The 57671-nt window shown below is 60.5% G+C and carries 52 protein-coding genes (2 of these 52 only partly in view); 26 read left to right on the top strand and 26 right to left on the bottom strand.

Translation table 11 applies throughout. The annotated features are described in order from the left end of the window. The 8 genes from O8B93_RS07110 to O8B93_RS07075 all read left to right on the top strand — a co-directional run. Nucleotides 1-438, top strand: partial view of a galactarate dehydratase gene (locus tag O8B93_RS07110; protein ID WP_269709139.1) — the final stretch only. 750 nt of this gene lie to the left of the window's left edge; 438 of the gene's 1188 nt are visible here — the last part of the coding sequence; its start codon lies off the left edge, out of view; the stop codon is at nucleotides 436-438. Next, nucleotides 425-1291, top strand: a complete 867-nt coding sequence (locus O8B93_RS07105; protein WP_269709330.1) for an aldose epimerase family protein — start codon at nucleotides 425-427, stop codon at nucleotides 1289-1291. Before O8B93_RS07110 ends, O8B93_RS07105 begins: the two co-directional genes overlap by 14 nt. 175 nt (nucleotides 1292-1466) lie before the next feature. Beyond that, nucleotides 1467-2228, top strand: coding sequence for a FadR/GntR family transcriptional regulator (locus tag O8B93_RS07100; protein ID WP_309568496.1), 762 nt, complete (start codon nucleotides 1467-1469; stop codon nucleotides 2226-2228). Nucleotides 2229-2306: 78 nt separating this feature from the next. Beyond that, nucleotides 2307-3815, top strand: a complete 1509-nt coding sequence (locus O8B93_RS07095) for an ABC transporter substrate-binding protein (RefSeq protein ID WP_269709137.1) — start codon at nucleotides 2307-2309, stop codon at nucleotides 3813-3815. A 68-nt stretch (nucleotides 3816-3883) separates the two neighbouring features. Beyond that, nucleotides 3884-4831 carry an ABC transporter permease gene (locus O8B93_RS07090; RefSeq protein WP_006311351.1) on the top strand — a complete coding sequence of 316 codons (948 nt, stop codon included), beginning with the start codon at nucleotides 3884-3886 and terminating at the stop codon, nucleotides 4829-4831. Between the two features lie 10 nt (nucleotides 4832-4841). Beyond that, on the top strand, nucleotides 4842-5714 hold the full coding sequence (locus O8B93_RS07085) for an ABC transporter permease (protein WP_174030041.1): 873 nt from the start codon (nucleotides 4842-4844) through the stop codon (nucleotides 5712-5714). Nucleotides 5715-5735: 21 nt separating this feature from the next. After that, nucleotides 5736-7520 (top strand): gamma-glutamyltransferase family protein, encoded by a 1785-nt coding sequence (locus O8B93_RS07080; protein ID WP_269709136.1) that lies wholly within the window; start codon nucleotides 5736-5738, stop codon nucleotides 7518-7520. Between the two features lie 4 nt (nucleotides 7521-7524). Continuing rightward, nucleotides 7525-9336, top strand: a complete 1812-nt coding sequence (locus O8B93_RS07075; protein ID WP_269709135.1) for an ABC transporter ATP-binding protein — start codon at nucleotides 7525-7527, stop codon at nucleotides 9334-9336. Between the two features lie 39 nt (nucleotides 9337-9375). On the opposite strand, the gene O8B93_RS07070 is transcribed toward O8B93_RS07075, so the two are convergent. Genes O8B93_RS07070 through O8B93_RS07045 form a run of 6 tightly spaced genes read right to left on the bottom strand, consistent with a single transcriptional unit; the run spans nucleotide 9376 to nucleotide 14919 of the window. Next, a complete protein-coding gene (locus tag O8B93_RS07070; protein WP_269709134.1) occupies nucleotides 9376-10185 on the bottom strand; it encodes an inositol monophosphatase family protein in 810 nt (269 codons plus the stop codon). Further along, a complete protein-coding gene (locus tag O8B93_RS07065) occupies nucleotides 10182-11018 on the bottom strand; it encodes a glycerophosphodiester phosphodiesterase (RefSeq protein WP_269709133.1) in 837 nt (278 codons plus the stop codon). The genes O8B93_RS07070 and O8B93_RS07065 overlap by 4 nt, the downstream gene beginning before the upstream one ends. 1 nt (nucleotide 11019) lies before the next feature. Continuing rightward, nucleotides 11020-12054, bottom strand: a complete 1035-nt coding sequence (locus O8B93_RS07060; protein ID WP_269709132.1) for an ABC transporter ATP-binding protein — start codon at nucleotides 12052-12054, stop codon at nucleotides 11020-11022. A 9-nt stretch (nucleotides 12055-12063) separates the two neighbouring features. Beyond that, the gene (locus O8B93_RS07055) at nucleotides 12064-12888 is read right to left on the bottom strand and encodes an ABC transporter permease (RefSeq protein WP_269709131.1); all 825 of its coding nucleotides are present in this window, start codon (nucleotides 12886-12888) and stop codon (nucleotides 12064-12066) included. Nucleotide 12889: 1 nt separating this feature from the next. Further along, nucleotides 12890-13771, bottom strand: coding sequence for an ABC transporter permease (locus O8B93_RS07050; protein WP_269709130.1), 882 nt, complete (start codon nucleotides 13769-13771; stop codon nucleotides 12890-12892). After that, nucleotides 13768-14919, bottom strand: a complete 1152-nt coding sequence (locus tag O8B93_RS07045) for an extracellular solute-binding protein (RefSeq protein ID WP_269709129.1) — start codon at nucleotides 14917-14919, stop codon at nucleotides 13768-13770. The genes O8B93_RS07050 and O8B93_RS07045 overlap by 4 nt, the downstream gene beginning before the upstream one ends. 269 nt (nucleotides 14920-15188) lie before the next feature. On the opposite strand from O8B93_RS07045, the gene O8B93_RS07040 reads away from it, so the two are divergent. The 5 genes from O8B93_RS07040 (at nucleotide 15189) to O8B93_RS07020 (ending at nucleotide 21548) form a co-directional block, all read left to right on the top strand. Continuing rightward, nucleotides 15189-15518, top strand: coding sequence for a GCG_CRPN prefix-to-repeats domain-containing protein (locus O8B93_RS07040; RefSeq protein WP_269709128.1), 330 nt, complete (start codon nucleotides 15189-15191; stop codon nucleotides 15516-15518). Between the two features lie 195 nt (nucleotides 15519-15713). Then, on the top strand, nucleotides 15714-16409 hold the full coding sequence (locus O8B93_RS07035) for a superoxide dismutase (protein ID WP_269709127.1): 696 nt from the start codon (nucleotides 15714-15716) through the stop codon (nucleotides 16407-16409). Nucleotides 16410-16523: 114 nt separating this feature from the next. Continuing rightward, complete coding sequence (locus tag O8B93_RS07030) at nucleotides 16524-17513, top strand: Bug family tripartite tricarboxylate transporter substrate binding protein (RefSeq protein WP_269709126.1); 990 nt, start codon at nucleotides 16524-16526, stop codon at nucleotides 17511-17513. A gap of 459 nt (nucleotides 17514-17972) precedes the next feature. Further along, a complete protein-coding gene (locus O8B93_RS07025) occupies nucleotides 17973-19766 on the top strand; it encodes an ABC transporter ATP-binding protein (protein WP_269709125.1) in 1794 nt (597 codons plus the stop codon). Nucleotides 19767-19946: 180 nt separating this feature from the next. After that, nucleotides 19947-21548, top strand: coding sequence for an ABC-F family ATP-binding cassette domain-containing protein (locus O8B93_RS07020; protein WP_269709124.1), 1602 nt, complete (start codon nucleotides 19947-19949; stop codon nucleotides 21546-21548). Here O8B93_RS07020 and O8B93_RS07015 read toward each other — a convergent pair. From O8B93_RS07015 to O8B93_RS07000, 4 genes are read right to left on the bottom strand one after another with little or no spacing between them, the layout of a single operon-like run. After that, a complete protein-coding gene (locus O8B93_RS07015; protein ID WP_269709123.1) occupies nucleotides 21542-22492 on the bottom strand; it encodes a Csu type fimbrial protein in 951 nt (316 codons plus the stop codon). The two genes, O8B93_RS07020 and O8B93_RS07015, sit on opposite strands and share 7 nt — an antisense overlap. Further along, nucleotides 22489-24927 (bottom strand): fimbria/pilus outer membrane usher protein, encoded by a 2439-nt coding sequence (locus tag O8B93_RS07010; protein ID WP_269709122.1) that lies wholly within the window; start codon nucleotides 24925-24927, stop codon nucleotides 22489-22491. The genes O8B93_RS07015 and O8B93_RS07010 overlap by 4 nt, the downstream gene beginning before the upstream one ends. After that, a complete protein-coding gene (locus tag O8B93_RS07005) occupies nucleotides 24899-25615 on the bottom strand; it encodes a fimbrial biogenesis chaperone (protein WP_269709121.1) in 717 nt (238 codons plus the stop codon). The genes O8B93_RS07010 and O8B93_RS07005 overlap by 29 nt, the downstream gene beginning before the upstream one ends. Before the next feature lie 21 nt (nucleotides 25616-25636). After that, entirely contained in the window at nucleotides 25637-26134 is a 498-nt protein-coding gene (locus O8B93_RS07000; protein ID WP_269709120.1) for a Csu type fimbrial protein, read from the bottom strand. 364 nt (nucleotides 26135-26498) lie between these two features. On the opposite strand from O8B93_RS07000, the gene O8B93_RS06995 reads away from it, so the two are divergent. From O8B93_RS06995 to catB, 4 genes are all read left to right on the top strand, one after another. Beyond that, nucleotides 26499-29288 carry a bifunctional aconitate hydratase 2/2-methylisocitrate dehydratase gene (locus O8B93_RS06995; RefSeq protein WP_269709119.1) on the top strand — a complete coding sequence of 930 codons (2790 nt, stop codon included), beginning with the start codon at nucleotides 26499-26501 and terminating at the stop codon, nucleotides 29286-29288. A gap of 409 nt (nucleotides 29289-29697) precedes the next feature. Further along, the gene (locus O8B93_RS06990; protein ID WP_269709118.1) at nucleotides 29698-31641 is read left to right on the top strand and encodes a methyl-accepting chemotaxis protein; all 1944 of its coding nucleotides are present in this window, start codon (nucleotides 29698-29700) and stop codon (nucleotides 31639-31641) included. 202 nt (nucleotides 31642-31843) lie between these two features. Next, nucleotides 31844-32026 (top strand): hypothetical protein, encoded by a 183-nt coding sequence (locus O8B93_RS06985; RefSeq protein WP_269709117.1) that lies wholly within the window; start codon nucleotides 31844-31846, stop codon nucleotides 32024-32026. Between the two features lie 203 nt (nucleotides 32027-32229). Further along, nucleotides 32230-32859, top strand: a complete 630-nt coding sequence (gene catB / locus O8B93_RS06980) for a type B chloramphenicol O-acetyltransferase (RefSeq protein ID WP_269709116.1) — start codon at nucleotides 32230-32232, stop codon at nucleotides 32857-32859. A 53-nt stretch (nucleotides 32860-32912) separates the two neighbouring features. Here catB and O8B93_RS06975 read toward each other — a convergent pair whose 3' ends face one another. Then, nucleotides 32913-34739 carry a chloride channel protein gene (locus tag O8B93_RS06975; RefSeq protein ID WP_269709115.1) on the bottom strand — a complete coding sequence of 609 codons (1827 nt, stop codon included), beginning with the start codon at nucleotides 34737-34739 and terminating at the stop codon, nucleotides 32913-32915. A 160-nt stretch (nucleotides 34740-34899) separates the two neighbouring features. Here O8B93_RS06975 and O8B93_RS06970 point away from each other — a divergent pair, with 160 nt between their 5' ends. After that, complete coding sequence (locus O8B93_RS06970; RefSeq protein ID WP_269709114.1) at nucleotides 34900-35319, top strand: MarR family winged helix-turn-helix transcriptional regulator; 420 nt, start codon at nucleotides 34900-34902, stop codon at nucleotides 35317-35319. A 57-nt stretch (nucleotides 35320-35376) separates the two neighbouring features. Here the strand turns inward: O8B93_RS06970 and O8B93_RS06965 are convergent, their stop codons facing one another. The 5 genes from O8B93_RS06965 to O8B93_RS06945 form a co-directional block, all read right to left on the bottom strand. Continuing rightward, nucleotides 35377-37179, bottom strand: a complete 1803-nt coding sequence (locus tag O8B93_RS06965) for an NAD(P)/FAD-dependent oxidoreductase (RefSeq protein ID WP_269709113.1) — start codon at nucleotides 37177-37179, stop codon at nucleotides 35377-35379. Between the two features lie 112 nt (nucleotides 37180-37291). Then, nucleotides 37292-38365 carry a 2,3-butanediol dehydrogenase gene (locus O8B93_RS06960; RefSeq protein WP_269709112.1) on the bottom strand — a complete coding sequence of 358 codons (1074 nt, stop codon included), beginning with the start codon at nucleotides 38363-38365 and terminating at the stop codon, nucleotides 37292-37294. Nucleotides 38366-38521: 156 nt separating this feature from the next. Further along, entirely contained in the window at nucleotides 38522-40405 is a 1884-nt protein-coding gene (locus O8B93_RS06955) for a sigma-54-dependent Fis family transcriptional regulator (protein ID WP_269709111.1), read from the bottom strand. Between the two features lie 123 nt (nucleotides 40406-40528). Then, nucleotides 40529-40852 (bottom strand): tetratricopeptide repeat protein, encoded by a 324-nt coding sequence (locus tag O8B93_RS06950; RefSeq protein ID WP_269709110.1) that lies wholly within the window; start codon nucleotides 40850-40852, stop codon nucleotides 40529-40531. Nucleotides 40853-40949: 97 nt separating this feature from the next. After that, entirely contained in the window at nucleotides 40950-42029 is a 1080-nt protein-coding gene (locus O8B93_RS06945; protein ID WP_269709109.1) for a LacI family DNA-binding transcriptional regulator, read from the bottom strand. 239 nt (nucleotides 42030-42268) lie between these two features. Here O8B93_RS06945 and O8B93_RS06940 point away from each other — a divergent pair, with 239 nt between their 5' ends. The 8 genes from O8B93_RS06940 to O8B93_RS06905 all read left to right on the top strand — a co-directional run bounded on the left by O8B93_RS06940 (nucleotide 42269) and on the right by O8B93_RS06905 (nucleotide 50488). Continuing rightward, nucleotides 42269-43246: a substrate-binding domain-containing protein gene (locus O8B93_RS06940; protein ID WP_269709108.1), complete on the top strand. Its 978-nt coding sequence runs from the start codon at nucleotides 42269-42271 to the stop codon at nucleotides 43244-43246. A gap of 115 nt (nucleotides 43247-43361) precedes the next feature. Continuing rightward, nucleotides 43362-44852 carry a sugar ABC transporter ATP-binding protein gene (locus O8B93_RS06935; RefSeq protein WP_269709107.1) on the top strand — a complete coding sequence of 497 codons (1491 nt, stop codon included), beginning with the start codon at nucleotides 43362-43364 and terminating at the stop codon, nucleotides 44850-44852. Beyond that, entirely contained in the window at nucleotides 44845-45861 is a 1017-nt protein-coding gene (locus O8B93_RS06930; protein ID WP_269709106.1) for an ABC transporter permease, read from the top strand. Before O8B93_RS06935 ends, O8B93_RS06930 begins: the two co-directional genes overlap by 8 nt. Continuing rightward, nucleotides 45858-46853, top strand: a complete 996-nt coding sequence (locus tag O8B93_RS06925; protein WP_269709105.1) for an ABC transporter permease — start codon at nucleotides 45858-45860, stop codon at nucleotides 46851-46853. The genes O8B93_RS06930 and O8B93_RS06925 overlap by 4 nt, the downstream gene beginning before the upstream one ends. A gap of 1 nt (nucleotide 46854) precedes the next feature. After that, nucleotides 46855-47706: a sugar phosphate isomerase/epimerase family protein gene (locus O8B93_RS06920; protein ID WP_269709104.1), complete on the top strand. Its 852-nt coding sequence runs from the start codon at nucleotides 46855-46857 to the stop codon at nucleotides 47704-47706. A gap of 36 nt (nucleotides 47707-47742) precedes the next feature. Continuing rightward, nucleotides 47743-48408 (top strand): nucleoside triphosphate hydrolase, encoded by a 666-nt coding sequence (locus O8B93_RS06915; RefSeq protein WP_269709103.1) that lies wholly within the window; start codon nucleotides 47743-47745, stop codon nucleotides 48406-48408. Nucleotides 48409-48473: 65 nt separating this feature from the next. Beyond that, the gene (locus tag O8B93_RS06910; RefSeq protein ID WP_269709101.1) at nucleotides 48474-49343 is read left to right on the top strand and encodes a D-psicose 3-epimerase; all 870 of its coding nucleotides are present in this window, start codon (nucleotides 48474-48476) and stop codon (nucleotides 49341-49343) included. Between the two features lie 149 nt (nucleotides 49344-49492). Further along, on the top strand, nucleotides 49493-50488 hold the full coding sequence (locus tag O8B93_RS06905) for a hypothetical protein (RefSeq protein WP_269709100.1): 996 nt from the start codon (nucleotides 49493-49495) through the stop codon (nucleotides 50486-50488). Nucleotides 50489-50565: 77 nt separating this feature from the next. On the opposite strand, the gene O8B93_RS06900 is transcribed toward O8B93_RS06905, so the two are convergent. The 10 genes from O8B93_RS06900 to O8B93_RS06855 all read right to left on the bottom strand — a co-directional run. Next, nucleotides 50566-50979 (bottom strand): curlin, encoded by a 414-nt coding sequence (locus O8B93_RS06900; protein WP_269709099.1) that lies wholly within the window; start codon nucleotides 50977-50979, stop codon nucleotides 50566-50568. A 167-nt stretch (nucleotides 50980-51146) separates the two neighbouring features. Beyond that, nucleotides 51147-51545, bottom strand: a complete 399-nt coding sequence (gene csgH, locus O8B93_RS06895; RefSeq protein ID WP_269709097.1) for a curli-like amyloid fiber formation chaperone CsgH — start codon at nucleotides 51543-51545, stop codon at nucleotides 51147-51149. 60 nt (nucleotides 51546-51605) lie between these two features. Beyond that, entirely contained in the window at nucleotides 51606-52043 is a 438-nt protein-coding gene (locus O8B93_RS06890) for a curlin (RefSeq protein ID WP_174012290.1), read from the bottom strand. A 139-nt stretch (nucleotides 52044-52182) separates the two neighbouring features. Continuing rightward, nucleotides 52183-52992 (bottom strand): cyclase family protein, encoded by an 810-nt coding sequence (locus O8B93_RS06885; RefSeq protein WP_269709096.1) that lies wholly within the window; start codon nucleotides 52990-52992, stop codon nucleotides 52183-52185. 92 nt (nucleotides 52993-53084) lie between these two features. After that, nucleotides 53085-54197: an FAD binding domain-containing protein gene (locus tag O8B93_RS06880; RefSeq protein WP_269709095.1), complete on the bottom strand. Its 1113-nt coding sequence runs from the start codon at nucleotides 54195-54197 to the stop codon at nucleotides 53085-53087. 111 nt (nucleotides 54198-54308) lie between these two features. Continuing rightward, nucleotides 54309-55556 (bottom strand): oxalate decarboxylase family bicupin, encoded by a 1248-nt coding sequence (locus tag O8B93_RS06875; RefSeq protein ID WP_269709093.1) that lies wholly within the window; start codon nucleotides 55554-55556, stop codon nucleotides 54309-54311. 1 nt (nucleotide 55557) lies between these two features. Continuing rightward, a complete protein-coding gene (locus O8B93_RS06870) occupies nucleotides 55558-56022 on the bottom strand; it encodes a hypothetical protein (protein WP_269709092.1) in 465 nt (154 codons plus the stop codon). A 328-nt stretch (nucleotides 56023-56350) separates the two neighbouring features. After that, nucleotides 56351-56725: a response regulator transcription factor gene (locus tag O8B93_RS06865; RefSeq protein ID WP_006311406.1), complete on the bottom strand. Its 375-nt coding sequence runs from the start codon at nucleotides 56723-56725 to the stop codon at nucleotides 56351-56353. Nucleotides 56726-56789: 64 nt separating this feature from the next. Beyond that, the gene (locus tag O8B93_RS06860; RefSeq protein WP_269709091.1) at nucleotides 56790-57446 is read right to left on the bottom strand and encodes a response regulator transcription factor; all 657 of its coding nucleotides are present in this window, start codon (nucleotides 57444-57446) and stop codon (nucleotides 56790-56792) included. Then, nucleotides 57439-57671, bottom strand: the end of a protein-coding gene (locus O8B93_RS06855; RefSeq protein WP_269709090.1) for a sensor histidine kinase. The gene runs 1330 nt beyond the window's last position; the window shows 233 of its 1563 coding nt (coding positions 1331-1563); the start codon falls outside the window, past its right edge; the stop codon is at nucleotides 57439-57441. Before O8B93_RS06855 ends, O8B93_RS06860 begins: the two co-directional genes overlap by 8 nt.

The following is a 57671-nucleotide window of genomic DNA, read 5'->3' as shown; positions in this document are numbered from 1 at the left end:
CTGCGTCTTCTTCAGGTAAAGGGTGCGGATATTATTCAGCCCGACATCTGCGTCGTCGGCGGCATTTCGGAGATGCGCCGCATCGCCGCGCTTGCGGAAGCCCATTTCGTCAGCATCGCGCCGCACAACCCGATGGGGCCGCTCGCCACCGCCGTCAACGTGCATTTTTCCGCTGCCCAGCAGAATTTCCGTATTCTCGAATACCGACTGCCGAAAGGACAGTGCTACGTCTACGGCGGCACCGACCTTGAGAAGCGCGAGGATGAAACCCGTTATGTCGTCGACCCCTATTTGCCGAAGGACGGATATCTGGAACTGAGGCCGGATCGCCCCGGCTGGGGTGTCGAGATGGATGAAAAAGCCATGCAGGAGGATGGCTATGTTCACTGGCAAAGACGGGTGCCGAAACGGCCTGACGGTTCCTATGCCTTTGCCTGAAACGGTTGCGATTGCCTGCGGGCCGCTTTCGGCCCGCCTGCGCCCCGCATGGGGCGGCAGGATGACCCATCTGCACCATGCGGACCGCGGGGATATTCTGGTGCCGACAAGCGAGGACGGTTTCGAGCCGCTCAACTGGCCGCGTGCCGGAGCTTATCCGCTGTTTCCCTATCACAACCGGCTTTATGGCGGCTCCTTCGTTCATACGGGCATCCACTATGAGCTTTCTCCTCATCCGGCCCTTGCGCCGGATGCCATGCATGGGCCTGCGCACCGTCGAGCATGGGAGATTTCCAGTCTGTCTTCCGATAGCATCGGGCTGATGCTGGATTACAAGGCTGACGGCGAATGGCCGTTTTCTTTCCGCGCCGAACAGTCTTTCCTGCTGGACGATGCCGGCCTCACTGTGGAACTGTCGATAACCAATCTGGCGGATGTGCCTGCGCCGATGGCGATGGGCTGGCATCCTTATCTGGCTGCTGGGCTTGACTGTGACGCGCGGACGGATGCCAGGCTGCAATATCCACTGGACGCCCAGAACGTGCCGACCGGCCAGCCGCCAGAGCCTTTCCCTAAACCCGCCATTCCCGCAGCGACGGGATACACCCTGCATTTCACCGATTGGTCAAATGCGCAGGTTCGATGCGGCAGGTTTTCACTGCGGCTCGAGGCCGATCCCGTTTTCGGTCATCTGGCCGTCCACCGCATGGACCGTTATCTTTGCCTCGAACCCGTTTCCATGGCCGCCGGAACACTTGGTTTGCCGCAGGCGGGACGGGAAGGGCAGGGTCTGAGGATAGCTGCCCCCGGCGAGCGACTGTCGGGGCGCATCAGGCTCTCCATCGATCCTTGAAGAGAGTCGCTGTACCGGCAAGGCCAGGGCGGCGCTGCCCCAAATAGTTACTTCAAAAAACGCCACTTGCCCATATTTTGAGCGCTAATTATGACCGCTCAAAAATGCGCTTGACGTCCGAGAAAATTTCTCCCCAAATGAACCAATGTGAGATTGGTTCAATGATTGGTGCGATGTGGCGGTGAACCCTAACGACAACTCCAATTACGCCCTGGCGAAGCTACGTGACTATATTCAGACGCAGGATCTGACCAAAGAAGGTCGTTTGCCAACGGAGCGGGCCTTTGCGGAGACTTTTAATGTCGGTCGCCGTTCGATCCGTCGCGCACTCGAGGTTCTCGAAGCCGAAGGTCTGATCTGGCGGCGGCAAGGGGCCGGGACCTTTGTGGGTGAAAAGCCGGACGATTGGTCCGCTCAAGTCACCGAACTGGTGGCCGGCACTGATATCATGGAAATCATGGAGGTGCGTTTGCGCATCGAGCCGCAACTGGCGCAGCTTGCGGCCATGCGCGCCAAGCCGGCCGAGGTGGAGCGCATGCGCGCCCTTGTTCAAAAGACCGGCCAGAGCACGGATGCCGACGCCAAGGAATTGTGGGATGGCTCGCTCCATCGCCAGATCGCCCAGAGCGCTGGCAACAAGCTGTTCCTGTCGATCTTCGATGTCGTCAACCGCATTCGTCAGGACGATGCCTGGCAGTCGATACGGGAACTGGCGCGTCGCAGCGGTACGAACGGCAGGGCTTCGTTCGAACAGCACATGGCCATCGTCGATGCCATCGCCGACCGCGATCCCGCCAGAGCCGGTGAAGCGATGCGCCAGCATCTCCTCATGCATCAGGAAAGGCTGATCCGCGCCACCTCGCTTGGCTTTCTGGAGGAGGGAACCGGGCAGGGCAATGCGGCCAAAGCCGATAAGTCGCTGACCGAGGCTTCTTGAGGCCTCGGATGAAAACCGTCGTCCCTTCAAGGGCGGCCAATGACAAAAAGTCAAAATAACCAGACCAGAGGAACGAACATGAAGAAAATCCAGACACTGACTGCGGCGCTGCTCGCCAGCGCATTGCTCGCCGCGCCGGCGCTATCGTCCGAATTGCGCATCGGCCTCAACGACGATGCCGATGTGCTCGACCCCGCGCAATCGCGCACCTTCGTTGGCCGCATCGTTTACACCGCCATGTGCGACAAGCTGGTGGATATCTCGCAGGACATGAAGATCGTGCCCCAGCTCGCCACCGAATGGGCCTGGTCCGAAGGCGGCAAGGTGCTGACCATGAAAATCCGCGATGGCGTCAAATTCCACAATGGCGAGACGCTTGATGCGGCTGCCGTGGTAGCGACCATCGAGCGCAATATGACGCTGCCGGAATCGCGCCGCAAAAGCGAACTCTCCTCGGTCGAGAAGGTTGAGGCGACGGGACCGCTGGAGGTGAAGTTCACGCTGAAGACGCCCGACGTTACCCTTCTGGCGCAGCTTTCCGACCGCGCCGGCATGATCGTCGAACCCAAGGCGGCCAAGGAACTGGGCGCGAATTTCGGTTCGAAACCGGTTTGCGCCGGGCCGTTCAAATTTGTCGAGCGTATCCAGCAGGACCGTATCGTGCTCGAGAAATTCGCTGACTATTGGGACAAGGACAAGGTCCTCGTCGACAAGGTCGTTTATCTGCCGATCCCAGATACGACCGTGAAGCTTGCAAACCTTCGCGCCGGCGACCTCGATATCGCCGAACGTATTTCGGCATCCGATGCGGAATCCGTCAGGAACGACTCCAAGCTGACCTATGCCGATGTGATCGGGCCGGGTTACATGGCCATGTATGTCAACATGAACAATGGCGCGCGCGCGGATAATCCGCTCGGCAAGGACAAGCGCCTGCGGCAGGCGTTCTCCTATGCCATCGACCGTGAAGCCATCGGCCAGATCGTCTTTGAAGGCACGTCCAAGGGTGGCAATCAGGCTTTCCCGCCGACGAGCCCGTGGTTCAACCAGAACCTGCCGGTGCCGCCGCGCGATACCGACAAGGCCAAGCAACTGATGAAGGAGGCGGGTTACGAGAAGCTTGACGTCGAGCTTCAGCACGCCAACAACACCACGCAGACGCAGATGATGCAGGTCATCCAGTCCATGGTGGCCGAGGCCGGTTTCAACGTCACCCTGAAGGCGACGGAATTTGCCACGCTCCTGTCCGAGCAGACCGCCGGCAACTACCAGCTCAGCCGTTCCGACTGGTCGGGGCGTATCGATCCCGATGGCAACCTGCACCAGTTCGTCACCTGCAAGGGCGGCATCAATGATGTGAAATATTGCAATCCTGAAGTCGACAAGCTGCTGAACGAGGCCCGCGCCTCGACCGAAGATGCGGTCCGCAAGGAAAAATACGATGCCGCAAGCGTCATCCTCAACGACGATATGCCGATCATCTATCTCGGCCACCAGCCCTATGCCTATGCCATTTCCAACAAGGTCAAGGGCTGGGCGCCGTCGCCCGATGGCATGATCCGCCTTCTCGGCGTTTCCAAGGACTGACAGCTTCGAACAGGCCGCACGGCTTGCCGTGCGGCCCCCCAAGACCGGACTCAAACGGGGGCAATGCCATGCCTGTCTATATCGGCAAGCGACTGCTGGTCGCGATCCCGACGCTTCTGATCATTTCCATCTTCGTTTTCTCCCTGCAAAAATTGTTGCCGGGCGATCCGGTGCTTGCCATGGCGGGCGAGGAGCGCGATCCAGCGACGATTGAGTTTCTGCGGGAAAAATATCGCCTCAACGACCCCGTGCCGCTTCAGTATCTCAACTGGCTGGGCGGTGTGGTGACGGGCGATTTCGGCATTTCGCTGCGCACCAACCAGCCGGTGCTGGAGCTGATCGGCCAGAAGCTGCCGGTCACCATTCAGCTGGCGGTCATGGCGATGTTCTTTGCCATGGTCATCGGCATTCCCATCGGCATTCTCGCTGCGGTCAAGAAGAACACGTGGATCGACTACACGGCCAATATCGTGGCGCTTTCCGGCCTGTCCATCCCGAATTTCTGGCTCGGTATCATGTTGATCCTGCTGGTGTCGGTGAAACTCGGCTGGCTGCCGGCATCCGGTTATGAATCGATCTTTGTTGATCCGGTGCGCTCCATCGAAACCATGATCATGCCTGCTTTCGTTTTGGGCAACGCGCTTGCGGCAACGCTGATGCGCCATACACGTTCGGCGATGGTGGCGGTGTTAAGTTCCGATTACATCCGCACCGCTCGCGCCAAGGGGCTTTCGCCTCGCGAGATCATCCTGTCGCATAGTTTCCGCAATGCGCTTCTGCCGGTCATCACGCTGCTGGCGCTGCTCTTCGGCGAGTTGCTGGCCGGCGCGGTCCTGACGGAGCAGATCTTCACCATTCCCGGCTTCGGCAAGATGACGGTCGATGCGGTGTTCACCCGCGATTATGCCGTCGTACAGGGCATCGTGCTCTGCACCGCAGTTGGTTTCATTCTCATGAACCTTCTGGCCGACATTGCCTATGTCCTGCTTAACCCCCGCCTCAGGGCGACGATCTGAGGCTGATATCATGACCGTTCTCGATCAAAACCTATCCGTACCGGCGACACGGCAGGAAAGCCGCGCCTGGAAAAAGATGAAGCGCAACAAGTCGGCGCTTGTCGGCATGGTCATCGTGTTGTTCTTCGCCGTGCTTGCCATTGCCGCACCGATCCTGCCGATTGCCGACCCGGTTGCGACCAGCTGGTCGGCCATCCGCAAGGCACCATCGGCGGCCCACTGGCTCGGCACCGATGATCTCGGCCGCGACATTCTCTCGCGCATGATCTATGGCGCCCGCGCCTCGCTGATGGCCGGTGTCGTCTCGGTGATGATCGCGGTGGTGATCGGCGTGCCCTTTGGCCTTATATCAGGCTATTTCGGCGGCTGGGTTGATATGGTCATCTCCCGCATCACAGAAGCGTTGCTCGCCATGCCCTTCCTCATCATGGCGATTGCGCTTGCTGCCTTCCTCGGCCCGAGCCTTACCAATGCGATGATCGCCATCGGCCTTTCCGCCATGCCGATTTTCGTGCGGCTGACGCGCGGGCAGGTGCTGGCGGTCAAGATGGAGGATTATGTCGAAGGCGCGAGGTCCATCGGCCTCAACCACATCGACATCATGACCCGTTACATCCTGCCGAATGTCTTTGCGCCGATCATCGTGCAGGCGACGCTGACGGTGGCGACCGCCATCATCGCAGAGGCGAGCCTTTCCTTCCTCGGTCTCGGCCAGCAGGCGCCGGCGCCGTCCTGGGGTTCAATGCTGAACACTGCGAAGAATTTCCTCAGCCAGGCGCCGTGGATGACGATGTGGCCCGGCATCGCCATCTTCCTCGTCGTCATCGGTTTCAATCTTCTGGGCGACGGCCTGCGCGACGCGCTCGATCCGCGCGAAGCATGATTTTTTACAAGGAATATCGGAATGACTGAATTCACCACACGCCCTGAAATCCTTGGCACCTTCGGCGTCGTCACCTCAACGCACTGGATCGCATCGGCCGTCGGCATGGCCATTCTCGAAAAGGGCGGCAATGCTTTCGACGCCGCCGTCGCCACCGGTTTCGTTCTGCAGATTGTCGAGCCGCATCTCTGCGGTCCGGGCGGGGACATGCCGGCCGTGTTTTATTCGAAGCAGAATGACAAGGTGGAAGTCATCTGCGCGCAGGGTCCGGCCCCAAGCGGTGCGACGATTGAGCACTATACGTCGGAAGGGCTGAAGCTGATCCCCGGCGACGGGCTGCTCGCAACCGTCATTCCCGGCGCATTCGACGGCTGGATGCTGATGTTGCGTGATTATGGCACGATGAGCGTGCGCGACGTGCTGGAACCCGCCATCTATTATGCCGAGCATGGGCATCCAACACTGCCGCGCGTCTCCGCCACCATCAAAGGGCTGGCGGATTTCTTCGAGAAGGAATGGCCGACCTCCCATGAGACATGGCTGCCGGGTGGTGCGGCTCCGGAGCCTCACGCCAATTTCCGTAACCCGGTTCTGGCCGCGACCTATCAGCGGATCGTCACCGAAGCCGAAGCGCGCACCGGCCGCGAAAACCAGATCGAGGCGGCGCGGGATGCCTTCTACCGGGGTTTCGTTGCGGAAGCTATCGACAGTTACGTAAAGACGGCGGAAGTCATGGATGCCAGCGGCGCACGGCACAAGGGCGTGCTGACGGCGCAGGACATGGCCGGGTGGAGCGCGACCGTCGAAGCGCCGCAGACGCTTGATTATCACGACTGGACGATTGCCAAGACGCCCGCCTGGGGACAGGGGCCGGTTCTGCTGCAATCGCTTGCGCTGCTGAAAGGTTTCGACATCGCGGCCATGGACCCGTCCGGTCCCGATTTCATCCACACCATTGTCGAAGCCATGAAGCTCGCCTTTGCCGACCGTGAGGTCTATTACGGCGACCCGGAATTCGGACAAATCCCGACCGAGTACCTTCTCTCTGAAGGCTACAATGTCGGGCGTCGCAAACTGATCGGTAGCGACGCGTCGCTCGACCTGCGCCCCGGCACCGTGCCCGGTTACGAAAAGCAGGTGGACGCGACCATGGCGATGCTGGCGGAGATGAGCGGCAAGGGTACGGTGTACGAGCCGACCATGTCGCATCTGACGGAGAAGCGCGGTGACACGGTGCATATCGATGTCATCGACCGCTGGGGTAACATGGTCTCCACCACGCCTTCGGGCGGCTGGCTGCAATCATCGCCCATCGTGCCGGGTCTGGGTTTCGCGCTCAATTCCCGCGCCCAGATGTTCTGGCTGAAGGAAGGCCTGCCGACCTCGCTTGCGCCGGGCAAACGCCCGCGCACCACGCTGACGCCGTCGCTCGCGCTGCATCAGGGCCGCCCCTCGATGGTGTTCGGCACGCCCGGTGGCGATCAGCAGGATCAGTGGCAGCTGCCCTTCTTCCTGCGTTATGCCCATCACGGCAAGAACCTGCAGGCGTCCATCGACATGCCTCTGTTCCACACCTCGCATTTTCCGGGCTCGTTTTATCCGCGCACCAGTTCGCCGGGTGAAATCATGGTGGAAAGCACGGTGGGTGAGGCGACGCTCGATGAGCTTCGCCGTCGCGGCCACCGGGTCACGGTTGCCGATGCCTGGTCGGTCGGGCGACTGACCGCAGCAAGGCGGGATGCGGATGGCCTGTTACGAGCGGCCGCGACACCCCGGCTGATGCAGGCCTATGCGGTGGGGCGTTGACACCATGGAGACAAAACCCGTCCTGTCCGTCCGTAACCTGACCACGTCCTTTCTCGTCGACGACGAATGGAAGAGCGTTGTGCGCAATGTCTCCTTCGATGTCGCGCCCGGCGAAACCGTCGCGATCGTCGGCGAGTCCGGCTCCGGCAAGTCCGTCACCTCGCTGTCGATCATGCGGCTGCTCAGCCCCGCCTCCAGCCGGATCGAAGGCGAAGTGCTGCTGAACGGGCGCAATCTGCTGGCGCTTTCCGAAAAGGAGATGCGCGGCGTGCGCGGCAACGATATCTCGATGATCTTTCAGGAGCCGATGACCTCGCTCAACCCGATCTTCACCATCGGTCGCCAGATTTCCGAAGTCCTTATCAGGCACAAAGGGCTTTCGAAGCAGCAGGCAAGGGCGGAGACGGTGCGGCTTCTGGAAAAGGTTCGCATTCCCAATGCATCAAGCCGTTTCGACGAATATCCGCATCAGTTTTCCGGCGGTATGCGCCAGCGCGTGATGATTGCCATGGCGCTCGCCTCCCGCCCGAAACTGTTGATCGCCGACGAGCCGACGACGGCGCTCGACGTCACTATTCAGGGGCAGATCCTCGACCTCATCAAGCTGCTGCAGGAAGAGGAAGGCATGTCGGTTCTCTTCATCACCCACGACATGGGCGTGGTGGCCGAAATCGCCGACCGGACGATCGTCATGTATCGCGGCGACGAGGTCGAGACCGGGCCGACCGAGGAGATATTCAAGCGCGGCAAGCATCCCTACACGCGCGCACTGCTTTCGGCGGTGCCGAAGCTCGGCTCGATGCGCGACCGGCAATGGCCGACGCGTTTTCCGGTGCTCGACATGAAAACCGGCCTTTCGACCGAAGCGGAAGAGGTGGCCGAGACGGTTGCGAGCGGACAGACGCCGGTCCTGTCGGTCAGGAACCTTGTGACGCGTTTTCCTATCCGCTCCGGCCTGCTGGCGCGGCAGACGGGTGCGGTTCATGCCGTCGAAAACGTCTCCTTCGATCTCTTCCAGGGCGAGACGTTGGCGCTGGTCGGTGAATCCGGCTGCGGAAAATCCACCACCGGCCGCTCGATCATGCGTCTCGTGGAGCCGTCGTCCGGCGATGTATCGCTCGATGGCTACGATGTGATGAGGCTCGATACGGTTGGTCTGCGCAATATGCGCAAATCGGTGCAGATGATCTTTCAGGACCCGTTCTCCTCGCTCAATCCACGCATGACTGTCGGTACGGCGATTTCCGAACCCTTCATCAAGCACAAGTTGGGAACCACGAAACAGGCAAAGGAAAAGACCGCCGATCTTCTGGAGAAGGTCGGCCTGTCGGCCGATATGGCCAGCCGCTACCCGCATGAGTTTTCCGGCGGCCAGCGCCAGCGCATCGCCATTGCCCGGGCGCTTGCGCTTGATCCCAAGGTTATCGTTGCCGATGAAAGCGTCTCGGCGCTTGATGTCTCGATCAAGGCGCAGGTCTGCAACCTATTGCTCGACCTGCAGCAGAGCCTCAACCTCGCTTTCCTGTTCATCTCGCATGACATGGCGGTGGTGGAACGCGTCAGTCACCGTGTGGCGGTGATGTATCTCGGAGAGATCGTCGAAATCGGTCCGCGTGCCGCCGTTTTCGACAATCCGCAGCATGCCTATACGAAAAAGTTGATGGCGGCGGTGCCGGTGCCGGATCCGGCACGGCGCGGTATAAGACGCAGCGTTTCCAATGACGAGCTGAAAAGCCCGATACGTGCAATGGGTTATGAAACACCGGAACGGACTTACAGGACCGTTTCACCCGGCCACATGGTGCAGGTGGCCTGAAACGATTGCTGCGGCCTAGATGTTCTGAAGAAGAAGCTCCTATGAGGGGTTCTTCGGCGGAACGCCGCGCAGGTGCTCCATGAGATAGGCATGGGTCGCGGCATTGGCGACGATCAGCGTGCCGGTCTTTTCATAGAACTCCAGTCCGCGACCCCACCAGTCGGTGACTATGCCCCCGGCCTCCTGAACCAGCAGGATGCCGGCTGCCGTGTCGACAAAGCCGGTTTCCTCGTAATAGCCGGTGAGACGGCCGCAGGCCACGTAAGCACAGGAATTGGCGGCGCTGCCGACGACACGGACTGCGCCGATGGGCGCGCGGATGTCATCAAGACGCTGATAGGCGCCGGGATAAAGCTGGAGATTGGGCGTCGGCAGGCCGGTGCCGACGCACATCAGGGCGACATCCGTGCTGGCATTGACCGACAGGCGCTCGCCGTTGAGATAGGCGCCGTCTCCCTTGATCGCGGTAAACATCTCGTCGGAGACGGGATTATAGACCAGTCCGCATATGGTCTCATTGCCGCGACGCAGGGCAATGGTGATGGTGTAGTGCTGGCCGAAGAGGAAATTGGTCGTGCCGTCGATCGGGTCGACCAGCCAGCGATGATCCTGATCCGCCCCCTCGACGGGTGCGAATTCCTCGCCGGTCAGCCCCCACGGATATTGGCCGAGCAGACGCTCGCGGATCAGCGTTTCGGATTGCCTGTCCGCATCGGAAACGAAATCTCCGGGTCCCTTGACTCCGATCTCGATGTCGCGAAAGCGTTTGAAGTGGTCGAGCGTCAACGCGCCGGCCTCGCGGGCGGTGGCGACCATATGCTCGAGGATGCTGCTGTAATTGACTGTCATCGGTTGAAAACCTTTGCGAGCCCGTCCGGGTCATCGGTGGTGATCTGGTCGACCTTCAGTCTCAGAAGCCGCTCGACCCAATCTGTGGATTGCGGCGTTACCTTGTTGATCGTCCAGGCATCGATACGGCGACCCGCGGCATGGATCGGGGCGATGATGTCGACACCGGCATCCTCGGCGGCAAGCACGATTTCATAGGCGAGATAGATCATGCCCGCATCTGGCGCGGTGGCGAGGGCGCTTTCGATGAAATGCAGATAATGTCCGCTCGCCTGCAATTCGGCAAGTGTGCCGCGATGACAGGGATCATAGCCGGTGCGCAGGCCGGGTGCTGATCCCGCCAGCTGGGAGATGGCGTCGAAATCACCGCCCGACAGGATAACCGAACCTGCGATCGGCGAAACGCTGGCCCCGAAGCCGGTAACGATCTGCGGAGTAAGCGCCTGCAGGTCTTCCTTGAAATCGAGTTGCAGCAAGGCGTCAGGGTGCACGGTTTCGCTGGCGAGAAGCGCGCAGAGGTCTTCGAGCAGCATCACCTTCGCATCGATCGGCATGCCTTCATTGTCGCGCAGGTAAAGCTGGCGCAGCGCGGCGGCCGAGGTGTCGCGTACCCTGCCTGTACCGGTGGTCTCCCGCTCCAGCGTCCGGTCATGCAGGATGGCGCAACCGTGATCTGCATGAATGACGAGATCGACTTCAATGCTTGCGCCAAGTCGCATCGCCTCGATGATGCGTTCCCCGGTGAAAACGGGGTCGGCTGCGCGGCGGCGGGCACGATGCCATTTGAGCCGGGTCCTGTGGCCATCGCGTTCGATGAAGATCGGCGGGTTCATGTCAGCTCCGGTGGATTGGACGATTATCGCGATAAAGGGTGACGGCGCGGGGCGTGATCCGCACCCCTTGCCCGACCCTGAACAGATCCGGATGGGCGACCATGGATTTGATCCTTGTCCCATCGGCAAGGTCGAGATCGACAAGGCCGTGGGTGCCATAATCCGTCACCCGGTGCACATGCGCATCAGGGGTTTCGGATGTCGCGAGATCGATTGCTTCCGGGCGAATGGCGAGGGTGGCCGGTCCGTCGGAAACCGCAAGCGGAAAGGCAAAGCCGGCGCGCATGAAGCTTCCGTTCGAAATCGCACCCTCGATCAGGTTCATGGTGCCGATGAAGCCGGCGACGAACGGGGTCTGCGGTTCGCGATAAATGATATTGGGCCGGTCGATCTGCTCGGTTTTACCGTTTGCCATGACGACGATGCGGTCTGCCATGGACAGAGCCTCGTCCTGGCCGTGGGTGACGAACAGCGTGGTGATGCCGAGACGCTGCTGGATATCCCGAACCTCTTCCCGCAGCCGCTCGCGCAGATGCTGGTCGAGGCTGGCGAAGGGTTCGTCGAGCAGAAGGATTTTCGGCTCCAGAACCAGCGAGCGGGCAAGCGCTACACGCTGCTGCTGGCCGCCGGAAAGCTGGCTGGTAGTGCGCTCGCCATAACCGGAAAGCCCGACGAGTTCGAGCACCGCTTCCACCTTTTGCCTGATGACGGCAGCCGGAATGCGGCGCAGCTTGAGGCCGAAGGCGAGGTTGTTGAAGACGTTCATATGGCTCCAGAGGGCGTGGCTCTGGAACACCATGCCGGTCGGTCGTCGCTCCGGCGGCAGATGGGTAACGTCTTCCCCGTCGATGGTGATCCGCCCGCCGGTCGGTTGCTCGAACCCTCCGACCATGCGCAGCAGCGTCGATTTGCCCGAACCGGAAGGGCCGAGAAGGCAGACGAGTTCGCCATCTGCGACATCGAGCGAGAAACTGTCGACTGCCTTTGTGCCGCCGGTGAAGGTTTTCGTGACCTGGCGGATGTGAAGTATGGACATGCTGATTTCCTAACCGCCGAAACCGCGGGCGAAGGCGCCGCCACCGATGACACGGCGGGCGAAGATGAGGGCAATGAACGACGGCACCCAGAGCAGAACGGAGAGGACCGCGCCATACTGGATGACCATCTGGTTGTTGATGTAGCTGATCATCAGCACCGGCATGGTTCGGATGCCCGGTGCGCCGAGGAGCCATGCGCCTTCGGTCTCGTAAAAAGTGCTGACGAAGCTCAAAAGCACGGCGGCGACGATGGTTGGTCCCGCCTGCGGCAGGGTCACCGACCAGAAGACCCGGAGCGGGCTGGCGCCGACATCACGGGCCGCCTCCTCCATGCGCCGGTCGACGGCCTGGAAGGCGGCGACCGGAATCCAGATCATGAACATCAGCGTGCCGACAAGCTGGATCAGGACAACACCCCAGAACGTGCCGATAAGGTTGAGCTGCAGGAAAATGGCGGCAATCGCCACGAGCAGCCCGAATTTCGGAAAGGCATGGCCGGCAAGGAAGGAGAAGAACAGGAGATTGCGGCCCGGAAAGCTCATCCGCGCAAAGGCATAGGCGGCGGGAAGGCAGATCAGCGCCGAAAGCAGGGTTACCGCCGTGGTCAGTTGCAGGCTCAATATCAGGGCATTCCACACATCGGCGCGCCCCAGCGTCTGGCCCCAGAAACGGAAACCGAATTGTTGCGGGATCACGTTGGGAAAACGCCAGACCTCGGTGAAGGCCCAGGTGCCGACAACGAGCAGAGGCCCAACGATGACAACAGTGAGAAGGGTGGCGAAGACGATGCCGGGCCAGTCCATGCGCGGCCGCGGCCGTGTCAGGGTTGTCATGTCATTTCCCCTGGTTGCGCGCGACCGAGCGCACGTAGAACAGGCCGAAGGCGATGCAGAAGCCAAAAGCGACGACGGCCTGGGTCATGGCGCCGACGGGATCCTGCACGTCGCGCAACGTGCGCTGCATGAAGGGACCGATCATTTCGGGAGATGCGGGGCCGAGGAGATAGGGCAGGGTGAACGACGAAAAAATGCCGAGCACCGAAAAGGACAGCGCAACCAGAATGGAGTTGGAAATGCGCGGCAGGATGATGTGCCAGAAGACCTGAAGGGCGTTGGCCCCCACGTCACGCGCAGCCTCGACCGACTGGTTGGCGACGCTGCCGAGCCCGGCGAGCAGGATCAGCACCGTCAGCGGAATATTGTCCCAGACAAGACCGATCACCGGTCCCCACGGCGTGAGATAGGGTGTGCGGATCTTCGGCAGATGGACGGCATTGAGCAATATATCCACCATACCGTTCGGGCCCAGAACGCGGATGAAGGCGAAGGCGAGGATGATGGAGGGCACGAACATCGGGAAGATGGCCAGCGCCTGCACATAGGCCGGAAGACGGCCCTGCGAAAAGCGAAGATAAAGCGCGATCGGCAGGCAGATCACCAGCAGGAGCGCCGCGCAGACCAGCGTGGTCCAGAGCGTCACGGCGAGATTGTCGAGGCTGTAACGATCCGAGAAGAAGAAAACATAGCTCGACAGATCGAAGCGGGCTTGACCGTCGGCACCCTTGCGCCAGACCGTGCGGCCGATGGCATTGATGGCGGGCCAGATCACCAGCCAGATCATCAGAAAAACGGGAATGGCGACGAGCAGGAGGCCCACTGGCCTCCTGCCCGTATGATCGATGAGCGGGCGAACCGCTCCTTCTGCAGCCTCGGTCACGCTTTGCGGTCGACGTTCGGAGCGACGTGACGATACCAGCCATCATTGATGGCGGTTTCCCATTTGCCGCCCGGGAAGGTGGGAATGGTCTGCGGGATGATATCGGCGAAGCGCTTGCGCAGGTCAGCCGACACATAGTCCCAGGAAACGCCGGGGAAACCGCCGAGTTCGGTGAGGATGGCGCCCTGGATTTCTTCCGACAGCACGAAGTCCGCGAGCTTGAGGGCGGCATCGCGATTGGCGCCGTTCGCCAGCACCACGGCGCGTGAGAAATCGCCGCAAAGCGCCAGATCCTGGAGCTGGACGAGACCGGTTTCCTTCGGCAGAACACCCTGATCGATGGCCTTGAGCACCTGATCGGACCAGACCGGGGTCATGGTGACGACGCCCTGTGAGAGGAGTTGCAGGGACTGTGTGTTGCCGGAAGAATAGGCGCCCTTGCCATAAAGCGAAGGGGCGATGTCGGTCAGCAGCGCCCATGCCTTGCCCAGAGCCTTGTCGCTGGCTTCCTGGGTGTAGTTGTCGACCGTGAAGGCCTTCGGGTCGAGACCGTTGGCCTGATGGATGGCGCGGCGGACGAAGTTGCCGCCGGAACCGCCCTTGTCGGGACGGTTATAAACGAACTGGCCGGGATTGGCCTTGATCCAGGTGACGAGTTCATCCCAGGTTTTCGGCGCATCCGCAGGCTTCAGCTTGCTGGTGTCATAGGCAAGCAGGACCTGGCTGCCACGATAGGGCAGGCTATATTCGGTGCGGATGGCGAGCGGATTGACGCGCGAATAGTTGGAAAGGCCGGCTTTCGCGATGTTCACATAGATACCGGCGTCGATGGCGCCGGCGGGCAGAAGCGGATCGGCGGTTTCGAAATAATCGGCCTGCGGATCGGTGCCCGTCTGTTTCGCGGCAATGGCGCGCTCACCGATGGCGATGATGCCTGCACCATCGCCGGCATCAACGAGATTGAGCTTCAGGCCGGGATTGGCCGCTTCGAAAGCGGGCTTGATGGTGTTGGACCAGAAATCGAGGATATTGGTATCCGAACTGGTGTACCAGTCGATCGTGCCCGGAGCGGCAAAGCTCATGCGGGGCGCAAGGGCGAGACCGGCGGCGGCGCCCGCGGCGGACATCATAAAAGTGCGGCGTTTCATCTATGTCTCCGATATTTCGGCGCGAGTGGAGCTGCGAAGCGCTGACCCGTCTGGATGGGAAAGGCGCTGGCCGGTCGCTGCACGGCTGTGCATTTTCTGGACGGGCTGGCGGCGGTTCTAATGGCTTTCCTTAACGCTTTCGTGACAGGCGTCGTGGGGCGAGCGCAGCTGTCGGCCTCACCCGCTGCCACGAAAAGATCACGATTCATTCAGCCACAGTTCACCCGGCTGGGCGCTAAATCCCCCCATCCCACAAGGAGGGAAATAAGATGCGCAAGATGATTTTAACCGCCGGACTGATTTTCGGCGCCCTGTTCGGCACCGGCGTGAATGCCATGCCTGTCGGCCAACCGTCCGCACCTTCGGCATCCCATGTTCAGACGGTGGATTATGCCTGCGGACGCGGCTTCCATCTGTCACCCCGCGGTCATTGCCGCCCGAACGGCCCGCCACGTTATGAGCGCGGCTGGGACCGCCGCGATCGCTGGGAAGGCCGCCGGGAATGGCGGGAACGCCAGGCGAGACGGGAATGGCGCGAATGGCGCGATCGCCGGGACTACCGGGATTATCGCGACCGTCGCGACTATTATCGCTACTGATCGGGCAAGGCCCTCTCCAGCCGGGAGGGCCTTTCTTTTATGTGTCGGTCAACTCATGCATCCGTCCCCGGCAGCGCGTCGATACAGCGTCGCATCCGCCGATCATCATGGCCCGCGACAGATTTGCATCCGCGTGAGGAAACCAGGGCCGTAGTTCGGGGTTAGTCCCATATCACCGTTCATGAGGAGGATATGATGGACATGACCAGACGCACCATTCTCACCGCAGGCGCGGCAACGGCCGCCGTCGCAATCTTTCCCAGCCCGCATGTCGCGCGGGCCGCATTGCCTTTGATACAGCCGAAACTTCCCTTTGCTGAGGCCGATCTGGCGCCCGTGATTTCGGCAAGAACGGTTGGCCTGCATTACGGAAAACATCACAAGGCCTATTTCGACAAGCTGAATACGCTTGCGGCCGGTACCCGTTATGCCGACATGGAGCTGGCCAAGATCGTCACGGAATCCGCGAGGTCGAAGGCGGCGGCGGACGTTAAAATCTTCAACAATGCCGCTCAGGCGTGGAACCATGTCGCCTATTGGGACCAATTCGTTCCCGGCGGGCCGAACCGGCCGACAGGCGATCTCGCCGCTTCCCTCAACGAGACCTTCGGAGACTATGACGGCTTCATCAAACGCGCGGTCGATGTGTCCGACACGGTGTTCGGCACCGGCTGGGTGTGGCTGACGCGTGGTGACGACAACAAGCTCGCGCTGATCGGATATGAGGACGGCAACAATCCCGTGGCCGTCGGTCGCCCGGCCTATCTCGGCATCGATATCTGGGAACATGCCTATTACCTTGATTACGAAAACCGCAAGCCCGAACATATCCGAGCCGTGCTCGACAAGCTGGTCAACTGGCGGGTCGTCGAAGAACGGATGAAGGCCTGACGGGTCCCCGCTGCGCAAAACCTGCCGGGATCGCCCGATACCCGGCGGGTTGCCCTGAGGTGCATTTGAGCTACTATGCGCCGATGGCGAGGAGGCCATGTACAAGGAGGGTTCATGATTTACCGGTCTTCAAAAAGACGCACCGTGTTGAAACTTGCCGCGGCGGCGGTGTCTTTCGGCATGATGGGAATGACTGCGAGTGCCGAGGGCTTTCCCGATCGAACGATCACGCTGGTTGTTCCTTTTGCGGCGGGCGGCTCCACGGACGTAGTGGCGCGTGTCATCGCGCAGAAGATGGGTGATGAGCTCGGCCAGCAGATCGTGGTTGAAAATGTCGCCGGGGCCGGTGGCAATCTCGGCGCCGACCGGGTGGCCCGCGCCGACCCGGATGGTTACACGATCCTGATGGGCACGGTTGCCACGCACGCGCTCAACCCGCTCATTCTCAAGACCAAGCCTTACGATCCGCAGAAGGATTTCGCACCGGTTTCGCTGCTGGTGGTGGTTCCGAACGTGCTGGTGGTCAATCCGAAGCTCAACGTCAACAGCGTCGAGGAGCTGATCGCGCTCCTGAAAGCGGAACCCGATAAATATGCCTATGCCTCTTCCGGCAACGGCACACCGCTGCATCTTTCCGGCGAGCTGTTCAAGAGCATGGCCGGCGTCAGCATGCAGCATGTGCCCTACAAGGGGGCAGGCCCGGCGCTCAACGATCTTCTCGGAAACCAGATTTCCATCATGTTCGACAATCTGCCGTCCTCGTCGGGACATATAAAATCCGGCACCTTGCGGGCGCTCGGCGTCACCACCAAGGAGCGGGCTTCGTCCTTCCCGGATCTGCCGACGATTGCCGAAACCGTGCCGGGTTACGAGACCTATACCTGGAACGCGCTCTTTGCGCCCGCCGGTACGCCGGCCGATGTGGTCGACAAGCTGAACGCCGCCGCCAAGAAGGCACTTGCGGATGCGGGCGTTGCCGCACGCATGGCGGATTTCAGCGCCAAGATCGTCGCCTCCTCGCCGGATGAACTGAAAGACCACGTTGCGGCTGAGATCGCCAAGTGGGAACCGGTGGTCAAGAACGCAAATGTGCAGATGGACTGACCGGGAGCGGTAAATCTCCGCTTCCGGTCTGCCGCTGCGTATCCCGTCAGGCTGCGCGGCGGATGATATCGACCTCGGAAATCGTGGCCGCGCCCGGAGCGGCCACGATCATGGCGGCCGGTCGGCTGGTGTGTTATTTTCACATCACTTGCCATAAGGTTGCAAAAATCCGCTTGGCAAGGTCGAGCGGCTCAGCTACAAAACACTTCACCGCGTCAGATCGAACAAAGGGAGGCGTTGCATGACACCAGCATTCATCAAAAACCTCCCGCAAGGTATGTCCCGACACTAGGTCATATCCATTCGCGGCCCGCCTTATGCGCGCCCGACATGCGGTTTTGTTTTCCTTCATAGCCCGATTGATCTGACGGGATCATTCTGTCTTCCCGCCGGGGCTGTGCCATCCAACTTCCGTTTTGAGGACCGGTCGTCCTGTTTCGTGACGCCGGACTGGTTAAAATGTCTCGCAAGAAGCTCGATTTCCGCGCCGATGCCTATCGCCATGTGCTCGGCTTTGTTTTCAACCATTGGAGCCACCGAAAGGCGCTCGTTGGTTTCATCATCGTGCTGGTGGTTGCCAGCACGCTTGCCGAAGTGATGGTGCCGGTCTTTTCCGGCCAGATCGTTGATGCCATTGCCGGGGGTGCCAATGCTGGTGATGGAGCGCTGCGCGCCTTCGTCATCGTCGTGGCGCTTGGCTTTACCAGCGTCGTGCTGCGCTGGTTCATCTTCAACGGCATCATCCGGCTCACCCTGAAGACCATGGCTGACGTCACCAATAATGGCTTCCACAAGGTGCAGCGTTTCTCCACCGACTGGCACGCCAACAGTTTTGCCGGCTCGACGGTGCGCAAGATCACACGCGGCATGTGGGCGCTGGATTCGCTCAACGACCTGCTGCTCGTTGCGCTCTTGCCCTCCATTGTCATGCTGGTGGGCGCCACCGTCGTGCTCGGCAGTTACTGGCCGGTCATGGGCCTGATCGTCGGTCTCGGCTCGCTGATCTATATCGGCGTCACCGTCGGGCTTTCGATGGGTTATGTTTCGCCGGCGGCACGGCTTGCCAATGCCTGGGACACCCGGCTTGGCGGTGCGCTTGCGGATGCGATCAGCTGCAACGCGGTGGTCAAGGCCTTCGGTGCCGAAACCCGTGAGGAAACGTGGCTTGGTCATGTGCTGGTGAAATGGGACAACCGGACGCGCAGGACCTGGAAACGCGGCACGCTGAACGGCACGATCCAGAGCTTCATGATGGTGTCGATGCAGGCGGGCATCCTCGGCACCGGCCTCATCATGTGGCAGAAGGGTCTGGCGACGCCCGGCGACATAACCTTCGTGCTGGCAATGTTCTTCGTATTGCAGGGTTATCTGCGCGATGTGGGTCAGGATATCCGCAACCTGCAACGTGCCGTCAACGACATGGAAGAACTGGTGCTGCTCGACAAGATGCCGCTGGGTGTCGAAGACAGGCCGGATGCCAAACGGATCAATATCGGCAAGGGCGAGATCGTCTTTGATCGCGTCACCTTCCAGTATGGCGCGCACGCTACCCCGCTTTATGAGGACTTCTCGGTCACCATCAAGCCGGGCGAGCGTGTGGGTCTGGTCGGTCATTCCGGTTCGGGCAAGACGACCTTCGTCAAACTCATCCAGCGCCTTTACGACATAATGGCGGGGGCGATCCGCATCGACGGGCAGAACATCGCCGATGTCACGCAGGCAAGCCTGCGCGGCCAGATCGCCATCGTGCAGCAGGAACCCATCCTGTTCCACCGCACGCTGGCGGAAAACATCGCCTATGGCCGGCCGGATGCCTCGCGTCGTGAGATCGAGCAGGCGGCGAAACAGGCGAGCGCCCATGATTTCATCATGTCCCTGCCGAAGGGTTATGAGACCATGGTGGGCGAACGCGGTGTCAAGCTGTCGGGCGGCGAGCGCCAGCGCGTCGCCATCGCCCGCGCCTTCCTGGCGGATGCGCCGGTGCTGATCCTGGATGAGGCAACCTCAAGCCTCGACAGCGAAAGCGAAGTGCAGATCCAGCAGGCGATGGAACGGCTGATGGATGGCCGCACCACGCTCGTCATCGCCCATCGTCTTTCCACGGTCCGGGCGCTGGACCGGCTGCTGGTGTTCGACAAGGGCAGGATTGTCGAGGAGGGCGACCATCAGGCGCTGATCCGGCTCCATGACGGCATCTATCGCCGGCTGTTCGAACGGCAGGCGCTGGAACTGACCAAGGGTCTGGTGGCCTGAAAAACCGGAACGCCGGGGGTATCCTCCCGGCGTTTCCTTCGGAACACTGAACCTACGTCACGAACGCGCCGCTTTGTTCGCGTAAGGGCGTTTTATCCGCAATACCAACAGGATGGTGCACCATGGATTTCAACCCGATCACAAAGCCGCAACGCCTTGTCATCAGGAGAACCCGTATCCATGCCGCATTCCATCACCCTTTCAGACCTCTCGTGGGCAACACCTGACGGTCATCCGCTTTTTTCGAACATCAATCTTCGCTTCGGCCTTGAACGCGTGGGCCTTGTCGGGCGCAACGGTGTCGGCAAGTCGACGCTTCTGAAGCTGATCGCCGGTGAGCTGCTGCCATCAACAGGCACGGTCTCCGTTTCCGGCAGGATCGGCGTATTGCGGCAAAGCGTGCAGGTCGGGGACGACGAGACCATCGCCGACCTGTTTGAGGCGCGCCATGCGCTGCAGGTGCTTTCGCGCGCACAGGCGGGAATGGCCACGCTCGAGGAACTCGGCGATGTCGACTGGATGCTGGAGGAGGCGATTGCCGATGCGCTGGCCGGGGTCGATCTCGATGCATCACCGGCCACACCGCTTTCCGCGCTCTCGGGTGGGCAACGCACACGGGCAGCGCTTGCCGCACAGATCCACGCCGCGCCGGATTTCCTGATCCTTGACGAACCGACCAACAATCTCGACCGCGACGGTCGCATCTTCGTTGCCGATTTCCTGACGGGTTGGCGCGGCGGCGCGATCGTCGTCAGCCATGATCGCGAACTTCTCGAGACGTTCGATGCCATCGTCGAGATGACCTCGCTCGGCGCCGCCCGTTATGGCGGCAACTGGAGCCAATACCGCGCGCAAAAGGCGTTGGAACTGGCGGCTGCCGAGCATGACCTTGCCAGTGCTGAAAAGCGCCTGTCCGAGGTCAGGAAGAAGTCGCAGGAGACGTTGGAACGCAAGGCGCGCCGCGATGCGAAGGGTGCCGCAAAAGCGGCAAAGGGGGACATGCCGCGCATCTCTGCCGGTGGCATGAAAAGGCGTGCTGAAAAGACGAGCGGTGAAAATGCCAATCTCGCCAGCCGCCTGAAAGCCGAAGCGACGGATGATTTGCGGACGGCGCGCGAAAGGATCGAAATCCTGCAGCACGTCACCGTCACCCTGCCGCCCAGCGGCCTGCACGCGACGAAAACCGTGTTGAACCTGCAAAAGCTGACTGCGGGATACTCCGTCGAAAACCCCGTGCTTGCGGACCTGTCCTTCGAGATCACCGGTCCGCAACGGGTCGCCGTCACCGGTCCGAATGGATCGGGAAAAACGACGCTGCTATCCGTGATAACAGGGGATTTGCCACCTTTCGCAGGAAGAGTTCACCTCGGTGTCAACGCGGCGTTCCTCGATCAGCAGGTCAGCCTGCTGGATGCGACGTTGTCGATCCGCGAGAACTTCCTCAAGCTCAATCCGCAATCGGGGGAGAATGCCTGTCGGGCAGCGCTTGCACGCTTCATGTTCCGCGCTGACGCTGCCTTGCAGAATGTCGGAACACTTTCGGGCGGGCAGATGCTGCGTGCCGGCCTTGCCTGTGTCCTCGGTGGTCCTCAGCCGCCGCAATTGCTGATTCTTGATGAGCCGACGAACCATTTGGATATCGATTCCATTGCCGCCGTGGAGGCGGGTCTCAGGGCCTATGACGGCGCCTTGCTGGTCGTCAGCCATGACGAGGCGTTTCTCGCCAGTATAGGCATCGATCGGCGGCTGGAACTTGGAGCCTTATCTGATGGGCCTCAGTAATTCACCGTCACGACGACCGTATCGGCGTAATTTCCCGGTGCCGGTGTGTTCTGCGCCGGCACGCGCCCATAGACGGTCAAAGTCTGCAGGCTGCCGTTTCCCGTGCCGGTGGCGATTTGCCCGGCGCCGCTTCCCCACACATTGGTGCGACCTATGTCGCGATAGAGACCGTAGATGATCGATGATGCACCCTGCACCATCTGGCGTGCGGCGGGCGGGCTGTTGCTCAGGCCGCCATTCAGCGCCACGCTGTAGTTCAGGCCATTGGTGCAGGTGAGATTGATGGCGCCGTTCGCATCGACCGCCGTGTTGAGCACGCCGTGACTGCCGAAATCAATGTTCTGGGCCGAGATGATGCAGGTGGGTGCCACCGCGGCACTCACGGTGAAAGGCACCTGCGTGGGGTTCTGGGTCACGGAGGAACAGCTCGGTGCGATCAGGGTAAAGCCCGTATAGGTGAAGCTGGTCTCGCCGCCGGCAAAGCTGGAGAGATAAAGGCCGCGCGCCGCAGAGGCCTGACCCGCATTGATCCTGCCGTAAACCGTGCGGGTCGTGGTGTTGATCAGCAGTGGCAGCGCCATATCGATCGGCGGCGGCGAGCCGAGCGCCGGCTGGGTGACCGATCCCCAGGAGGTCGTTCGGGCGGAATTCTGATAGAGCTGGTAATTGAGGATGTTGCTGCCCTGGAGCATCCGGCGGATGCCGCCCGACTGGCCGCCGCTGCCGGCATTGATGTTGGGGCAGATGCGAATGGAAAGCGCCAGCGACAACGGGTTGTTGCAGGTCACCGACAATGTCGCCGTGCTGTCCACGGCTGCGCCGCCTGCCAGGTTGACGAAGCCGAAATTCATGTCCGACATGCTGAAGGTGCAGCTTTGTGCCAGAACCGGAGAGGCGGCGAAAGAGGCGGCGATGGCAAGTGCCGCGCGGGTCAGGACCTTCATTGAACGCTCCTGCAGAGGGTTTCGAGAGTGGCGCGCTGAGCGCCTGCGGTGGGAACGGTGATCTCCGCCTCGCATTTTCCCTTAGTGGGCTGCGTGATGTGGAGACGGTGGGTTTCGCCGATATTGTCGAGATAGGCCTGTCCGTCATAGCCGACGATGAACTCGCGCTTGCCGTCGATCGTGCCGGTCGATCCGGTTTCGATGAAGTCGCCGCTCTCGGTCTTCAGCGTCACCAGCGCCACCTGTCCCTCGGTTTCCACCTTGAAATTGACGACCGCGCCGGCTCGCTCGGTTGGCCGAACCGTCTGTTTCGTGTGGTCGATGCGGGCATCGACCGGCAGGTTGCTGGGGTCGAGCGTGATGTTGTTGACGTCATAGGAGCGCAGGTTCGGCAGCAATATCTTGCCGCGGCGGTTCGTTTGACCTATCGGGCGGTTTTCGAGCAGGATATCGACACCGGGTGCGCCCGCATCCACGACGGCGAAGGCGTCATCGATCCGGTTGCCAATAAAGACATCCCCGCCGGCGAGCGCGATCGATCCCTCGATCTGGGCATAGGCCTGTGTCGTGCGGTTGAACTGGTCGATGCCGGCCGAAACGCGTGCGGCGCTGCCGCGATAGCTGCCGGATGCGGAGGCGATATCGTTGCCACCCAATGCGCCGCGCAGCCGCCAGCCGTAACTTCCTTCCGCCTGTTCTTCGGATTTCACGACTTCCGCCGTCAGCGAATATCCATCGGCATTGGAGGACATGCCGGCGGAGCCCGAGACGCCACCACCGAACGACCAGGAGAGACCGGCGAAAATGCCGTAGGAGTTGCTGTCTTCGAGGTCCTTATAGGCGGTGATGAAGATATTGCCGTTTTCACCAAAGGGCCGCGTGGCGGAGAGACCGAGAAGGCGGGATCGGCGCTCATCGAAGGTTTCGAGCTGGGTGTAGGAGAAGTTCAGGCTGGTCTCATCAAATCCGAGCTGCGTGGAAACCGAAATCTGGTCGATGGCGCGCGGCGGTCGCACGCTAAGCAACCCTGAAATCGGCTGGATTTTCGACGTATTGGCCGAGACGGAGGCCATGTCGTTATAGTCACCGAATGCCCGTTGCGATCGCGCGTTAAGTCTCACCCCGAGCAGTTCGGCCTCGACGCTTGCGGAAAGCTGATAGCCGCTTTCGTCGCCGAAATGGCTCGATGCGGCGGAAAGTGCCGCCAATCCATGGGCTCCGAGCGTGAAGACGCCGCCAAGGCCGATATTGTAGAAATCCTCGCCGCCTTCGGCATGGCCTTCGACCGTGAACCCGTCCGATACCCCGTAACGTACCGTTGCCGATCCGAGCAGCCTGTCGTCATAGTCGAAAGACGACGTTCCGTAGTCGCGCCGGGCAAAACCAAGTTCCGCCGAGAAATCGACGAGACCCTTCGCCAGCAGGTCAGGCGAGGTGTAAAAGGGGGTTTCCGACACGATTTCACGTCCGAGCGCATCCCGCACCACCAGTCTCGCATTGCCCGCGCCGCTGATGACGGGAAGATTGGTGATGGAGAAGGGGCCTTCCGGCACATCCTGCGACAGGCGGCGGATATTGTTGACATAGACATCAACCGTGGAGGGCACGGCGGCGGAACCGGCAAATTCGGGCATGGGCATGGTGACGATATCCGGCCGCAGATCGAAATTCCGGCGGATCTGCAGGCCGCCCAGCCGGGTGGGGCGGGTCCAGCTCAGCCCGCCGGTGATCAGGTCGCCGGCCCGATAGGTCGTCAGCGTTTCTTCGTTCGAATAGCTCCAGGTGGTATCGAGGCGCTGGGTGTCGAATTCCGACAGGCGCGAGGTGCTCAGAACCTGGGACGAGGACAATACGCCGAGGGGCCCGAAGACCCGGCTTTCCAGAAGGGCGGAAACGCCGTTGAAGTCGGCGATGTCAGACCATGTGCCACCGCCTGACGAGCCATAGATCGTGTAATTCACCAGACCTCCAAAGTTGCTCGTGGCCTTTTCCTCGGTCTCGTCGTCTTCTTCGTGCGTGCTTTTGCCTGATGCGTCGATCACCTTGTTCGCCCGGGCTGCGATGGGCAGGGTGAAATGTACGGACTGGGTGCTCTCATCGTAACGCGCCGTCACCCCAGGCAGCCGGGAGACATCGATCCAGCCATCCGCACTGACGGCGCTCTCGACCGGGGATATTCCGATGTTCTTCAGCTGATCCGGTTCGATGAGGAGCGATCCGGCGTCGTTTTGGCGAAATGTCGCGATCAGGTCTGTCGAAACATCATTGATGTAGACTTCGAGCTGCAATTGTCCCGCTTCTCCCGCGGCAAAAGAAGGCGCTGCTGCCGCAGGGGGAATATCCTGCGCCATGGAGAAACTGCCCGAAAAAAAGACCGTCAAACCGGCAATCGTCAAAACGGCAAGGTCAGCCGCCCGAGACGCGCGCCGTCGCATTGACGGGGCCGCCTTCGCTGTCTGCCGAAATCTTCAGCGTGCCGCCGGCCTTGCCGCCCGTTGCCGGAACGAGGAAGGTTACGGCGGATTTGCCGAGTACATAACCCACCAGCCCCTGCTGGCGGCCAATTGGCTGGCCATTACCGCCTGACAGTATCAGGTTGGCGATCCTGATCCGCCTCTCACCTGCGTTCGACACCGAGACCCTGTAACCCTTGCCCTGCGGCGTCACCTTCCAGACCGGCTCCGCGTCACCGGTGGAAGCGGGCGAGAAGAAGACGGGTATGGAGTGGCGGACCACCAGATTGACGGTGCCGGATTGCGGTTTTCCCGCCGGTGGCAATTCGTCGACGATGATGCGGTAACTTTCCTCCGCCCTGACGGGTGTTTTGGAGAGCCGGACGATGCGGATGAGATTTTCCGCGCCGCCCTTCAGCTGCGTCATCGGCGGGCTGGCGACGACGTCGTTTACCGCCGTGTAGACATCCTGGCCATTCTGCTGGGTCCAGCGGAAAATCCGGACCTGCACGTTGATCGGGGTTTTCGCATCGTTCCAGATGCGAAGGCTGGAGGCCGCTGTCGGGGCCTTGAGATCGAGAAGAACGGGGGCGACCCGTAAGGATGCAGCCTGTGAAGGCGAGACACTCAAACCGGCAAAAAACGCAGCCGCTAAGGTAAAAAGACGCATGCGCGATCCTCCCTATGGCGATCAGTAATTGAGCGTGGCCGTCACCGTATCGGTATAGACGCCGACCGCAGGTGTCGTCTGGGCAGGTACGCGCCCAAAGACAGTGAAGTTCTGCGGTGCCCCGGTTCCCGTGCCCGTTTGCCGGTCCGTTCCCACGGTATTGCCCCATACCGTGCTATGTGCCGCAGTCGTATAAAGCGAGTAGGAAATGGTCGCACCCGCAGTCGACGTCATCAGCCGGTTGGCAACCGTCGCTCCCGAGCCGGCGCCGGCGCTGAGGCCGAGGCTGAAGGGCGTGCTAGCAGTGCATTGCACGACGATCTGGCTGGTGACGTCGATCGGGGCGCCGATCACGCCATTGGTCCCGAAATCGAGATTGCCAGCCGAATTGATCTGGCATGCCGCCTGAATGGTGATCTGGACGTTGAAATTCGTCGTGGCGACCTGCGCAAGGCCCGATGCCGGTGTGAGAACCAGTGCCGCCAGCGATAACAAGTAGCTTGATGTCGAAAACCTCATGCTGCCTCCCCAAGCTGTCGCGCTGCCGATTTGTCCGGAGCGCGCCATCTAATCACGCCAATAACGGGTAATTAGAATGATCTAATATTCGCGCTGATTTGGTTAATAAATCCTTAACGGGGGAGGTCCGAAAAACCAGTGGCTGAAACATGCCGGTTACCACAATCGAAAGTATAGGTGCGTGGGCAGATCCGGAGCTCGGGATCGATGCAAATCCCGTCTACGGGTTTTTTACTGAAAAGCACCATCTTGTCAGCCGGCCCCTGTTGGCGTACTCGAAATCGATAGAAACCCGGGCCGATGAGCAATACCGTTGGGTGGCGCTCGGTATCGGCTCCATAGACACCATGACGTTGGGATTGCGATGAACCTTTACCTGGATTACCTGGCTGAAATCAAAAGCAGAGAAACACTGGGTCTCGCACCCAAACCCATTGATGACGGTGCGCTGACGGCCGAGATCATCGAGCTCATCAAGGATGCCGGCAGCGAATACCGCGCCGATGCGCTGAAGTTCTTCATCTACAACACCCTGCCGGGCACCACGAGTGCTGCCGGCGTCAAGGCTGCCTTCCTGAAGCAGATCATCCTCGGTGAAATGCTTGTGCCGGAGATCACGCCTTCCTTCGCTCTGGAACTGCTGTCGCACATGAAGGGCGGCCCGTCGATCAAGGTGCTGCTTGATGTCGCGCTCGGCAACGATGCCGCGATCGCTGTCAAGGCGGGTGACGTGCTGAAGACCCAGGTCTTCCTTTACGACGCCGACATGTTCCGCCTGCGCGACGCCTACAAGGCAGGCAGCGCCATCGCCAAGGACGTTCTGGAAAGCTACGCAAAGGCCGAGTTCTTCACCAAGCTTCCTGATGTCGATGACGAGATCAAGGTCGTCACCTTCATCGCCGCCGAAGGCGATATTTCCACCGACCTTTTGTCGCCCGGCAACCAGGCGCATTCGCGCTCCGACCGTCAGTTGCACGGCCAGTGTATGATCTCGCCGGAAGCGCAGGCGGAAATCGTCGCGCTGCAGCAGCAGCACCCCGACAAGCGGGTGATGTTGATCGCCGAAAAGGGCACGATGGGCGTCGGCTCGTCGCGCATGTCGGGCGTCAACAACGTGGCGCTGTGGACCGGCAAGCAGGCCAGCCCCTATGTGCCCTTCGTCAACTACGCGCCGATCGTCGCCGGCACCAATGGCATTTCGCCGATTTTCGCCACCACCGTCGATGTGACGGGCGGTATCGGCGTCAACCTGAAAAACTGGGTGAAGAAGCTCGGTGAAGACGGCAAGCCGATCCTCAACAATGACGGCAATCCGATCCTCGAGCAGAAATATTCGGTCGAAACCGGCACCGTTCTGAAAATCGACGCCAAGAACCGCAAGCTGCGGGACGAAGCCGGCACCGAACTGGTGGACCTCGCTTCTTCCTTCACACCGCAGAAGATGGAATTCATGAAGGCCGGCAGCTCCTATGCCATCGTCTTCGGCAAGAAGCTCCAGACATTCGCGGCTCAGACGCTCGGCGTCGAGGCGACCCCGGTCTTTGCACCGAACAAGGAAATTTCGATCGATGGCCAGGGCCTCACCGCCGTCGAGAAGATCTTCAACCGCAATGCCGTCGGCGTCACCCCCGGCAAGGTGCTGCATGCCGGCTCGGACGTGCGCGTCAAGGTCAACATCGTCGGTTCGCAGGATACGACCGGTCTGATGACCGCGCAGGAACTGGAAGCGATGGCGGCCACCGTCATTTCGCCGCTGGTTGACGGCGCCTATCAGTCGGGCTGCCACACCGCTTCCGTGTGGGACAAGAAGGCGCAGGCCAACACGCCGAAGCTCATGTCCTTCATGCACAATTTCGGCGTCATCACCGGCCGTGACCCGAAGGGCGTCTATCATTCGATGACGGACGTGATCCACAAGGTGCTGAACGACATTACCGTGGACGATCGGGCGATCATCATCGGCGGCGACAGCCATACCCGCATGTCCAAGGGCGTGGCCTTCGGTGCTGACTCCGGCACCGTTGCGCTGGCACTGGCAACGGGCGAAGCGACCATGCCGATCCCGCAATCGGTCAAGGTTACCTTCAAGGGCACGATGCAGCCTTACATGGACTTCCGCGACGTGGTGCATGCCACCCAGGCGCAGATGCTTCAGCAGCACGGCGACAACGTCTTCCAGGGCCGCATCATCGAAGTCCACATCGGCACGCTGCTCGCCGACCAGGCCTTCACCTTCACCGACTGGACGGCCGAAATGAAGGCCAAGGCGTCGATCTGCATTTCCGAGGATGAGACGCTGATCGAGTCGCTCGAAATCGCCAAGTCGCGCATCCAGATCATGATCGACAAGGGCATGGACAATGCCGCCCAGACGCTCAAGGGCCTGATTGACAAGGCGGATCAGCGTATTGCTGAAATCCGCTCGGGCGAAAAGCCGGCTCTGAAGCCGGACGCCAACGCGAAATATTTCGCTGAAGTTGTCGTTGATCTCGACGTCATCAATGAGCCGATGATCGCCGATCCTGACGTCAACAACAACGACGTCTCCAGACGCTACACGCATGACACGATCCGTCCTGTTTCCTATTATGGCGCAAACAAGAAGGTCGATCTCGGTTTCGTCGGCTCCTGCATGGTGCACAAGGGCGACGTGAAGATCGTTGCGCAGATGCTGCGCAACATGGAAAAGACCGAAGGCAAGGTGGAGTTCAAGGCGCCGCTCGTCGTTGCCGCACCGACCTACAACATCATCGATGAGCTGAAGGCGGAAGGGGATTGGGAAATCCTGCAGAAATATTCCGGCTTCGAATTCGATGACGTCAACCCGAAGACCTCGAACCGCACCGAATACGAAAACATCCTCTATCTGGAGCGTCCTGGCTGCAACCTCTGCATGGGCAACCAGGAGAAGGCGGCAAAGGGCGATACGGTTCTCGCAACCTCGACCCGTCTCTTCCAGGGCCGTGTCGTGGAAGACAGTGCCGACAAGAAGGGTGAATCGCTTTTGGCTTCCACCCCGGTCGTGGTGCTCTCTGCAATTCTTGGCCGCACGCCGAGCATTGAAGAGTATCGCTCTGCCGTCGAAGGGATCGACCTGACGAAGTTCGCCCCGCCGAAGACGACGCCGATCGATTCCCAATCGGTGCACTACTAAGCATCGGGTTTCGCAGGCTCCAGCCTGCGAATGCGGTCCAGCCGACCGGCATTACATGAGTGAACGCAGCGGAAAGTGATTTCCGCTGCGTTTTCATTTGCGTGGAGATGATTTTTTATAATTTGCTGTAACGGCAAAAATGCGTTTTGCATGCCGAATTGTCAGCACTTGCATGGCTCGGGTAACACTTCATTTAGTGATTTTGTGAAATCTAAAATACGCAGGTTCCAAGGGTTGATCCGGAGCCGGTAGAACAAGCAGAGCTACCCTTGAATTGCCCCGGCGGCGGTTCAGAAGGCATCCGCTTGTCGCCCTATGAGGAGGGGCAACAGCTACCCGCGATGTTTCATCATCTGGTTCCCCGGCCTGCCTTATGGGCGGCGGGAGAGCGCTTGCCTTGAGGCCATTCATGTCTTTCCTGAAGAATACCAAGATAAAAACGAAGGTCGTTTTTGTCATCTCGTTGATGAGCCTGATGTCGCTTTCCGGAATAAGCTATGTCAGCCTGCAATATAAGAGCACCGATACCGTCTATAGCGATTTCATCGGCCATGAGGCCCTTGCTGCGGTGCTAAACGCCAGAACCAGCGGCAATCTCAATGCGCTCGGCATGCAGATGCTGCGCGCCAGCCTTAACGATCCGGCGAGCAGCGATTTCGAAGCCGCGGTCAAAACCTTCAGGGCGGATCGCAAGCAGCTCGAAGAGCGCCAGAACAAGATCATGGAGCTGGTGCCGGCACGCACGGATGCCGCCCGCGACATCCTCAAGGGTGTTGTCGAGGTCGAGGAGATCGGCAACCAGGTCATCACCCTGATGCAGGCCGGAAAGCAGGCCGAAGCGCAGCAGATGGCGCTCAACGTTCTCAGGAAAATAACCGAGGTCTCGCCGAAGATCAGTGCGGGTAACGAGCAGCTCATCCAGGTCATGAATGACGGCAGGGAGCGTTTGACTGCTAGCACCAACACGACGATCTGGACGGGTCTCATCACCCTCGCACTGGTGTCTATCGCCCTGATCGCACTTGGTCTGTTTGTCTCGTCGCGCGGCATTACCACGCCGATTGCGCGGCTTCGCGCCCGCATGGAAGCACTCGCCGCCGGTGATACCGCAAGCGAGATCGACGGCATGGACCGCCGGGATGAAGTCGGCCAGATGGCCGCCACCGTCCAGGCCTTCCGCGAGAACGCCATCGCGCGCGTGCGGCTGGAGAATGAAACCGAAGCTAACCGGTCCATGTCCGAAAAGGATCGGATCGAACGCGAAAGACAGAAGGCGCAGGAAGCCGCCGACGTTCAGTTCGCCGTCAACAATCTCGCCACGGCGCTGTCCAGGATCGCTGAAGGTGACGTGACCTACCGCATTGCCCAGCCTTTCGTGGTGAGCCTTGACGGTATTCGCGGCGACTTCAACAGGGCTGCGGAACAGCTGCAATCGACGCTGACCCAGGTGGCGCAGAATGCACGCGGTATCGATGCCGGCGCCAACGAAATCAGATCGGCCGCGGACGATCTGGCCAGACGCACGGAGCAGCAGGCTGCGGCGGTTGAAGAAACGGCTGCGGCTCTGGAAGAAATCACCACGACGGTGAAGGACTCCACCAAGCGGGCCCAGGAAGCCGGCCACCTCGTTGGCCGCGCGAAAATCGGTGCGGAAAAATCCGGAGAAGTGGTTCAGAAAGCCGTCTCCGCAATGGAGCAGATCGCGACCTCCGCCAATGAGATTTCCAACATTATCGGCGTCATTGACGAGATCGCCTTCCAGACCAACCTTCTGGCGCTGAATGCCGGCGTGGAAGCGGCCCGTGCGGGCGATGCGGGCAAGGGCTTTGCCGTTGTCGCGCAGGAGGTTCGCGAACTGGCGCAGCGTTCGGCCAATGCGGCCAAGGAGATCAAGAACCTGATCACGACGTCGAACGGGCAGGTTCAGCAGGGCGTGCAGCTGGTTGGTGAGACCGGCAAGGCGCTGGAACTGATCGTGACGGAAGTGCAGGAAATCAACCGGCACGTTGCCGCCATCTCAGAATCGGCTCAGGAGCAATCCTCCGGCCTGCAGCAGATCAATACGGCTGTGAACCAGATGGATCAGGACACCCAGAAGAACGCCGCCATGGTGGAAGAAAGCACGGCGGCAAGCCACGGCCTCGCCCGCGAGGCATCGTCGCTCAACCGGCTGATTGCGCAGTTCAAGCTCTCTGAATCCGGTTATGCGGAAACCTCTGCACCCATGCGCACGGCATCGGCGGCCGACAGGCCGGCCGCTTCGCCCGCCCGCGCTCTCGGTGGAAGAATCAGGGCTGCGTTTTCCGGCAATGCCGCGTTGAATACCGCAGCGGACAACTGGGAGGAATTCTGATCCTCAATCGCTTTCAGCCCTTGCATCCGGCGGGGCGGTGAGGGCATCGCTTCAAACATGGACACCGGGGATCAGGGTTTGGGCTCTGATCTCCGGTCTGCGTTTTACCTGCGTCGGCCCTGGGCCGCCCCCGTTCTTTGCCTTTTGCGTTCACGCCCGCTAGGTTCATCGCAACTGTCTGCAATGCGCCTCAGGGGGAGCCATGATCGCGGCCTATATCGATGAATTCATCATGTTCTGTGCGGGCCTGTGGATGACGCTGGTGGGGTTTGGTTATCTGGCCCTGTCTAAAAACCCCGCATACCAGCCGTGGGTGGCGCGTCACTTCAAATGGATGGGGCCGATGCTGATCGTGATCGCGATCATTCTGGCCATAGCGTCGTGAGGCTTGAAGTCGTCATGTGCCAGCGCTTGGCCTTTGGCCCATTTTGCGCTAACCAAGAGCCATGATTAAAGCCTCGAGTATCACCTGCATCTAGCTCCCGCCTGAGCGCGAGGAGCATCTGGCGCAAAACCGGTCGGTTTTGCGCCAGGCTTGTGCTTGCCTGAAGGCAAGCGAATGCGAACAGATGCAGTGAGACTATTTCAATGGAAAACTATTTCGAAAGCCCGTTCCGGGGCATGACGCTCGACAAGCAGGTGAAGAGCCCGAACCTCGTGGTCGGAAAATACAGCTATTATTCCGGCTATTATCACGGCCACAGTTTCGAGGATTGCGCTCGGTATCTGCTGCCGGATGAGGGCGCGGACAGGCTGGTGATCGGAAGCTTCTGCTCGATCGGTTCGGGCGCCGCCCTCATCATGGCGGGCAATCAGGGCCATCGCAACGAATGGATCAGCACCTTCCCGTTCTTCTTCATGCCGGAGGTGCCGGAATTCGAGAATGCCGCCAACGGTTATCTGCCGGCGGGCGACACGGTGATCGGCAACGATGTGTGGATCGGTTCGGAAGCGATCATCATGCCCGGCATTACCATCGGTGATGGCGCGGTGATCGGAACGCGGGCACTGGTGACAAAGGACGTCGAACCCTACGCCATCGTCGGCGGCAACCCCGCAAAAACGATCCGCAAGCGGTTTGACGACGATAGCGTCGCCCTGCTGCTCGAGATGAAATGGTGGGACTGGCCGGCGGAGCGGCTAAAAGCCGCGATGCCGCTCATGACCAGCGGCAATGTCGCGGAGCTCTATCGTTTCTGGCGGTCCGATAGCCTCTAGCGGTAAAGATTGCCGGCCCGTCCAAACAGGGCGGGCCGGCGTCCATCACTCTGTCAGGGCGAGGTTGCCGGCAGGCCGCGGTTTGCCGTTGCCGACCGGATGAAGGGTTGCCGCTCCAACTCCGACCTCTGTTGCGCCCGGCGCAGATGAAGCAAGTCCTTGCGTGTGACAAGACCGACGAGACTGTTCGAAGACCTGTCGACAATGGCGATCCTGCCGGTATCGGCGCTCAGCATCAGGTCAGCGATCAAACCGACCTGGTCGTCTTCATGCCCCACCGGGACCTCACGATCAGCGAGCTTGTCGGCCAGCGTCTCTTCCTCATTTGGCGGCTCCTGTTGCCAGGAGAGGATGTCTGCCCGCGATACAAGCCCCACCAGCTTTCCCTCAGGCTGCACGACCGGATATGTCCGGTGCGTCTCCTGTGAAGCGGTGAAAAATGAAATCGCCTCCGATACCGTCATCGCGGCGGGAAGGGTGTCGACCCTGCGGATCATGATCTCAGAGGCCCGGGTCAGTTCGAAGGAATCGATCGCATATTCGCGCGTGATGTGCTGGCCGCGCCTGGCGATCTTTTCCGTCAGGATCGAGCGCCGCATGAGGAGGACGGTGACGGAATATGCGGCCACCGTGGCTATCATGAGCGGGATCGCGGTGCTGAGATCACCGGTGATTTCGATTGCGAAGAAAATCCCGGTCAGCGGCGCGCGCATGGTTCCGCCCATCATCGCCGCCATGCCAAGCAATCCCCAGAGAGCGGGTTCGCCAGGCAGGAACGTTCCGGTTACATAGCCCAACGATCCACCCAGAATGAGGAGCGGCGCCAGCACGCCGCCGGATGTGCCCGATGACAGGGCGATGAGCCATATTCCGGACTTGACCAGCAGAATGGTGACGACGGCCTGCATGGCGAGATTGTTGTTGAGGAGGTCGGCAACGATGTCGTAACCGACGCCGAGCGCCCTCGGCTCCATCAGGCCGCCGAGGCCGACGGCGAGACCGCCGAGAGCGGGCCACCACATCCAGTGGATCGGAAGTTTTTCGAACAGGTCTTCGATCTTGTAGAGCAATATGGTCATCAGCCCGGACTGCAATCCGGCGAGCACGCCAATCAATATGCAGGGTGCAATCCCCCACCACGGCAGGTCATAACCGAAATTCGCGGGAAACAGGGGGCCCGCGCCGAAGAAGAACGGCCGCCAGCTGATGGCAACCGCCGCGGCGACTGCGACCGGTATGAAGCTTCTGGGCTTCCATTCGAACAGCAGCAGTTCGACGGCCAGCATGACCGCGGCGATCGGCGAACCGAAGATCGCCGTCATGCCGGCGGCGGCCCCGGCCACGAGCAGGGTTTTGCGTTCCGCGCTGCTCATGTGGAAACATTGGGCGAAGAGAGAACCGATCGCGCCACCCGTCATGATGATCGGGCCTTCGGCGCCGAAAGGGCCGCCGCTGCCGATTGAAATGGCCGAGGAAAGCGGCTTCAACAGCGCCACTTTCGGCGACATGCGGCTGCCGCCGATGAGGATGGCCTCGATCGCTTCCGGAATGCCGTGCCCGCGGATTTTTTCCGAGCCGAAACGGGCCATCAGGCCAATGACGATCCCGCCGAGAACCGGTGCCGCGACCATCCACAGGGAAGGATGTATCTCCGCGAAACTGACATCCTGCGTGCTGAAGCGGCCAAGCCAGACGATGTTGGTGACAAGCTGGATGAGGCTGACGAGAAGCCGGGCGGCAAGGGCGCCTAACGAGCCGACGATGGCCGCCATGACGATCAGCAGCAGCACGCGTTTGTCCGTCGTGAAATCTCCAGCCTGCCGCCGTGGAAAACCGGTGCCGAATTGGTTTGATCTGGGAGACGAAGAGGGTTGGGTCAACGGCGTATCCTTGCGTGCACGAAAACAGTGGCGCGACAAATATGTCGTAATACGATATAAATCAACCGGTTTGTGATCCGTCAAATATCCTGCGATGTTCATTCGCGGACAGCCGGGCTAAAGAGCAATGAGAGGCGACCAGCATAAGGGCTTGCGAAATATGACATTACCCACCCAGTCGGAGTATGAGGCGCTTGCCGTCTTTCGCCATACCCTCAAGAAATTCATGGATTTTAGCACCTCGGCCGCGCAGGCCGCCGGCGTGCCGCCACAGCAGCACCAGGCGCTGCTCGCCATCAAGGGGCTGCCGCAGGGTGAGGTCATGACGGTCGGGCTTCTTGCGGAGCGGTTGCTGATCGCGCCGCATTCCGCAACGGAACTCGCCGGGCGTCTGTTGAGTGGCGGTTTCATCACGCGCGAAGCAGACCCATCGGACCGGCGCCGCCAGACATTGCAGCTGACGGAAAAGGCCGAACAGGCAATGGCGCATCTGAGCGCCATCCACCTGACGGAAATCCGCGAAATGGCGCCGCAACTGATCGCCATACTGAGCGAGCTTGGAAACGTGAAGAACGCTTAGAGAGAAAGATAAGCTTGCCATCGAGGGCGCCGGTTCGACCGGCGCCCCGGAGCATGATCAGGACAGATGATGCGGCTTCTGCAGCCCATAGACGGGTGTCTTAAGCCCCGCCTGTCTGGCTTTGAGCTGAAGCGACAGATATTGCGAATAATGGCGAGACTGATGCAGGTTGCCGCCGTGGAACCACAGGGCGTCCTGCCGGGTCGGCTTCCACATGTTGCGCTGCTCGCCCTTCCACGGGCCGGGATCCTTTGTCGTGTCGGAGCCGAGGCCCCAGCATTTGCCGACCTTGTCCGCCACCTCGCGCGAAATGAGGTCCGCCGCCCAGCCGTTCATCGAGCCGTAACCGGTGGCATAGACCACCAGATCGGCGGGCAGTTCCTTGCCGTCCTTCAGCACCACCGCATTTTCGGTGAGATGTGAGACGTCCACGCCGGATTTCAGCTTGATCGAGCCGTCGATCACCAGATCGCAGGCGCCGACATCGATGTAATAACCCGAGCCGCGGCGCAGATATTTCATGAAAAGACCGGACTCGTCATCGCCGAAGTCGAGCATGAAACCGGCCTTCTCCAGTGCCGCATAAAAATCGGCATCCTGTTCGCGGATCCGGTTGTAAATCGGAACCTGGAATTCATGCATGATCCTGTAGGGCAGGGAGGCGAAGATGAGGTCGGCCTTGCGCGTGGTCATGCCGTTTGCAACCGCGCGTTCGGAATAGAGATCGCCGAGGCCGATCTCCATCAGTGAGTCCGATTTGACGATGTGGGTAGAGGAACGCTGCAGCATGGTGACATCAGCACCCACTTCCCAGAGCGCCGCGCAGATATCATGCGCCGAGTTGTTGGAGCCGATCACCACGACCTTTTTGCCGGCATAGGCGTCCGGGCCGGGATGTTGCGAGGAATGCTGCTGTTCGCCCTTGAAGACATCCTGCCCGGGGAATTTCGGTACATTGGCCTTGCCGGACATGCCGGTTGCCAGCACCAGCTGTTTCGGTCGCAGCACGACTTCCTTTCCGGCACGATCGACAACCACCGTCCATTCGCCGGTCGTCTCGTCATATTGCGCCGATTTGCAGGTGGTGGAGCCCCAGTAATTCAGCTCCATGACCCTGGTGTACATTTCCAGCCAGTCGCCCACCTTGTCCTTGGGTGTGAAGACCGGCCAGTTTTCCGGGAAAGGAATATAGGGCAGGTGGTCGTACCAGACCGGGTCATGCAGGCAGAGCGATTTATAGCGCTTGCGCCAGCTGTCGCCGGGCCGCTCGTTCTTTTCGATGATGATCGTCGGCACACCGAGCTGGCGAAGGCGCGCGCCAAGCGCGATGCCGCCCTGTCCGCCGCCGATGATGACGACATAGGGCTGCTCCGCATAACCGAGTTCCGCGGCCTCGGCCTCACGTTTTTCCTTCCAGGTCCGGCGGCTGCGATCGTGGCCGTGTTCCGCGCCCATCGGCCGGCGAATGCCCTTTGGTTCCTCGTGGCCTTTCAGTTCGCTCATGGTGGTGAGCAAGGTCCAGATCAGCCCGTCCTTCAGGCGGATATGGCCGTAACCACGGGCGACGCCAGTCTCGAACTCGAACCAGCCTTCGGTGACGCCGCCGCCTTCAGAGGCCTGCTCCTTGACATCCTGCACGAAGCCGGAGGGCTTGATAGCGGCGAGCTGGCTGGCCAGCATGTCGTGGATCTGTTCGCGGCCCTCCAGCGTCTTCAGGTTCCAGGTGAAGGTCACGAGATCGCGCCAGTAACAATCGGCCTGAAACAGGTTGACGGCGGCGTCTATGTCGCCGGCTTCAAGCGCATTGCCGAGCTTCGAAAGAACCGTGTCGATTTTGGTGGCGGGACTGACATCAAGCATATTCATCTCCTCCATGGTGCTTGGTCTGATGGCGGAGCGGCGGTGTCGCCGCTCCGAAAGCCAATGCCTGCGCCTGCCGGGCTCCTCTTCCCGGCAGGCGCAGGCGAAAAGCCTATTTCGAAAGATCGATCAGGATTTTCAGATGCGTGCCGGCGGGGTCGAGCAGGGCATCGAAGCCCTCGGTCACTGCCGTATCGAGCGTGATGCGTTTGGTGACGATCTTCGTCGCCGGCAGCAGGCCGGAGGCAATGAGCCGGATGACGCGCGGCCAATAATGGGTTGGATAGGCCCAGGAGCCCTTGATCTCCAGATCACGGAACGTCACCTGGAACCAGTCGATCGGGTTTTCATGCGGATGCAGCCCGGTTTGCACGACGACGCCCTGCTTGCGCACGGCGTCAACGCAGGCCTTGAGCGCATGTTCATTACCCACGCATTCGATCGCCACGTCGCAGCCGACCTTGCCTTCGGTTGCCGAGCGGACGACATCACCGACATTATCGCGCTTGGGGTTGATGGTGATGACATCAGGGATGACGTTGCGGGCAAGCTCGAGGCGGGTATCATTCAGATCGGAGACAAAAAGCTGGGTAGCGCCGGCGGCGCGGGCCGCCAGAAGCGTCAACATGCCGATCGGGCCGGCACCCGTGACCAGAACGCTGTTACCGGCGGTGACGCCGCCGCGATCACAGGCATAAACGGCAACGGCCGCGGGTTCCACCAGCGCCGCCTCTTCGTCGGTCATCTCGTCCGGAATTTTCTGGACGTTATAGTCGTTGACAAGTGCTGCTTCCGCCATGCCGCCGCCATCCCAGCTGAGGCCGACCAGTGCCAGCTGCGTGCTGAGATGGAAAAGGCCACGATCAGCGAAATAATCGCCGGATCGCGGCATGATGAGCGGCTGGATGGAGACGCGGTCGCCGACGTTGACGGAGGTCACACCGTCGCCGATCGCCTCAACCACGCCGCCGAATTCGTGGCCCAGAATCTGTGGGCCACGGGCGCCGGTAAAAGGATGCGGTTCGGTGGGAATGAAGATCGGGCCGTAGCTATATTCATGCAGATCGGTACCGCAGATGCCGACGAAACGGTTGCGGACGAGGACCTGTCCCGGGCCAGGCCGTTTCGGCTCGGCAATGTCTTCGATCCGCAAATCCCTGGCTGCATGAAATCTGAGCGCGCGCATGTTTTCTCCTCGATGGCACTTGATGCCAGAGAAGGTGCAATGCCCATGCCAGGACGGCTTTCTCCACCGAAGGCCTGAAATCGCTGAGTTTTGGGGAAGGCCTGTTTTGCGACCTGCCACAGCTGTGGCGCTACAGCTGTGGCATATGCCTCATCTTCAGTGAGGTTTTCCGATGCCGAGGCGCCGCATGCGGCGATGGAGAGTCGTGCGGTCAACACCGAGCCGGCGGGCGGCTTCGGAAATATTGCCGTTACAGGCGGCCAGCAATGCGCGAAGATCGGTGCCGCGGCTGTCGATCATAGGGATGGAGGATGCGGCGGTGAGCTGTTCCGGAAGGTCCTCCACTGTAATCAGCCCGTCGTCGCAAAGGGCGGCTGCAAAGGCGATCGCATTGTCCAGCTCGCGGATATTGCCCGGCCAGCGGTGGTGCAGGATCGTCAGCCGGGCAGCGTTGGAGAGCGTCAGCGGCCGGCCGGGCATGCCGTGTTTTTCGAGTATCCTGTCGAGAAGCCACGGAAAATCGTCGCGCTCGCTGAGTGACGGCAGCGTCAGGACCGCCGCGTTCAGCCGATAGTAGAGATCTTCGCGGAATGCACCTGTTCGCACCATGTCGTTCAGGGGACGATGAGATGCCGAAATCACCCTGAAATCCACCTTCTGCGGGGTGGAGCCACCGACAGGCAGAACCTCGCCTTCCGCCAGAACGCGCAAAAGCCGGCTCTGCGCCGCAAACGGCATGTCACCGATTTCGTCAAGGAAAAGCGTTCCGCCCTGCGCCTCTTCCACCAGCCCTTTGCGCCCCTTTGCGAGAGCGCCAGTGAAGGCGCCCGGCAGATAACCGAACAGCTCGCTTTCGATCAGCTGTTCGGGAATGGCGGCGCAATTGACGGCGACGAAGCGGCCGGAAACGCCGCTGGCATCGTGAATGATGCGTGCGAGGTGTTCCTTGCCGGTGCCGGTCTGGCCCTGCAGCAGGATCGGCAGTCTTGCGGGCGCGAGTTTTTCCACCTTCCGCCTGAGAATTCGAACCGCCGGGCCGTCACCGCCGATCCTCTCCATCACCGGCTGCGGTCTTGAGTGGGCAAGCGGAACGCTCGACCTGCGCTGCTGCGGTTCGATCGCGTGCGCATAAAGCACGGTCCCGTCCCTGACGACGATGCGCCTGTCCTGCGGCAGGCTGGAGCGGGTGAGGGAGGCAAGCTCATCGAAACCGGCTTCGAAAAACTCTTCCACCCGCTGTCCGAGAAGACGCTCGGGCATGCGCCAGTCGAGCCCCCGCGATGCGGCGAGAAGGCGGGCTGCGGCGTGCGTCATGCCCGTGATGCGGCCGGAACCGTCGACCGACAGGGCCGCTTCCGGGTCGACATCCAGAAATTCGGGCGCACCCGCAAAGCGCAGAACGAGGTCATGCCGGCTGCTGGCCATCAGATTGGCAAGCTCGATCCTCCGCACGGTGGAAGAGACCAAATGGCGGGCCATGTTCTGGCTCGTTTTCAGGATCGGTGAGCTGAGCAGCGAAATATCGAGTACCGCCGTCAGCGCGCCCTGCGTATCGTAGATCGGCGCTGCGGTGCAGGAGAGCGGCGTGTGCGTCACATCGAAATGATCGGTCTGGTGGATGGTGAGCGGCTCGCCGGTTGCAATGCAGGCACCGACGGCACAGGTGCCGGCGCGGGGTTCCGACCATTCCGAGCCCAGATAAAGCCCGGCCTTGCGCAGATTATTGTTGAAGGAGGGATCGCCCAGGAACTCGACCGTCACGCCCTGCCGATCGGAAAGAAGGAGGACGTAATTCTGCTCGGCCACCTGTCGGTAAAGCCGTTCCAGGCCGGAGCGGGCGATGTGCACGAGGTCTTCCGCGTGCTGGCGATGTTCGCGAAGACGTGTCTCGGAAACGATCACAGCTTCGCGCGCCTTGGTTGGATCAAGCTGGTAGGTGTCGAGGCAACGCCGCCAGGATTCCAGCACCACCGCATCCCGGCCGGTATTCCTGCCCTGACCGACGGTCTCGATTTCCTTGATATGATCGGAAAAACCCATAAACCACCGGCTCTCGACAGCCGCCTCCCGTGATTTTTCCGGCGATCATAACCAGTTTTATGAAACCTGGCTAATCTTCCGGCGATTTTTTGGCAGATGGGATCGACTGAACGTCCACCGCCGTCAACCAACACTCAGGCTGCGCGTCTGCAAACGTCGCAACCGGACTTCCATCTGTCTTTTCGCCTGAATGTCACCCCGCCGGATGGCCACTGCCACGCCTTCCACCCAGGCCGTTGCGGCACCGTCATGGTCTCCCAACCGCGCTCGGCATTCGCCGAGCTCCGCCCACACCGCCGAATAGTCGGGATTCTGCCGGATTGCTTCCCGCAGATGGTGTGCGGCGTCCTCGAATTGCCGCGCTTCCATCAGCGCCCTCGCGATGGAAAAGCGCAGGACTGCGCTATCCCTTCCGCTTTCCAGGACCTTTATGAGCTTTTCAATCATCGTTATTCCGTTGCAATGGTGATGCCTGTTGCAAGTCGGTACGACCTCAAGCGCGGTTGAGGTCAAGCGAAGATTTCGGCACTTTCGTGCAGGCGTTTCACTTTGCCATACGGCGCAATGCAACCGGGTCCCATATGTCGTCCAGCGGCCCCTTAAGGGCTGTTCGTGGCGGGATGAGTTGCGGTTCGATGATGGTGACTTCGGGCTCTGCCCGGTTTTCTTCCAAGAGATCGAACCCTCTTTCCAGCATCTGCGCAATATCGGGTTTGATCATGTAGACGGGGAAAGGAAGAAAAGACGCGAAAGGATCATAGTCGAAGCAACCGACGACGATATCACCGAATGCTTCGCCGTCATGGCGCCCCATGAAACGCAGCAACCCCTCGAAATTGATCGATGAATTGACGAAGAAACAGCGGGGAAGGCGGCCTCGGCGGGCAAAGAACCGTTCGAAAGCCAGTTCCGTCATATGCGGCGAATAGCCGGTGATTTCGATATCGTCACCGCCCTCAACGCCGAAATAATCGGCTTTCGCGGCATGAAAACCATCAATACGCTCGCGGCTGGCGTGGTCGTCATGGCCACCGAACAGGATGACATCGTCAGGACCGAGCGGGCCGCCTTTTGCCGCATGGGTAAGGATCGCCGCTGTCAAAATTTCCGCACCGTGCCGGTTGTCGGAGATGACGGAGGACGCAAACTTGCCGGGCAGGTCGATGTTCACATGCGGAAGGGCCGCGCGCGCGCAGACCTGGTGAACGCCATCGGGATCGGTCACGCCGGCGATGAACAGGGCATCGATCGAATAGGCAATCAGCGTCTCGACGGTGCGTCGTTCTTCCTCGGGGTCGCGTCGCCCGGAAACCACCATGGGCGACAGGCCACGTTTGCGGGCTTGCCCCTCGAAGGTTTGCGCCATCGATGAAAAGAACCGGTTGTCATAAACCGGCACCAGAAGCCCGACGAGGCCGGATTTCGAACTTCTGAGGCCGCGCGCCTGCAGGTTGGTGGTGTAGCGCTGAGCCTTGGCGAGCGAGAGTATCTTGTCTGCGGTTTCTTCCGAGATGCGCCGCTTGCGCCATGATCCGTTCAACACCGCACTGACCGTCGAGGCGGAAGCGCCTGATAATATCGACAAGTCATAAATGGTGGCTTTTTTTGAACTTATGCCCGTCACTGTGATCTCCCCAACTGATTCCGATTATTAGAGCACGCATCCCCTTGACGGAAGGGCGCTTCATGTTATGGTTATTGCACCATCGATTGTGCAACTTGGCAATATCGATTGTGCATGATGGTTGCTGTGGGAGTGGCAAGGGAGAGTCTCGAATAAGCGAGATGAGAGATTTTGAACGCGTCCGGGAAAAACGGGCTGCGGGCGGATTTCGTTTGCCGAATTTTTGAGGAGGAACATCAATGAAGAAAATTATTGCTGCGGCGGTTGGTCTGTCGCTGGCGTTGCTCTCATCCGCAGCCTTTGCCGAAGGGCCGAAGGTGGGCGTCGTCGTCAAGATCGGCGGCATTCCGTGGTTCAACGCCATGGAGGCCGGCATCAAGGAGCAGAGCAAGAAGCTCGGCGTCGACGGCTTCATGGTCGGCCCCACCAGTGCCGACCCGGCCCTGCAGGTGCGCGCGATCGAAGACCTGATCGCCCAGAAGGTCGATTTCATCGGTGTCGTGCCGAATGATGCGAAGGTGCTGGAACCCGTGCTGAAAAAAGCCCAGGCCGCCGGCATCAAGGTCATCACCCATGAATCCCCGGAACAGCTCGGCGCCGATTGGGATTTCGAGCTGGCGTCTGCCAAGGGCTTCGGTGAAGCACATGGCAAGCTGTTGGCGGAAAAGATGGGCGGCAAGGGTTCTTATGCCGTTTTCGTCGGTTCGCTCACCGTTCCGCTTCACAATGCCTGGGCCGATGCCGCCATCGCCTATATCAAGGCCAACTACCCTGATATGAAACTGGTCGGCGACCGCTACGGGGTTGCGGAAGACCTCGACAAGAGCCGTTCGACCGCGCTTGACCTGATGTCGGCCAATGCCGACCTCAAGGGTTTCCTTGCCTTCGGTTCGCAGGGGCCGATCGGCGCCGGACGTGCCGTCGAAGAGCGGCGCAAGGATGGCAAGGTCTTCGTCATCGGCCCGTTTTCGCCGGGGCAGGGTGCCAAGCTGATCAAATCTGGCGCGCTGACAGGTGGCTTCATGTGGAACCCGAAGCAGGCCGGAGAGGTCTTCATCACGCTCGCCGACCGTATCGCCAAGGGCGAGACGCCCAAGGCCGGCGACACTATCGAAGGCCTCGGCACCATCAATCCCGAGGGTAACACCATCGTCGTCGATCAGCTTTTGAAGATCGACAAGGAAAGCATCGACAAGCTCGTTTCCATGGGCCTCTGATCCTCCCCAAGGCCGAAGGCGTCGCGCGGGACACATCGCCCGCGCGACGTCCAACCGAAATATGCCGAGCGCCACGTCTGCGATGCTTTCGCGGCGAAAGGAGAGATACGCTATCATGAGCGCAGAACCGCTCCTGTCCCTCAAGAATGTCAAGGTCACCTTTGGCGGCGTGCGCGCCTTGAAGGGCGTTTCCTTCGAGGTCAATCCGGGGGAAGTGCATTGCCTTGCCGGCGAAAACGGCTGCGGCAAAAGCACCCTGATCAAGGTTATTACCGGGGTCTACACGCCGCAAAGCGATGCCGAGCTCTATTTCGATGGCAAGTCCATCACCGCGATGACCCCGACGCTGGCGCAATCGCTTGGCATCCAGGTGATCTGGCAGGATCTGGCGCTGTTCGATGAAATGACGGTGGCCGAAAATATCGGTTTCCAATATGCGGTGAACGGCAGATTTGGGCTGGTCGACAAGCGCGCAATCGAGAAAGCCGCCGAAAAAGCTCTGGCGCGGCTCGGTGTCTCGTTCGATCTCGACAGGCCGCTCAAGGAATTGCCGATTGCCCAGCGCCAGATCGTGGCCATTGCCCGCGCGCTGGTCGGCGAAGCCCGTCTCGTTTTCATGGATGAACCCACCGCATCGCTGACTCAGTCGGAGACGGATTATCTGATCGACATCGTCCGCAACCTCTCAGCGTCAGGTGTCGCTGTCGTGTTCGTTTCGCATCGTCTGGCGGAAGTGCTTGAGATATCGGATCGCATCACCGTTTTGCGGGATGGATCGCTCGTTGGTGTCTTCCCGGTCGAAGGCATGACCCAGTCGCGCGTGACCGAGTTGATGACCGGCCGCAACTTCGATAGCGCCGTCATTGCCGCCGATCACGACGACAAGCCCGTCGTTCTTTCCGTGCGCGGCCTGAGCCGGGCGGGGGAGTTCGAGGATGTTTCCTTCGATCTGCGGCGCGGAGAAACGCTCGGGATCACCGGCCTGCTCGGGGCCGGGCGCACGGAGCTGGCTTTGACGCTGTTCGGCATGCACCGGCCGCAATCGGGCGAAATCCTCATCGATGGAAAGACGGTGGATTTCCATTCCAACCGGGACGCGATCCGGGCGGGTGTTGCCTATCTCTCCGAAGACCGGCTCTCGCTGGGCCTGAACCAGCCGCAATCCATTGCCGACAATCTCGTCATGGCCTCGCTCGACAAGTTGCTGAGCGGCGGTCTCATCTCGCCATCGAAAAAGGCGGATGTCGTTTCCCGCTGGATTTCAGCGCTCGGGGTGAAGATCGGCCTGCCGGAAGATCCGATCCGCACGCTCTCAGGCGGCAACCAGCAGCGTGTCGCGATTGCCAAATGGCTGGCGATCGGGCCGAAAATCCTCATCCTCGATGCGCCGACCGTGGGTGTCGATGTCGGTGCCCGCGCCGGCATCTTCGAAATCGTCCGCAAGCTCGCGGCAGAAGGCCTGTCGATCATCGTCATCTCCGACGAAGCGCCGGAGGTCTATTTCAACACAGACAGGGTCATCCACATGGTCGAAGGCCGCTTCCACGCCACCTATGATCCGCGACGCCTGTCGCTGACCGAACTGGAGGCCGCCATCTATGCGTAGGCTCATCCTCGGACATACGACCGAATTCACCCTGCTTGTCGTCATGGTGCTGCTCTGCACGGGGCTTTCTTTCGCCACCGACCGTTTCCTCACGATATCCAACGCCTTCGATGTGCTGAATGTCTCGGCGGTCAACATCATCTTCGCGGTCGGCCTGCTCGTCGTTCTGATCTCCGGCGGCATCGACATCTCGTTCGCTGTCGCGGCCTCCGTCGTGCAATATGTGACGGTGCTGGTGCTCAATGCGCTCGGCGGCGGCAACTGGGCGGAGGGTTTCATCATCGCCGGCGCCGTTGGCCTCAGCCTCGGCTTCGTCAACGCCTTCCTCGTCTGGCGGCTCAATATCATTTCCATCGTCGCAACCATCTCCACCTTCAACATCTTCTTCGGGCTGTTGATGTTCTTCACCAAGGGCGTGTCGATCTACGATCTGCCGGAATGGCTCTCGACGCGTGTGGTGTTTTACGAGCGCGAAATGCCCGATGGTTCCTGGGTCGAGCTGACGCTGCCGGTCGTCGTCATGATCCTCTGCTGCGTCGCCACCTGGTTCATGATTTCGCGCACCACCGTCGGGCGCAAGCTTTATGCCTTCGGTGACAACCCCGAGGGCGCACGCCGCTTCGGCATCAATATCGGCGCCATGCATTATATTTCCTTCGGCTGGCTTGGCCTGATGGCGGGCATTGCCGGGCTCATGCAGGCGCATTATGCGCAGGAGGTGGTGCCGAACGCGCTTTATGGCCGCGAGCTGGATGTGCTTGCTGCCACCGTGCTTGGCGGTGCGCGGCTTGGCGGCGGCAAGGGCTCTGTCATCGGCTGCGTGCTTGGCGTGCTGATGGTGTCGATTACCCAGAACGGCCTTAACCTGATGGGTGTTTCTCCCTTTGCCTTCAAGATGATCGTCGGCGCCATCATTCTCGTCGCCATCACGCTGTCTTCCACCCGGTTCGACAAGCTTCTGCCGAGTGCGCTTCGCACATCCGCGCAAAAGGGGAGCGCCCAGCGATGAACAGCGTCATCAAGAAATTCAACGCGATTTTCGGGGCCGACATGGCAGGCCCGGTGATTGCCCTCATCGCCGTCATGCTCATCTTCGGAACCGTTGCGGACAACTTCCTGTCACCAGCGACATTCGGTTCGGTCGCTTTCCAGCTGCCGGAGCTTGGCCTGCTGACACTGGCGATGCTGCTGCCGCTGCTGACGGGCGGGATCAACCTGTCCGTCACCTTCGCCGCCAATCTGTCGGGCCTCGCCGCAGCCTGGGTGCTGCAGGCCCATGGCGGGGTGGATGCGCCGCCGAGCGCTTTCCTGCTCGCATGCCTTGCCGCACTTGTCACCGGCGGAGCCGCCGGGGCGATGACGGGAGCGGCGATCGCCTACACCCGCGCGCACCCCATTCTGGTGACGCTGTCGATGATGATCTTCCTGCGCGGGCTGGGCGAGTTTCTCACCCGCGGCGGCGATGTCTCCGGTTTCCCAGCCTATATGGCGCCGCTCGGTCATGGTACGCTTCTCGGCCTGCCGATCCCGCTTCTGATTTTCATCGTCTGCGTCGGCGTCTGGCATGTGCTGTTGACGCGCACCAAGCTCGGCTTCGGGCTGTTGATGATCGGCTCGAACATTGAGGCTGCACGTTATTCCGGTCTCAACACCCGCAAGATCCAGGTGCTCGTTTATACGCTTTCGGGTCTGATGTGCGCAGTCGCCGGCATCATCATGCTGGCCCGTTTCAACTCCGTCCGCGTCGGCCATGGGGAATCCTACCTGCTGATCACGGTGCTGGCGGCCTTTCTCGGCGGCATCAATCCGTTCGGCGGTTTCGGCCGGGTGCTACCCGTCTTCGTCGCGCTCATCGTGCTGCAGCTCCTGTCGTCGGGTCTCAATCTTCTCGGCGCCAACCAGCATCTGGCTACCGCGCTGTGGGGCGTGCTGATGATCGTCGTCATGGCGGCACGCGGCCTGTTTTCCAGTTACTTCGCATCTCTCAGAAAGAAGGTATGACGTGAAGGGCCTCGGTGTTCACGCGATGATGTGGTCTCTGAAATGGGACCATGAAAATGCCGCCCGCGCCATTGCCGGTGCAGCTAGCTATGGTCAGGATTTCATCGAAATCCCGCTTGTCGATATCGCGTCCGTCGATGCGAAACACACGCGCAGCCTGCTGGAGCGGCATGATCTCGGCGCTGTCTGTTCGCTCGTGCTGCCGGAACCGGCCTGGGCTTCTGTCCGTCCGCAAGCCGCTGTCGAGCATCTCAAGGCCGCCCTCGACAAGGCTGCTGCCATCGGGGCGAAGGCGCTGACGGGTGTCACCTATGGCGGAACCAATGAGCGCACCGGTTTTCCGCCGACGCAGGGTGAATATGACAATCTGACAAGGGCGCTCTCCGAAGCCGCCGGCCACGCAAAAACGTTCGGCCTGCAATTCGGCATCGAGACCGTCAACCGTTACGAAAACCATCTGCTCAACTCCGCCGAACAGGCGGTGGCGCTGGTGGAGCGCATCGGTGCCGACAATATCTTCATCCATCTCGATACCTTCCATATGAACATGGAAGAAAAGGGCATTGCCAATGGCATCATCGCTGCCCGCAACCATCTGAAATATATGCATATGTCGGAAAGCGACCGCGGCACGCCGGGTTTCGGCAACGTCGCCTGGGACGAGGTGTTTTCGGCGCTCGCGGCCATAAGGTTCAACGGCGTCCTTGCGCTCGAGGGCTTTGCCGCGATGCCGGTGGAGATGGCGGGCGCGATTTCGACGTGGCGGCCCGTCGCGGCCAGCACTGAGGAGTCCCTGGAGAAGGGGCTGGCCTTTCTACGCGACAAGGCAAATCAGTACCGGATTTTCGAGTAGCCGGTCGTGACACCACTTTTCGAGGCGAGGAGCACCTTGAGTAAAATTGACGATAATGCCGGTGAAATTGCAGGCCTCGCGCTGAAGTGTTTTGCGGGCTCGAATGGCCGGCGCGTGATGATTGCCATTGCCGGCGCCCCCGGATCGGGAAAATCAACTCTTGCCGAATGTGTGGTTGATGCCCTGAACGCAGGCAAAGGCGTGTCCGCTGCGCTGTTTCCGATGGATGGCTTTCACTATGACGATGCCGTGCTTGAGGCGATGAACCGGCGTGCCTTCAAGGGTGCCATCGATACCTTTGACGCCCACGGACTGCGCCATATGCTGGAGCGTCTGAAAGCCAATCAGGACGATGTCGTTGCCGTGCCGGTCTTTGATCGCGCCATCGAGATCGCCCGCGCCGGCGGGCGGCTGGTCCCGCAATCCGTCGATATCATCGTCTGCGAGGGCAATTATCTCCTCGCCAGAGAGACGCCATGGGATCGTCTGAAACCGATTTTTGATCTCACTGTCTTCGTCGACGTCGACGAGGACGATCTGCGTGCGCGGCTGCGGGACCGCTGGCGGAGCTTCGGTCTCGGCGAGGAGGAGATCATCAGGAAGGTGGAGGAGAACGATCTTCCCAATGGCCGCTTCATTACCTCCACAAGCGCGGAGCCTGATCTTCGCATCAGAAACCCGGGGAAAAGCACCGCGTCCTGAGCCCGCCTGAACCACTGCGCCTCCCTATTCAAAGTCAAGCGAAACAGAAAACGAAAGAGACCCCCATGAAACACGGCATCTATTATTCTTACTGGGAACATGAGTGGAGCGCCAAGTTCGGTCCCTATATCGAGAAGGTCGCCAAGCTCGGTTTCGACATCATCGAAGTCGCCGCACACCACATCAACGAATATAGCGACGCCGAACTCGCGACCATCAGGCAGAGCGCGAAGGATAACGGCATCATCCTCACTGCCGGCATCGGTCCATCGAAAACGAAGAACCTGTCGTCGGAAGATGCTGCGGTGCGTGCGGCCGGCAAGGCGTTTTTTGAACGGACCCTTTCCAATGTCGCCAAGCTCGACATCCACACTATCGGCGGTGCTCTGCATTCCTATTGGCCAATTGATTATTCGCAGCCCGTCGACAAGGCAGGCGATTATGCGCGCGGCGTCGAGGGTATCAACGGCATTGCCGATTTCGCCAATGATCTCGGTATCAATCTGTGCATCGAAGTCCTCAACCGCTTTGAAAACCATGTCCTCAATACGGCGGCCGAAGGCGTCGCTTTCGTGAAGGATGTCGGCAAGAACAATGTGAAGGTCATGCTGGATACCTTCCACATGAACATCGAGGAAGACAGTTTCGGCGACGCCATCCGCACGGCCGGCCCGCTTCTGGGGCATTTCCATACCGGTGAAAGCAATCGCCGCGTACCGGGCAAGGGCAGGATGCCGTGGCACGAAATCGGCCTTGCGCTGCGTGATATCAACTACACCGGCGCAGTCGTCATGGAGCCTTTCGTCAAGACAGGCGGCACCATCGGGTCGGATATCAAGGTGTGGCGCGACCTGAGCGGCGGCGCAGACATCGCGAAAATGGATGAAGATGCCCGTAATGCGCTGGCATTCTCCCGCTTCGTCCTCGGTGGCTGATTTGCGATAATATCCTCACCGGGCGGCCGCCATCTGCCGTCGCCCGGTTCGGCACTGCCATCATCTGCGAGTTGAACTGGTCATCGCTTGCGGCTAAAGCTCCAGTGTCTCTTCAGGATCAAGACGATCCGCCCAAGGCCGCTGGTTTCATGATCCCTGTCGCACTGCCATCCGTCGAAGCGCTGCTTCTCCTTGCCTTCCTTCTCGTCACGACCTTCGTCTGGGTCGTCTGGACACTGGGGCTTGTCCTTCGATATGCGGCGGGACGCTGGAAGCGGCCGATGATCCTGCCCTATGGGGTGGTGACCGCTGTCGCAGTTTTCACCCTGTGGCAGATCGGCGATTTTTATCTCCAGATGCAGGCCTATGACAAAGAGAGGGCGGTGCGCTACAGCCCGGAACTCTCGGAGCCGACGCGCCTTGGCCAGATCGATATGCCCAAGGGCACGAAACTCGAATTGTCGGTTGCAGATACATCGGAATCCTTCAATCGCGCCGTGTTTCCGCATCCCGTGCCCGTCGCTGGTATCGATGCCGTGGAGATCGCCCGTTATATCTCGATCAAAACCAACGAGAATTACGAGACGATCGGCTTTACCCCTGACAATATGCGGATAACCGGCAGGGGCGTGACCAGCCAGAGCGGCTGGCGTTGTGACGCGACACAGCCTGTGCAATTCGACCTGAAGCCCGATGGCGGCACATCCGCCTTCAGCACATGCATTCTCGCCGATGGCAATGTCGTTGACGGCATTGCCTTGCCGAAAGGCACGTTCCTGCGGTCCTCCACCGGCAATGTCTATACCGACGGTTTCGTCGATTCAGACAGATGGGTTATTGATACGCCGGAAGGCCAGAGCGTCCGGATCGATAATTTCGATCTTTCGGAGGCAACGCTTGCCCTTGATGGCGAGCGAAAACTCCACGAGGTTAGAAGAGGCGTCCTGTCAAAAGACGCAACGCTTGGAGCGTATCACCATGCCGCCGGTAGCAATATTCGTTATAATCCCCGCCATCTTCGCAATGACTATCCCGGGGCGTGGCTGATAGCTCCGCCTCTGCCTGCATCCGATGCGCCACCGGTTCCGGCACAGGATATCGTGCAGGGCAGAGACGGAAAGCTTCTGGCCGTTCTTACGAACTGAGCCGAGCTGCGGTGAGGTGAGGTGAGGTGAGGTGAGGTGAGGTGAGGTGCCCGCGTTATGGCTGTCCGGCAATTGCCCTACCAGCCGTAACTGAAGGTCAGGCCACTGCCATTGTCGCCATCCTGCACCACATTGGTGTCCGTGTTGCGCCCATACTGGAAAATGCCATAGGCATTGTTGTTGCCATTCTGCTGCAGCGTCGCGGAATGGCCGTTGCCGCGTTGCCGGATGAAGCCGAGATTGCCGCCGCCATTCTGGGCGATGCCCGCCGCATTGCCGCGACCGAGCTGCTTTATGTCGGCATCCTTGAAATTGCGGTAAAGCGAATAGGCGCGCAGCCCGGTCGAAAGCAGGTCGCCATCGGCATTATTGCCGGGTGCGAGATCGAAGGAGATGCGGCCGCCGGCATGGGCAGGTGCTGCAAATCCGAGCGGCGTCAGGCCGCCGACAAGCAGGGTGACGGTGAGAAGTTTCAATATGTTGCGGGCCATTCTTTTCTCCATCTGTCAGCGCCTTGCCGATGATCCATAATCGCATTCCGCAACTGAACCCGACCGGAATTACCCATTCACATCGCGTTCAGTCACTCGGGGCACGCAAAAGAAAAGGGCGCCTGAACCGGCGCCCTCTCAGATGGTAATTTACAGCGTGTGGCGACTTAATCGCCGCTAATCTGCTTCGTGCAACTGAAGCTCTTCCCGTCGATCACGAGATCGAGCACCGCCTTGTAGCGGGCTCCCTTCGCATCGAGCGTCACCGAGCTCAGCAGTTGTGACCGTCCGGCAGCGGCGTTGAAGTCGCCACCCTGGTTGATGACGGAGCTGCCGCTGCCGCCTGATTTTTCGACGTGAAAGGCGTAAGTCCCGCCGGCACCGGTATCACCCTTGGTGACGGCCTCCAGTCTCACCATACCCGCTTGCGGTGTTGCCTTGATCTCGCAGAGCCGCCCATCTGCCGGTTCCTTTGCTGTCGATATGGCGGCAACGGCGCCGACAGGAAGCAGGGCCAGAGCAAGGATTGCCGCCAGGCGGCGCGGGTGTCTGACATTATGGGGCATGGCACGTCTCCCTGATGATCTGGTGGTCGATTTCGATCATTTCACGCCGTGACAATGTCGTTACGGGCAGGCCTGCACGAAGGCCGCGACATTGTCGTTGCCGCCCTGACTGACATTGGCGCTGCAACCGCGGCCGACCTGCACACCGGCGGCGATATTGCCATTGCCGTCCTGCGTCAGGATGGTGGTGTGATTGGAGCCGAACTGGCCGATGCCGGCCACGTTGCGGTTGCCGTTCTGAGTGGTGGAACCGTAATTGTCATGCCCTTCCTGACCGACGGCCGAAAGGTTGTGACGACCATACTGGTGGCCGACGATCCGGTTGTAACCGCCGTTCTGGTAGGTGCGGATACGGTTGCCATACCCTTCCTGCGCGCCGCCGGCAGAGTTGGACCAGCCATATTGTTCGATGCGCACATCATTGGCCATGGCGGGTGCGCTAGCCGAGAGGCCAACGAGAGCAACGAGTGCACTTGCGATGAAAGACTTCCGGATCATGACTGTCTCCTCAGGCGGATGGGACCGCGGTTGAACGTCTTTGTTCTAGACGATCCCATCGGAACGGAAGCTGAAGAGACTATTCAGTCAGAGTTCATGCGCCGGCAGCGGCAGGTTGCTCTTATCCGGCGCGCCGGTCTCAGACCAGGGCCAGAATACGGGCCGGCCCACCCGTTCCGCCACTATGCTTCGGTGCACCGACGATTATGGTCGCGCCCTTGATCGGCAGCGCCTCGAGGTTGTTCAGGCCTTCGATCCCATAACGCCCCGCCGGAAGCCACGAATTGTGAACGGCAAAATCTGCCGAATCGCCCGGGTCCAGCGACAGCGTGTCGACGCCGATGGCCACCGTGTCACGCTCGAGCAGCAGGTCGGTCGCGGATTTGCCGAAACCGGGGAAGGCGAATTTTCCGGCGTCGTCATTGCGGAATGAGGGGCTCTTCACCTTCGTTGCCCAGCCGGAGCGCAAAGCCACGATCGCACCTGCCGGTATGTCGCCATTCGCGGATATCCAGCGCTTGATGTCTTCGGCCTCGACGGTGGAGTTGGCATCCTCTTTCGCGCGGTCGGTGATGTCGATGATGACCAGCGGTGCGACGAGTTTCTGCGGTTCCAGCTGGTCGACGCTCGCGCCGTTGGCACTGAAGTGGAACGGTGCATCGATATGCGTGCCGGTATGTTCGTAGATCGTCAGCTTGTGGAGCTGATAGCCGTCTTTGGCAATCTCGGCTGCCCACTCAAATTCTATGCCCGGTTTGCCATCGAATGTGGGAAATGTGGAATCGTAGCTATGGGTGAGATCGATGACCTGTCTGGGTGATTGCGCCAGTACCGGGGCCGCCAGGCTGCCCGCCGCCATTGCCGTTACCCCGGCCACGGCGCCCTTGAACAGCAGGCGTCGTGACAGCATGTTTCGTTTCACGTTCTCGATCACGCAGATATTGCACATGCCTCAGTCCCTCCATTGAGAATTCCCTGCGCAAGCGTAGCGCAAAGGTGGAGTGACGCAAGGCGGCAGCGTTGCTGATTTTTGACCCGTGTTTACATCGCGGTTTCGGCAAGGCGGCGCCCATAGGCGGCAATGGACTTGCCCACCGCCAGGCGGGCTCTCTGATATCGTGCAAGGGCCGCGGGTAGATCGTCCGTTTGCCGCAGGGCATCGCGTAGTGCCATTGCGTCGCCTGCGGCCTTGGAAACGCCCATTGCGGTGTGAGGACGGACAACAAAGGCAGCATCTCCAACCAGTGCGACGCGCTGCGAAACCATCTGTTCAGCCTCATAGTCGAAGATTCCCTGGATGGATGGGGTTTCCTCCGCTTCCACCGCGAGCGCCAATTGCGGCGGCAGAAACGAAAAGGCGTCTTCGCGCAGTTGCGCGCGGCGGCTCCCGGACAGTTCGCCGCGGGGCAAGGAATGTTCGAAATGCCTGCCGTCGCGGCCGGTGAAGGTTCGGGCAAGCTCTTCCGCCGTTGTCGGACGATACCAGACCCAGTTATAGCGGCGTTGTCCCGGCTGTGTCTCGCCTCGGGGCCCGGGCACCAGATAACCCAGAAAGTGAATTCCCGGCGCGATGTAGAAAGCGAAGCGGTCCAGCAGCAGGGCCGCATCGGTAGGCAGGTTTGTTTCAGGGACCAGCCCGCGCCAGGCGACATAACCCGCATAGGTGTTTTCCGAGCGGCGGTTGACGGCGTTGCGGATTGCCGAACCCAGACCATCCGCGCCGATCACCAGATCAGCGCGCTCCTCCGTGCCATCGGCCAAGGACAACGAAACTCCCTCCGGGGCTTCCCGAACCGCTTCGACATGGTGTCCGAGACGATAGGTGTCCGCCAGGAGACGGGAGGATACGCGCTCAAAGAGGTAGTCCCAGGAAACCTGCATCTGCGGCGTGTTTTGGCGCTGGGCGACGCGGCCACCGGCATCGAGATAGATGCGTTCCTTGGCGACCACACCAACATGGGCGACGTCTTCGCAGCCGATCTGACCGAGAACCTCGAACAGGTCCTGCTGCGGCACCAGTCCCGCGCCGCGCCCGGCGAGCCCGGACGATGAGCGTTCGTAAACTCTCACATCATGCCCGTCCTCCTGAAGCAGTATCGCCGTGAAGAGACCGGCAAGCGAGCCGCCGGCGATGCGGATTGTCAATGGTTTCATGGCCCGTTCCTGCCTTTCGATATGGGTATTGCCGCGAGGAGCATTGTTGGGGTGAGGAAAGACCGGCGGATTGGACGTGCCGAAACGCCGGTCAATAGAGGAACAAAATATTCAGCCCGGCATGATCGCCGGCTGGTTGGCGGGAAATTTCGCCACATCCTCGATGCTGACATTCAGGTGCTGGGCGACCAGCGCCGGCGGGGTGTGCGTCAGCCAGGACGACAGGCTGACCTCCTGGTATTCCGCAGCCTTGAAGACCGCGACGAATTGCAGATCGGTCTTTCCGGTATTTTCGATGATGTGGCCCTGGCTTCTTTTCACGTAGCCAATATCGCCGGCGCGGAAATCGGCGGTCTGGCTGCGTGGGCCCGCGTCGAACACGGTCATCCGGCCTTCACCCTTGATCCAGTATTGCCATTCGTCAGCATTGGGATGCCAGTGCATTTCGCGCACGCCGCCCGGCTTGATCGTTTCAATGGCGGCGGCAATGGTTTTGGACACGGTAAAGGCGCTGCTGTCCGCAAGGCGAATGACGCCGGCGGCATTTTCCTTCAGCGGTTTTGATGCCGCAAGTTTATAGGTGAAGGGAAAAGGCGGAAGACCGGCACCGGCAACGGCTTCCTGATCCTTAGAGAGTGGACCCGGCTCCTTGCCCTGGAATATCCAGAGGTTCTGCAACGGAATGTTGCGGAACACATCCTGTGCGACGCCAAAATTCTTGGCCAGCAGGTCGGGGGAGGTATGCGCCAGCCAGTCGGTCAACAGCAGGGTGCCATATTCGGACTGGTCGCCTTCGTCGAACACGATGACGAATTCGCACCCGTCGGGACCAAGGCCCTGCAGCGAATGGGGATAACCGGCCGGAAAATACCAGAGATCACCGGCCTCTACATCCTGCACATAGGCGCGACCCTGCGGATCGAGCACGGTGATGCGGCAATGGCCATTGGTCATGATCGCCCATTCGGCGGCCCGGTGCCAGTGCATCTCACGAATGCCGCCCGGTCCCAGCCGCATGTTGACGCCGGAGACGGCATCCGAAATCGCGAAGTCCGACTTGGTCACCTGACGGGCCCAGCCGCCGTTCTGGATACGTTTGGCGGCATTGTTGAACGACGCCCAGAAAAGCTGCATGTCGCCGACATCGGTCGCCGGCGGGCTCTGGAAGGATGGAAACTGGTCGTTGATCGCGGGGTTCTTCGGGCCGGGGTCGCTGAGCCCTGCGGCATTGGCATTGATTGCTCCTTCGGCTGGCTGATCGGGATTGCCGAAAGATGCTGCTCCGGCCGTGCTGGCAGCAAGGGCGGTGCCGCCGACGGCGCCGATTGCGAGGACTGCGCGTCTGGTCAACGTTTCCATTTCAGAACTCCTTGTTCATGGCGAGTTGGGACGAGGTGTCGATAAAGCGGGGTTGTGATGCGAGCTGGAGCACGGCGATGCGGTCGATCAGCTCGGCATTAAAGAGGCGGTGCTGCAGCTGGCAGAAGGCTTTGGGATCGAGCGCGTCATGCCGGTCCGTTTTCCGGGCGGCACGGGTGGCGACGCAGGACGTCTTGCCCAAGGCCGGAACAGCCACGCCTTCGGCCGCATCGCCGCCGGCCGCCACAGGTGCGGAAAGTCCGGCCAGCCTGTCGATCGTCTGCGGTGTGAGGATGCGGAAGGCGCTGGCCGATGCGACGTCTTCGGAGGCCGCAAGCGCGGGTTCGGTATTCCTGATCAGGAGAGCATTGCCACCGAGCACTGCAATCGCACCCAATGCCAACACCGCCGTGACTTTGAGATGACGAGGTCTGCGCTCGTCTGCATTCTGACTGATGGAGGTCATGCCCTGCTCCACAAAAAAAGAGTGATGGTGTCGCAAGGACCGTCCGGAAGGGAGGCGCTTGACTGGAACAAAGGCTACGGCGAGGTGGAAGCGCCGGCATCTATACAGAGGTCTAGTTCGTATAGCGGAAGGTGTTGGCGGCAGGACATGCGCGCCGGAAATGATGCGCTCAACGGCAATGCGTGCCCGGACGACATGGCGTCGGGGCATGAAATAACGGCGGATATTCACGGGAATAGGCGGCGGTCAGCGCGATGGAAGGCTGTCTGCGCAGTCTGTGAAAGGCGGTGGTTGCTCGATTGCCAGATGGCCGAGCGTCACGCTGCGGTCAGGGCCGCTGGCCGAGAACGGATTCCAGGCATCCGATCAGATTGCCGATATTGACCGGCTTGCGAAGAAAGGCCAAAGCGCCGCCGCTCAGGGCCGCATTCCGGGTGCGCTCATCCTCGTAGGAGGTCACGAAGATCATCGGCGGATGGCTGCCGCGCCGGTTCAGCTCGCTCTGCAACTCGATGCCGGACAGACCGGGCATTTTCACATCCACGACGATGCAGTCGATGCCCGCCTGCTGCTGCGACTCCAGAAAATGCTCGGCAGATGCGAACAGGCGGCATTCGTAACCGAAGGACATGATGAGATCATCCATGGCTTCGCGGATAGCGGGATCGTCGTCGACGACGGCAATGACGGGAACGGGGGGCAATGAGAGCGACCTTTTCTGTTTCTTTGTTTCTCTATGCGCTCAGGCCCGTTTGAAAGATACCATACTAAGATACAGGTGGTCGCAGCTTCTCGCCGATCAGTTCCGCCTTCCGCACGAGGTCGGCCACCGATCTTGCCTCCATTTTGCGCATGACATTGCCCCGGTGCAATTTCACGGTGACCTCGCTGATACCGAGTTCGTAGGCGATCTGTTTGTTCATCAGGCCGCGGACAACGGCGCCCATGACCTCACGCTCCCTTGGCGTCAGTTGCTCGGCAAGGGAGGTGACGGCCTCGTTCTGGGCACTTTCGCGGCGGCGTGACGCGTCCCGTTCCATCGCTGCCGCGACGGCATCCAGAATGTCCTGTTCCTTGAAGGGCTTGGTCAGAAAATCCACGGCTCCCGCCTTCATCGCCCGCACGCTCATCGGAATATCGCCGAAGCCGGTCATGAAAATGATCGGCATCCTGTTGCCGACGCGTTCCAGCTGCATCTGGAAATCAAGGCCGCTTATACCTGGAAGCCGCACATCCAGCAGCAGGCAGCCATGCCGGTTCAGATTGGCTTTTTCGAGGAAAGCGGCGGCGCTGTCGAAAGCTTCGGCATCAAACTTCATGGAGTGGAAAAGATCGGTAAGCGCCTCCCGCATCGACACATCGTCATCGACGATGAAAACGACGGGTGAGGGCGGCTCCTTCATGGTCTTGCGTGGCTCAGGCATGTTCCATCTCCTGGCTGATCGGCATGGAAATGGTAAAGACCGCCCCGCCGAGAGGATGATTGTCACCGGTAAGCCTGCCGCCGCGGGCTTCCAATGTCGTGCGGCAAATGGAAAGCCCCATGCCCATTCCCGTCTCCTTCGTCGTGAAAAACGGCGAAAACAGCTTGTCTTTCATCTGCGCGGGAAAGCCGGGGCCACTATCCTCAACCGCGATCTGAATATTAT

It is taken from the genome of Martinezella rhizogenes (assembly GCF_027460065.1).
Classification (GTDB): domain Bacteria; phylum Pseudomonadota; class Alphaproteobacteria; order Rhizobiales; family Rhizobiaceae; genus Agrobacterium; species Agrobacterium rhizogenes_C.
The sequence above is the reverse complement of the archived record's forward strand: the minus strand, read 5'-3'. Positions and strand labels throughout refer to the sequence as shown.

What these genes read in the sequence shown, in the direction of transcription:
- O8B93_RS06870 (WP_269709092.1), bottom strand. Translation starts at nt 56,022, where the DNA reads ATGACCTCCATCAGTCAGAATGCAGACGAGCGCAGACCTCGTCATCTC.
- O8B93_RS07015 (WP_269709123.1), bottom strand. Translation starts at nt 22,492, where the DNA reads ATGAAGGTCCTGACCCGCGCGGCACTTGCCATCGCCGCCTCTTTCGCC.
- O8B93_RS07095 (WP_269709137.1), top strand. Translation starts at nt 2,307, where the DNA reads ATGAAGAAAATCCAGACACTGACTGCGGCGCTGCTCGCCAGCGCATTG.
- catB (WP_269709116.1), top strand. Translation starts at nt 32,230, where the DNA reads ATGGAAAACTATTTCGAAAGCCCGTTCCGGGGCATGACGCTCGACAAG.
- O8B93_RS07065 (WP_269709133.1), bottom strand. Translation starts at nt 11,018, where the DNA reads ATGAACCCGCCGATCTTCATCGAACGCGATGGCCACAGGACCCGGCTC.
- O8B93_RS06905 (WP_269709100.1), top strand. Translation starts at nt 49,493, where the DNA reads ATGATCCCTGTCGCACTGCCATCCGTCGAAGCGCTGCTTCTCCTTGCC.
- O8B93_RS06860 (WP_269709091.1), bottom strand. Translation starts at nt 57,446, where the DNA reads ATGCCTGAGCCACGCAAGACCATGAAGGAGCCGCCCTCACCCGTCGTT.
- O8B93_RS06950 (WP_269709110.1), bottom strand. Translation starts at nt 40,852, where the DNA reads ATGATTGAAAAGCTCATAAAGGTCCTGGAAAGCGGAAGGGATAGCGCA.
- O8B93_RS07030 (WP_269709126.1), top strand. Translation starts at nt 16,524, where the DNA reads ATGATTTACCGGTCTTCAAAAAGACGCACCGTGTTGAAACTTGCCGCG.
- O8B93_RS07005 (WP_269709121.1), bottom strand. Translation starts at nt 25,615, where the DNA reads ATGCGTCTTTTTACCTTAGCGGCTGCGTTTTTTGCCGGTTTGAGTGTC.
- O8B93_RS06955 (WP_269709111.1), bottom strand. Translation starts at nt 40,405, where the DNA reads ATGGGTTTTTCCGATCATATCAAGGAAATCGAGACCGTCGGTCAGGGC.
- O8B93_RS06885 (WP_269709096.1), bottom strand. Translation starts at nt 52,992, where the DNA reads ATGTGCAATATCTGCGTGATCGAGAACGTGAAACGAAACATGCTGTCA.
- O8B93_RS06875 (WP_269709093.1), bottom strand. Translation starts at nt 55,556, where the DNA reads ATGGAAACGTTGACCAGACGCGCAGTCCTCGCAATCGGCGCCGTCGGC.
- O8B93_RS06965 (WP_269709113.1), bottom strand. Translation starts at nt 37,179, where the DNA reads ATGCTTGATGTCAGTCCCGCCACCAAAATCGACACGGTTCTTTCGAAG.
- O8B93_RS06970 (WP_269709114.1), top strand. Translation starts at nt 34,900, where the DNA reads ATGACATTACCCACCCAGTCGGAGTATGAGGCGCTTGCCGTCTTTCGC.
- O8B93_RS06940 (WP_269709108.1), top strand. Translation starts at nt 42,269, where the DNA reads ATGAAGAAAATTATTGCTGCGGCGGTTGGTCTGTCGCTGGCGTTGCTC.
- O8B93_RS07020 (WP_269709124.1), top strand. Translation starts at nt 19,947, where the DNA reads ATGCCGCATTCCATCACCCTTTCAGACCTCTCGTGGGCAACACCTGAC.
- O8B93_RS06990 (WP_269709118.1), top strand. Translation starts at nt 29,698, where the DNA reads ATGTCTTTCCTGAAGAATACCAAGATAAAAACGAAGGTCGTTTTTGTC.
- csgH (WP_269709097.1), bottom strand. Translation starts at nt 51,545, where the DNA reads ATGCCCCATAATGTCAGACACCCGCGCCGCCTGGCGGCAATCCTTGCT.
- O8B93_RS07075 (WP_269709135.1), top strand. Translation starts at nt 7,525, where the DNA reads ATGGAGACAAAACCCGTCCTGTCCGTCCGTAACCTGACCACGTCCTTT.
- O8B93_RS07105 (WP_269709330.1), top strand. Translation starts at nt 425, where the DNA reads ATGCCTTTGCCTGAAACGGTTGCGATTGCCTGCGGGCCGCTTTCGGCC.
- O8B93_RS07025 (WP_269709125.1), top strand. Translation starts at nt 17,973, where the DNA reads ATGTCTCGCAAGAAGCTCGATTTCCGCGCCGATGCCTATCGCCATGTG.
- O8B93_RS07055 (WP_269709131.1), bottom strand. Translation starts at nt 12,888, where the DNA reads ATGACAACCCTGACACGGCCGCGGCCGCGCATGGACTGGCCCGGCATC.
- O8B93_RS06925 (WP_269709105.1), top strand. Translation starts at nt 45,858, where the DNA reads ATGAACAGCGTCATCAAGAAATTCAACGCGATTTTCGGGGCCGACATG.
- O8B93_RS06880 (WP_269709095.1), bottom strand. Translation starts at nt 54,197, where the DNA reads ATGAAACCATTGACAATCCGCATCGCCGGCGGCTCGCTTGCCGGTCTC.
- O8B93_RS06900 (WP_269709099.1), bottom strand. Translation starts at nt 50,979, where the DNA reads ATGGCCCGCAACATATTGAAACTTCTCACCGTCACCCTGCTTGTCGGC.
- O8B93_RS07010 (WP_269709122.1), bottom strand. Translation starts at nt 24,927, where the DNA reads ATGCGACGGCGCGCGTCTCGGGCGGCTGACCTTGCCGTTTTGACGATT.
- O8B93_RS07080 (WP_269709136.1), top strand. Translation starts at nt 5,736, where the DNA reads ATGACTGAATTCACCACACGCCCTGAAATCCTTGGCACCTTCGGCGTC.
- O8B93_RS06935 (WP_269709107.1), top strand. Translation starts at nt 43,362, where the DNA reads ATGAGCGCAGAACCGCTCCTGTCCCTCAAGAATGTCAAGGTCACCTTT.
- O8B93_RS07040 (WP_269709128.1), top strand. Translation starts at nt 15,189, where the DNA reads ATGCGCAAGATGATTTTAACCGCCGGACTGATTTTCGGCGCCCTGTTC.
- O8B93_RS07035 (WP_269709127.1), top strand. Translation starts at nt 15,714, where the DNA reads ATGGACATGACCAGACGCACCATTCTCACCGCAGGCGCGGCAACGGCC.
- O8B93_RS07070 (WP_269709134.1), bottom strand. Translation starts at nt 10,185, where the DNA reads ATGACAGTCAATTACAGCAGCATCCTCGAGCATATGGTCGCCACCGCC.
- O8B93_RS07000 (WP_269709120.1), bottom strand. Translation starts at nt 26,134, where the DNA reads ATGAGGTTTTCGACATCAAGCTACTTGTTATCGCTGGCGGCACTGGTT.
- O8B93_RS07045 (WP_269709129.1), bottom strand. Translation starts at nt 14,919, where the DNA reads ATGAAACGCCGCACTTTTATGATGTCCGCCGCGGGCGCCGCCGCCGGT.
- O8B93_RS07085 (WP_174030041.1), top strand. Translation starts at nt 4,842, where the DNA reads ATGACCGTTCTCGATCAAAACCTATCCGTACCGGCGACACGGCAGGAA.
- O8B93_RS06890 (WP_174012290.1), bottom strand. Translation starts at nt 52,043, where the DNA reads ATGATCCGGAAGTCTTTCATCGCAAGTGCACTCGTTGCTCTCGTTGGC.
- O8B93_RS06995 (WP_269709119.1), top strand. Translation starts at nt 26,499, where the DNA reads ATGAACCTTTACCTGGATTACCTGGCTGAAATCAAAAGCAGAGAAACA.
- O8B93_RS06960 (WP_269709112.1), bottom strand. Translation starts at nt 38,365, where the DNA reads ATGCGCGCGCTCAGATTTCATGCAGCCAGGGATTTGCGGATCGAAGAC.
- O8B93_RS07090 (WP_006311351.1), top strand. Translation starts at nt 3,884, where the DNA reads ATGCCTGTCTATATCGGCAAGCGACTGCTGGTCGCGATCCCGACGCTT.
- O8B93_RS06910 (WP_269709101.1), top strand. Translation starts at nt 48,474, where the DNA reads ATGAAACACGGCATCTATTATTCTTACTGGGAACATGAGTGGAGCGCC.
- O8B93_RS07060 (WP_269709132.1), bottom strand. Translation starts at nt 12,054, where the DNA reads ATGTCCATACTTCACATCCGCCAGGTCACGAAAACCTTCACCGGCGGC.
- O8B93_RS06930 (WP_269709106.1), top strand. Translation starts at nt 44,845, where the DNA reads ATGCGTAGGCTCATCCTCGGACATACGACCGAATTCACCCTGCTTGTC.
- O8B93_RS06985 (WP_269709117.1), top strand. Translation starts at nt 31,844, where the DNA reads ATGATCGCGGCCTATATCGATGAATTCATCATGTTCTGTGCGGGCCTG.